The 57,671-nt window shown below is 35.6% G+C and carries 46 protein-coding genes and 1 pseudogene (2 of these 47 only partly in view); 18 read left to right on the top strand and 29 right to left on the bottom strand.

Translation table 11 applies throughout. The features are described from left to right. The 13 genes from ACIGAM_RS05845 to ACIGAM_RS05785 all read right to left on the bottom strand — a co-directional run. Nucleotides 1-59: the beginning of an FAD-dependent monooxygenase gene (locus ACIGAM_RS05845; protein ID WP_396510522.1), read on the bottom strand. It extends 1,081 nt beyond the left edge of the window; only the first 59 of its 1,140 coding nucleotides appear in the window; it begins with the start codon at nucleotides 57-59; its stop codon lies off the left edge, out of view. A 41-nt stretch (nucleotides 60-100) separates the two neighbouring features. Continuing rightward, complete coding sequence (locus ACIGAM_RS05840) at nucleotides 101-1,216, bottom strand: alpha/beta hydrolase family protein (protein WP_396510521.1); 1,116 nt, start codon at nucleotides 1,214-1,216, stop codon at nucleotides 101-103. Between the two features lie 34 nt (nucleotides 1,217-1,250). After that, nucleotides 1,251-2,243 (bottom strand): VOC family protein, encoded by a 993-nt coding sequence (locus tag ACIGAM_RS05835; protein ID WP_396510520.1) that lies wholly within the window; start codon nucleotides 2,241-2,243, stop codon nucleotides 1,251-1,253. A gap of 215 nt (nucleotides 2,244-2,458) precedes the next feature. Next, entirely contained in the window at nucleotides 2,459-2,755 is a 297-nt protein-coding gene (locus ACIGAM_RS05830; RefSeq protein ID WP_396510519.1) for a DUF3861 domain-containing protein, read from the bottom strand. A gap of 22 nt (nucleotides 2,756-2,777) precedes the next feature. Beyond that, nucleotides 2,778-3,848 (bottom strand): Rieske 2Fe-2S domain-containing protein, encoded by a 1,071-nt coding sequence (locus ACIGAM_RS05825; RefSeq protein ID WP_396510518.1) that lies wholly within the window; start codon nucleotides 3,846-3,848, stop codon nucleotides 2,778-2,780. 11 nt (nucleotides 3,849-3,859) lie between these two features. Beyond that, on the bottom strand, nucleotides 3,860-5,059 hold the full coding sequence (locus tag ACIGAM_RS05820) for an MFS transporter (RefSeq protein WP_396510517.1): 1,200 nt from the start codon (nucleotides 5,057-5,059) through the stop codon (nucleotides 3,860-3,862). 34 nt (nucleotides 5,060-5,093) lie between these two features. Continuing rightward, nucleotides 5,094-6,089: an alpha/beta hydrolase family esterase gene (locus tag ACIGAM_RS05815; protein WP_396510516.1), complete on the bottom strand. Its 996-nt coding sequence runs from the start codon at nucleotides 6,087-6,089 to the stop codon at nucleotides 5,094-5,096. A 57-nt stretch (nucleotides 6,090-6,146) separates the two neighbouring features. Then, complete coding sequence (locus ACIGAM_RS05810; protein ID WP_396510515.1) at nucleotides 6,147-7,784, bottom strand: arylsulfatase; 1,638 nt, start codon at nucleotides 7,782-7,784, stop codon at nucleotides 6,147-6,149. 83 nt (nucleotides 7,785-7,867) lie between these two features. Continuing rightward, nucleotides 7,868-10,753: a TonB-dependent receptor domain-containing protein gene (locus ACIGAM_RS05805; protein WP_396510514.1), complete on the bottom strand. Its 2,886-nt coding sequence runs from the start codon at nucleotides 10,751-10,753 to the stop codon at nucleotides 7,868-7,870. Between the two features lie 236 nt (nucleotides 10,754-10,989). After that, the gene (locus tag ACIGAM_RS05800; RefSeq protein ID WP_396510513.1) at nucleotides 10,990-13,815 is read right to left on the bottom strand and encodes a TonB-dependent receptor; all 2,826 of its coding nucleotides are present in this window, start codon (nucleotides 13,813-13,815) and stop codon (nucleotides 10,990-10,992) included. A 186-nt stretch (nucleotides 13,816-14,001) separates the two neighbouring features. Then, on the bottom strand, nucleotides 14,002-14,853 hold the full coding sequence (locus ACIGAM_RS05795) for a helix-turn-helix domain-containing protein (RefSeq protein WP_396510512.1): 852 nt from the start codon (nucleotides 14,851-14,853) through the stop codon (nucleotides 14,002-14,004). Nucleotides 14,854-14,923: 70 nt separating this feature from the next. Then, entirely contained in the window at nucleotides 14,924-15,679 is a 756-nt protein-coding gene (locus ACIGAM_RS05790) for a cyclase family protein (protein ID WP_396510511.1), read from the bottom strand. A 471-nt stretch (nucleotides 15,680-16,150) separates the two neighbouring features. Then, nucleotides 16,151-17,020: a helix-turn-helix domain-containing protein gene (locus ACIGAM_RS05785; protein ID WP_396510510.1), complete on the bottom strand. Its 870-nt coding sequence runs from the start codon at nucleotides 17,018-17,020 to the stop codon at nucleotides 16,151-16,153. 202 nt (nucleotides 17,021-17,222) lie between these two features. On the opposite strand from ACIGAM_RS05785, the gene pcaH reads away from it, so the two are divergent. The 10 genes and pseudogenes from pcaH (at nucleotide 17,223) to pcaF (ending at nucleotide 26,788) form a co-directional block, all read left to right on the top strand. Beyond that, the gene (pcaH, locus tag ACIGAM_RS05780) at nucleotides 17,223-17,930 is read left to right on the top strand and encodes a protocatechuate 3,4-dioxygenase subunit beta (RefSeq protein WP_396510509.1); all 708 of its coding nucleotides are present in this window, start codon (nucleotides 17,223-17,225) and stop codon (nucleotides 17,928-17,930) included. Nucleotides 17,931-17,936: 6 nt separating this feature from the next. Further along, nucleotides 17,937-18,479: a protocatechuate 3,4-dioxygenase subunit alpha gene (gene pcaG, locus ACIGAM_RS05775; RefSeq protein WP_396510508.1), complete on the top strand. Its 543-nt coding sequence runs from the start codon at nucleotides 17,937-17,939 to the stop codon at nucleotides 18,477-18,479. Between the two features lie 11 nt (nucleotides 18,480-18,490). Beyond that, nucleotides 18,491-19,801, top strand: a complete 1,311-nt coding sequence (gene pcaB, locus ACIGAM_RS05770) for a 3-carboxy-cis,cis-muconate cycloisomerase (protein ID WP_396510507.1) — start codon at nucleotides 18,491-18,493, stop codon at nucleotides 19,799-19,801. Nucleotides 19,802-19,821: 20 nt separating this feature from the next. Further along, nucleotides 19,822-20,889, top strand: coding sequence for a Rieske 2Fe-2S domain-containing protein (locus ACIGAM_RS05765; protein ID WP_396510506.1), 1,068 nt, complete (start codon nucleotides 19,822-19,824; stop codon nucleotides 20,887-20,889). Further along, complete coding sequence (locus tag ACIGAM_RS05760) at nucleotides 20,889-21,872, top strand: PDR/VanB family oxidoreductase (protein WP_396510505.1); 984 nt, start codon at nucleotides 20,889-20,891, stop codon at nucleotides 21,870-21,872. The genes ACIGAM_RS05765 and ACIGAM_RS05760 overlap by 1 nt, the downstream gene beginning before the upstream one ends. A gap of 14 nt (nucleotides 21,873-21,886) precedes the next feature. Next, a pseudogene (gene pcaD / locus ACIGAM_RS05755) lies at nucleotides 21,887-22,621 on the top strand (3-oxoadipate enol-lactonase); the annotation flags it as partial. 9 nt (nucleotides 22,622-22,630) lie between these two features. Further along, the gene (pcaC, locus tag ACIGAM_RS05750) at nucleotides 22,631-23,017 is read left to right on the top strand and encodes a 4-carboxymuconolactone decarboxylase (RefSeq protein ID WP_396510554.1); all 387 of its coding nucleotides are present in this window, start codon (nucleotides 22,631-22,633) and stop codon (nucleotides 23,015-23,017) included. A 4-nt stretch (nucleotides 23,018-23,021) separates the two neighbouring features. Next, a complete protein-coding gene (locus ACIGAM_RS05745) occupies nucleotides 23,022-24,215 on the top strand; it encodes a 4-hydroxybenzoate 3-monooxygenase (protein ID WP_396510504.1) in 1,194 nt (397 codons plus the stop codon). 7 nt (nucleotides 24,216-24,222) lie between these two features. After that, nucleotides 24,223-25,575, top strand: coding sequence for a 3-oxoacid CoA-transferase (locus ACIGAM_RS05740; protein ID WP_396510503.1), 1,353 nt, complete (start codon nucleotides 24,223-24,225; stop codon nucleotides 25,573-25,575). A 1-nt stretch (nucleotide 25,576) separates the two neighbouring features. Next, nucleotides 25,577-26,788: a 3-oxoadipyl-CoA thiolase gene (gene pcaF, locus ACIGAM_RS05735; protein ID WP_396510502.1), complete on the top strand. Its 1,212-nt coding sequence runs from the start codon at nucleotides 25,577-25,579 to the stop codon at nucleotides 26,786-26,788. 26 nt (nucleotides 26,789-26,814) lie between these two features. On the opposite strand, the gene ACIGAM_RS05730 is transcribed toward pcaF, so the two are convergent. From ACIGAM_RS05730 to ACIGAM_RS05710, 5 genes are all read right to left on the bottom strand, one after another. Beyond that, the gene (locus ACIGAM_RS05730) at nucleotides 26,815-27,696 is read right to left on the bottom strand and encodes a Brp/Blh family beta-carotene 15,15'-dioxygenase (protein ID WP_396510501.1); all 882 of its coding nucleotides are present in this window, start codon (nucleotides 27,694-27,696) and stop codon (nucleotides 26,815-26,817) included. Between the two features lies 1 nt (nucleotide 27,697). Beyond that, complete coding sequence (locus tag ACIGAM_RS05725; RefSeq protein ID WP_396510500.1) at nucleotides 27,698-28,858, bottom strand: DUF2254 domain-containing protein; 1,161 nt, start codon at nucleotides 28,856-28,858, stop codon at nucleotides 27,698-27,700. Nucleotides 28,859-28,864: 6 nt separating this feature from the next. Continuing rightward, a complete protein-coding gene (locus tag ACIGAM_RS05720; RefSeq protein ID WP_396510499.1) occupies nucleotides 28,865-29,692 on the bottom strand; it encodes a bacteriorhodopsin in 828 nt (275 codons plus the stop codon). Nucleotides 29,693-29,874: 182 nt separating this feature from the next. Then, nucleotides 29,875-31,278 (bottom strand): DASH family cryptochrome, encoded by a 1,404-nt coding sequence (locus tag ACIGAM_RS05715; protein ID WP_396510498.1) that lies wholly within the window; start codon nucleotides 31,276-31,278, stop codon nucleotides 29,875-29,877. A gap of 128 nt (nucleotides 31,279-31,406) precedes the next feature. After that, nucleotides 31,407-32,735 (bottom strand): hypothetical protein, encoded by a 1,329-nt coding sequence (locus ACIGAM_RS05710; RefSeq protein WP_396510497.1) that lies wholly within the window; start codon nucleotides 32,733-32,735, stop codon nucleotides 31,407-31,409. Between the two features lie 56 nt (nucleotides 32,736-32,791). Between ACIGAM_RS05710 and ACIGAM_RS05705 the strand changes: the two genes are divergently transcribed. From ACIGAM_RS05705 to ACIGAM_RS05685, 5 genes are all read left to right on the top strand, one after another. Continuing rightward, on the top strand, nucleotides 32,792-34,855 hold the full coding sequence (locus ACIGAM_RS05705) for an ATP-dependent helicase (RefSeq protein ID WP_396510496.1): 2,064 nt from the start codon (nucleotides 32,792-32,794) through the stop codon (nucleotides 34,853-34,855). Between the two features lie 147 nt (nucleotides 34,856-35,002). After that, the gene (gntA, locus tag ACIGAM_RS05700; RefSeq protein WP_396510495.1) at nucleotides 35,003-35,671 is read left to right on the top strand and encodes a guanitoxin biosynthesis heme-dependent pre-guanitoxin N-hydroxylase GntA; all 669 of its coding nucleotides are present in this window, start codon (nucleotides 35,003-35,005) and stop codon (nucleotides 35,669-35,671) included. A 3-nt stretch (nucleotides 35,672-35,674) separates the two neighbouring features. After that, complete coding sequence (locus tag ACIGAM_RS05695) at nucleotides 35,675-36,262, top strand: DUF1989 domain-containing protein (protein ID WP_396510494.1); 588 nt, start codon at nucleotides 35,675-35,677, stop codon at nucleotides 36,260-36,262. 2 nt (nucleotides 36,263-36,264) lie between these two features. Further along, the gene (locus ACIGAM_RS05690; protein WP_396510493.1) at nucleotides 36,265-36,528 is read left to right on the top strand and encodes a SemiSWEET family sugar transporter; all 264 of its coding nucleotides are present in this window, start codon (nucleotides 36,265-36,267) and stop codon (nucleotides 36,526-36,528) included. Between the two features lie 8 nt (nucleotides 36,529-36,536). Further along, nucleotides 36,537-37,079, top strand: a complete 543-nt coding sequence (locus ACIGAM_RS05685; RefSeq protein WP_396510492.1) for a hypothetical protein — start codon at nucleotides 36,537-36,539, stop codon at nucleotides 37,077-37,079. Between the two features lie 81 nt (nucleotides 37,080-37,160). Here the strand turns inward: ACIGAM_RS05685 and ACIGAM_RS05680 are convergent, their stop codons facing one another. The 11 genes from ACIGAM_RS05680 to ACIGAM_RS05630 all read right to left on the bottom strand — a co-directional run bounded on the left by ACIGAM_RS05680 (nucleotide 37,161) and on the right by ACIGAM_RS05630 (nucleotide 55,353). Continuing rightward, on the bottom strand, nucleotides 37,161-37,286 hold the full coding sequence (locus ACIGAM_RS05680; protein WP_396510491.1) for a hypothetical protein: 126 nt from the start codon (nucleotides 37,284-37,286) through the stop codon (nucleotides 37,161-37,163). A 30-nt stretch (nucleotides 37,287-37,316) separates the two neighbouring features. Beyond that, nucleotides 37,317-37,631: a hypothetical protein gene (locus tag ACIGAM_RS05675; protein WP_396510490.1), complete on the bottom strand. Its 315-nt coding sequence runs from the start codon at nucleotides 37,629-37,631 to the stop codon at nucleotides 37,317-37,319. Nucleotides 37,632-38,030: 399 nt separating this feature from the next. Continuing rightward, a complete protein-coding gene (uxuA, locus tag ACIGAM_RS05670; protein WP_396510489.1) occupies nucleotides 38,031-39,212 on the bottom strand; it encodes a mannonate dehydratase in 1,182 nt (393 codons plus the stop codon). A gap of 16 nt (nucleotides 39,213-39,228) precedes the next feature. Further along, nucleotides 39,229-39,969 (bottom strand): SDR family NAD(P)-dependent oxidoreductase, encoded by a 741-nt coding sequence (locus ACIGAM_RS05665; RefSeq protein WP_396510488.1) that lies wholly within the window; start codon nucleotides 39,967-39,969, stop codon nucleotides 39,229-39,231. A 43-nt stretch (nucleotides 39,970-40,012) separates the two neighbouring features. Beyond that, complete coding sequence (locus ACIGAM_RS05660) at nucleotides 40,013-42,811, bottom strand: LamG-like jellyroll fold domain-containing protein (RefSeq protein WP_396510487.1); 2,799 nt, start codon at nucleotides 42,809-42,811, stop codon at nucleotides 40,013-40,015. A gap of 176 nt (nucleotides 42,812-42,987) precedes the next feature. Beyond that, complete coding sequence (locus ACIGAM_RS05655; RefSeq protein WP_396510486.1) at nucleotides 42,988-45,870, bottom strand: glycosyl hydrolase 115 family protein; 2,883 nt, start codon at nucleotides 45,868-45,870, stop codon at nucleotides 42,988-42,990. A gap of 33 nt (nucleotides 45,871-45,903) precedes the next feature. Beyond that, nucleotides 45,904-47,577, bottom strand: coding sequence for a RagB/SusD family nutrient uptake outer membrane protein (locus ACIGAM_RS05650; RefSeq protein ID WP_396510485.1), 1,674 nt, complete (start codon nucleotides 47,575-47,577; stop codon nucleotides 45,904-45,906). A gap of 10 nt (nucleotides 47,578-47,587) precedes the next feature. Beyond that, nucleotides 47,588-50,641: a SusC/RagA family TonB-linked outer membrane protein gene (locus ACIGAM_RS05645; RefSeq protein ID WP_396510484.1), complete on the bottom strand. Its 3,054-nt coding sequence runs from the start codon at nucleotides 50,639-50,641 to the stop codon at nucleotides 47,588-47,590. 286 nt (nucleotides 50,642-50,927) lie between these two features. After that, nucleotides 50,928-51,965 (bottom strand): LacI family DNA-binding transcriptional regulator, encoded by a 1,038-nt coding sequence (locus tag ACIGAM_RS05640; protein WP_396510483.1) that lies wholly within the window; start codon nucleotides 51,963-51,965, stop codon nucleotides 50,928-50,930. A gap of 165 nt (nucleotides 51,966-52,130) precedes the next feature. Then, entirely contained in the window at nucleotides 52,131-54,671 is a 2,541-nt protein-coding gene (locus tag ACIGAM_RS05635; RefSeq protein ID WP_396510482.1) for an ABC transporter permease, read from the bottom strand. After that, nucleotides 54,664-55,353 (bottom strand): ABC transporter ATP-binding protein, encoded by a 690-nt coding sequence (locus ACIGAM_RS05630; protein WP_396510481.1) that lies wholly within the window; start codon nucleotides 55,351-55,353, stop codon nucleotides 54,664-54,666. The genes ACIGAM_RS05635 and ACIGAM_RS05630 overlap by 8 nt, the downstream gene beginning before the upstream one ends. Nucleotides 55,354-55,499: 146 nt before the next feature. On the opposite strand from ACIGAM_RS05630, the gene ACIGAM_RS05625 reads away from it, so the two are divergent. The 3 genes from ACIGAM_RS05625 to ACIGAM_RS05615 form a co-directional block, all read left to right on the top strand. Beyond that, nucleotides 55,500-56,210 (top strand): arylesterase, encoded by a 711-nt coding sequence (locus ACIGAM_RS05625; protein WP_396510480.1) that lies wholly within the window; start codon nucleotides 55,500-55,502, stop codon nucleotides 56,208-56,210. Between the two features lie 86 nt (nucleotides 56,211-56,296). Further along, on the top strand, nucleotides 56,297-57,610 hold the full coding sequence (locus tag ACIGAM_RS05620; RefSeq protein WP_396510479.1) for an MFS transporter: 1,314 nt from the start codon (nucleotides 56,297-56,299) through the stop codon (nucleotides 57,608-57,610). 54 nt (nucleotides 57,611-57,664) lie between these two features. After that, nucleotides 57,665-57,671: the 5' end (the start) of a hypothetical protein gene (locus ACIGAM_RS05615; protein ID WP_396510478.1), read on the top strand. 167 nt of this gene lie beyond the right edge of the window; only the first 7 of its 174 coding nucleotides appear in the window; its start codon is at nucleotides 57,665-57,667; its stop codon lies beyond the right edge, outside the window.

The raw sequence follows: 57,671 nt of genomic DNA, 5'->3' as shown, positions 1-57,671 counted from the left end.
GCTGCAGATTGACCGCCTATTCCTCCTCCTACTATAAGTATTTTTTTTACTGCCGACATGGGTGACGATTTTTTAATTAATTAAAATGAATGCTTGCCTGTTACTCGTGTATTTTTTTGGCAATCCAATCAAACATATCTAAAGCAGGCATAAAATTATCTACCTGGCAATGTTGCGAACCGCTTTCACCCTCAGGAACAATTTTCATCTCATGCTCACACATTAAATGCTGCTCTAGTGTTAGCGCGTGTTCTACAAAATTCTGTTTATCGCCACCACCGTGCATTATAAAAGTGGGCATGCTAATTTTTTCGGCAACACCATTTTCGAGTGTAAAACCTTTCAACTTTTCAAGAACTTCCTCGTGGCTATTGGCATCCATAATATGCTGTACTATTTCAGAAAGCGGGTGCTTAGCACTACGTCCTTCCCATACTGAATAATAAGACCATACAGCGCCAAAAATCATACACACTTTAAAACGGGGTTCAAAAGCCGCACAACGTGCCGCCATATATCCACCCATAGAAACCCCTGCTATTCCTACACTACTAGTATCGACTTCATCTTTTAGATTCTCTAAAACCCAATCTAAAACTGCCGTACCGGCTACATTATAATCGTAACGAGAGTGAATGTGATTTAAGCGCAAGGCCGCTCCCTGCCCCGGGCCATCAACTGCAAGCAATGCTACGCCACGCTCAATTAAATGATCACCTATACCAAAATACAGTTCTTCTGCGAGGCTATCTAAACCACCAAACATCACCATCACTGGAGGGTTTTTAATTCCTTTAGGTTTAAATAAATACCCTGGTAGAAAAGAGTCTTCAAAAGGAACCTCTATTTGAATTGGTTTTTCTTCAAAGTATTGCGTAGCTCTAATAAAGGCTTCACGTGCTTTTATATAGGTTTCTATTTTGCGATCATCTTGCAGATTCATAAAGAATTCTGCAGTACGCAAATAGTTAAAGGCTCTTAAATAAGTACGCCTTGCTGAAACAAATGATTTTTTATTCTCGTAATCTTCAGCCCAGCTAAAAACCTCATTACCCTTTTTTAACCATTCAAGATTAAAAGTTTCTCTATTGTCTGGATCTATATTCCCTGCTACTTCCAGGATTTCTGCAAATTCCCCACCACCATAATGTGCTTGAGTTAGTGCTCTGTTTACTTGATATGAGGGCATATACTTGCCCGGAAAAAAATGCCACATAATTTTCTATTTAGGTATTATAAATTTGTAATTCTTATATATCTACTGGCCTCACTGTACCGTCATCAGAAAGTCCTAGTTTTTTACCTTTTGCCATTTCTGCAAACGGATTTACCGAACCCCAGGCATCATTAGGATTATCTTTTAAATAATGAACATCTAAGTGGTCTGGTGCAAAAACTAAACGCGCACACGCATAATATTCAAACAGAATACCACTACCCGGATCTACGATATATATAAAAAATCCTTCATCTGCTTTGTGACGTGTAGGCGCTCCCATAACACTTTTGTAGCCCTTTTCTATAAAATAATCTAATGCAAGAAGAACTTCTTCTCTACTGTCCACATTCCAGCATATATGATTTAAAACAGCTTGTTTAGGGGCTATGTTAGGATCTGTAAACACAGCTATATCGTGTGATAAATTTGCAATCGTATGCAACCCGCCTATAGGAGGAATTTCATCAGAAATACGTATCTCATCCGGGTTTTTAAGACCTAAACCTTTCCAGAATGCTTTTTCTGCAGGATACGCACCTTTAGAAACCATATAAGTAACGTGATCAAAACGTCTGGGATTTGCCCCTTTCAATCGATTACTAGAATAGCGGTCTGCATATACACTACCACGTTCACCTTCTTCACGCAACCATTCTACATCCCAAAACACCTCGTGCATATGACCTTCCGGAGATTGAAATTTAAAAGCCTTACCGTGACCCAGATCCCCATCGTGCCAGCCTCTTCCTGCTCCTATGCCTTCTAAATATTCTACAGCTTCCTCTAATGCTTCGGGACTATCTGCACGCCATCCTATATGACCCAATCCTGATTCTTCACTTTGTGTAAGCTTTAGTGTATGGTGAAAATAATCGCCCCAGGCTCTTAAGTAAACTGAATTCTCTTCCCTACCGGTAATATCCATACCTACAATCTCTCCAAAGAAATGTACAGATTTTTCCAAATCCTGGGTTAGCACTTCAATATGTGCCATTTGTGAAAAATAATGCGGATTTTTTGCCATTTTTATTAAAATTTATGGTTTTTTTTGCGTGATTCTTAAAACAAATTTAAATGTATTTTGGGTTGAAAATGAATCATTAAATGGTAATTACTATTCAAAATCAATTCGTATAAGAATAATTCTCAAGTTAACTTCTATAATTATATTCATTTGTATTCTTTATTAACAAAATTTAGTATCTGCTGTAATAAAAAATCTATAAAGCAAATTATTTATTATTCAGAAGATTTAATCTTCTTCATTAATTCCCCAAAATGTGGTCTAAACTCTTTAAATAGTTCATTATCCTTATTCTTTAACATTACCTCACTAAAGAGTTTAAGACCTATCGCAAATTCTACAGAATCCTGCTCAGATTTAAATTGATTCTTTGCTTTTAAGCGTTCAACTATTTTGAAAATATTATCGTGATTGCCAAATTCTAGTTCTATAGGTTTATATGTGTTTTCCTCTGCTTTAAGCAATTCAAGAAGTTCTAATCGTAATTTATATCTATTGGCTTTTTTTGTCATTTTCAGCTTATTATTTTCTAGTCTAAGAACTTTTGTTACTGGTTCTAATTAATTTTTTTATCACCCGGCGTGCTCTATTAGGACCTACATCAACGTGAATATCAAATGAGGGTTGAGCTCCAAATTTTTGCATATTTTTAAATTGTTCTTCAACAACAACCTTATCTTCATCAAATGTGAATCTGGTTTGTTCAACAACTTTTTGTTTTATTTCTTCAATATTATTTTCAGGGTTTGTAGCTATCGTCCAGAAATAATGTGACGTTTCTGTAGTTTCTGGTGTTAGACCGTGTAATCCGCGCATATGAAAACCTGTTCTTTCAGGATTATCAAGTGAGTCTGTATCTACATCTATTGCACCGGTCCAGATACGTATATGAGATGCAAAAAACTCTAACTCCTGCCATCTATCAACTTTCCCTTTAAAATTATAAGCTGCTAAATACGTAGGGGGTGGTGTAGAATTAGGTAAGTAACGTTTTATAAAAACACTATCACCTCGTGTCTCTGAAATAAGTTTTGCACTCATATGTGTATGAGCATCACCACCTATGGTATGTACATGAACATAACCTAAGTGACTTAGATCAAGTAAATTGTCATGTATTAATTGATAAGGTGCCTGATACTTGTAAACATCACCATCAAACACATAATCACTATCTGTATGAAAGCTATATCGTGGAGGATCTTCAGTAGGAATTTCATTTCCTTCACTCCCAAACCACATCCAGACAATTGCATCTTGCTCGACTACATTGTAACTTTTTACACAAGCATTAGGAGGAAGATGATCCTGACCCGGTACATCTATTACTTTTCCTGCATCATCAAACAATAAACCATGATACCCGCATCGCAGTCCTTTTTCTTCAATAATACCCATAGATAAAGGCAAATGACGATGACAACAACGATCTTCTAAAGCGTTTACTTTTCCTTCTTTCGTTCTATATAATACTACAGGATTATTAAGTAGTGTTCTTGGCAAAGGTTTATCTGTAAGCTCTTTACTTAATGCAGCAACGTACCAGACATTTAAGGGAAATTCTACTTTTATATTTTTTTCGTCGCTTTTATTAGCTATGTTCATATGATTAATTTTTATTTTACTGTTACTTCACCTTTTGTTTCTTTCATTTTAGATAAGAAAAAGAGAGATAATACTGCTAAAACAGCTGCAACCCATAAAAATGCAGACTCATTTATCGCATCAGATAAACCACCTGCGATTGCCGGAATTAAAACACCTCCTACAATTTCTGCAACCCCTGTTACAAACCCCACAGCTTTTGCTTTAAGATGGTTAGGCACTGCCTCTGATGGTACAATTGCTGCCACAAGCGGTATGGTACCTACCATAGCATAAGTAATAAACATAGCGGGCAGATGTGCACCAGAACCGTTTAAATAATACACAGCAAACGGATAAAAAATACCCAAGATTAATGCTATCAATAATGCTTTCTTTCTACCTATTTTATCTGATATTCCGGGGAAAAATAAAGAGGAAACAAGCATTGCAACCCCCAATAAACCCATAGTTTTTTGCATATCACCTGCAGACATACCTTGCACGTCTGTAAAATATTTTGTGATAAAAGGTATCGTTGCGAACCACCATCCAAAAACACAGCAGGCTAATGGTGTACCCCATTTAATGTTAGTATACTGCCATAATTCTTTGATATTAAATCCATTTTTTACCTCAATCCCCCTACTTTCAGTAGTGGATTTTTTTAAATAAACTGCGGCCAGTACTCCCATTAAAAGTCCCGGAACACCTGCTATATAAAAGGCGGTACGCCAACCCATATTTTCGGCAATTTGAATAAGAATTATTGGCGCAAGTATAGAACCAAATAGAGCTCCACCTACGGCTTGTACAATTCCTACATTAATACCTAATCTGGTAGGAGATGATTCCCGTTCTACAAATATTTGCGCAAGCGGAATCACAGGACCTTCAGCTAAACCCATCACAAGTCTGGCTGCTAATAATGCACCAAAACCCATTGCTAATCCTGAACCAAATGAGCATACAGAGAAAATAAAAATTGCCACTATAAATGTGATTTTATTTTTATTTCTAGACTCAGACCAGGCTGTCGTAAAGTAGCTTGATACGGCCCAGGCTAAAGATAGACCTGCTGCTAAAAGTCCTATCTGAAAATTATTAAGATTCAGATCTTTTGACACATAAGGCACCAGATAATTAAGTGCCAGCCTATCAAAAAACAGGACTCCAAAAGTCAACGCCATTAGCGCTACTACTCGGTTTTCATAAGAAAATATTTTTTTCATTTAGTTAGGGTTTAGAGAGGTATTTAAATGGTGATTAATTGGCAGGTATGAAAAAATCATAAATAAGTTGAGCCATATTTATATCCTGAATATTGTTTCCTAAAAATGTCGGAAGCTCTGCTTCTGTAGGAACACTCAATAGGTGTCCGCCATTTTTAACTTCCACTAGTTGAATATCATATTTTGACGTAGTTGCTTTAAATAAAACAGCTGTTGCACCATCTTCTTTATCGAGGTCAGGAAATATTGAAGTTGCTGTAGTAGGAAAATCTAACCCGGCAAGATTTGCCCAGTATTCTATTGTTTTGCGAGTTGACATTACTTCTCCCCGCTTGTTGCCATCCTCTACATTTACTTCGCCGCCCTCATACGGGTTTATAGAATCTCCCGTCCCATTTAATATCATTATAGAAACAGGAGCACTGCTGTTTATACAGTCATTATTTGTATCAACCGGTAAGCTTGCACTTACAGCTGCATATTTTGCAAAGAATTCAGGTAGCTCTTTAGCAAGTTTATAAACCATATGACCTCCGTTAGAATGACCGGCAACAAAAACACCAGATTTCTTAACAGCATATTTATAATTAAAAAAGGCAATCATTTCTTTAAAAAATGCTATATCATCTATGTCTAAAACATTAGCGTCAAAATTGGCTTCTTTACGGCATTCATTCCAGTGCTGTTTGTAGCCATCAGGATAAACGATAATTGCATTTTTGCGTTCTTGCGACAGCTTGTTAAACCAGTTTTCAGTATATCGCATAATGGCGTCACCACTTCCATTAGAACCATGTAATACAAAAATAAGCTTGGGATTTTCGGTTATATTATTTGGAATGAAATAGGAAAATGTCCGCTCGTTTTGATCAATTTCTATAGAATCTTTTAATACAGTACTAAAGTCTAATGAGTCTGTTGCTGTACTTTTAATTTTTGGTTCGCTTAAATCACTAGTCACGTTGCTCTTACAAGAAAGTAATGAGGTTAAAACTGCTATAACAAGAAGTTTTCTAAAAATGACGTTCATAAACTTTATACAATTACTATGGGTTTATACAATTGAGTACTGCAATATTGCTTTTGATTAGTGCGGGGATTTTCTAAACTGTGTCTTATTACTCATTGCATCAGACCACTCAATAACCCCATTAGCGTTAGCCCATTCTGTATGTAAAGCCGCCATTTTTGCAACCATTTCTGGTTGAGAATCTGCAATGTTCTTAGATTCTGTTCTATCTACAGCTAAATCATATAATTCCCATTTATTACCGGGATAAACTGATACAGCTTTTAAATCTCCCATCCATATTGCACGATCACCAAACCATTCAAAACATATAGGTTGTTCTCTATTCCAGTCATCACCCTGCAATAAGGGTAAAAAACTCTCGCCAGCAAGTACATTTGTTTGTATGCCATTGTAACTTTTAGGATATTCTACATTTGCAATACTTAATAAAGTTGGCATAATATCAACCATATGCGTTCCCCCTTTTAAAATTTTACCTGCACCTTGTTGACCGGGATAGCGTATAATAAATGGAGTTGCAGTTCCTCCTTCGTAAGGAGATGATTTATAACTTCTTAGTGGGCTATTTGATACTTGTGCCCAATTTTTAGAATAGGCTTCCATAGAACCTGCGGTACCTACAGGACCTTCATTTCTATGTACGGTAAAAGGCATTTTACCAACATCCATATTTTCGGCACCATTATCAGATAAGAAAACAACAATTGTGTTGTCCAATTGGCCTGTAGTTCCTAAATAGTTAAGTAGCTTTCCTATATTTTGATCTAGATTATCTACCATCGCTGCATAAACCTCCATTTTTAAAGACCAGTCACTTTTTTCTTGTGCACTTAAACTTTCCCATGACGGCAAGAGCGTATCTTTAAAAAGATCCCAGTTTTGATCTACAAGACCTAACTTTTTAATATTCTCAAATCTAAGTTTACGTAACTCATCCCAACCGGCATCATATTTACCTTTATACTTTGCGATGTCTTCTGGCTTTGCGTGTAATGGCCAGTGTGGCGCATTGTAAGCCATATACAAAAAGAAAGGTTTTTCTTGAGGAGTATTTTTTACAAAATTTATAGCCCTGTTAGTGAGCTCATCGGTAAGGTAAAAGTCTTCTTTATCTATAGTGTAAACCTCGTTACCTTCGTATAAAAATGCAGTTGAAGGTGGGCCTTTGAGCAAAGGTTTTGTGTCAAAATAACTAGCACCACCATCTAGAAAACCAAAGAAATTATCAAAACCTCGCTGTAATGGCCAGTGTGCTTTATCATTACCCACGTGCCACTTACCAGACATATAAGTTGAGTAGCCACCGCTCTTAAATACTTCTCCTAAAGTCAACGATTCTTTATTAAGATAACCCTCATAACCAGGCATACCAAAATCTTCATTAAAAAAACCTATTCCGGCTTTATGAGGATATTGCCCGGTAAGCAAACTTGCCCGGGAAGGTGCACAAATAGTATTTGTATAAAAACGCATTAACCTTGTTCCCTCTGATGCTAAACGGTCAAGACTAGGGGTATTTATTTCTGATCCATAATTACCCAGGTCTGAAAAACCCATATCGTCTGCCATTATAAGAACAATGTTGGGTTTTTTCTCTGGCTGAGAAATCTCTATTTGATCTTTAACAATGTTTTTACAACCGAAGCAAAGTAGCATCAGTACTCCTAAAACAGGTATTCTTATTACGTTCATTTTCAATCAATTATTTAATAAATAGGGTCTTTATCATTACTTAGTTCATTACTATAGAAATATATTTTATAGTAAATCAGGAATTAAAATCTATAGGTTGCTGTTAAGAAATAAGCTCTAGGCATAGTTCCTTGTGTAGAAAAAACTGCATTAGGATTATTTGCAATGTAATCAGGTCCAAAACCATCTCTATTTAATGCTTGTGGAAACCCTCCCGGACCTTGCCATCCTAGAATTCCGTATTTGTCAAGCACATTATTAATATTTAATTGTAAACCGAATTTTTTAGAAAAATCATAACCAAAGGCTAAATCTACATTACCGTAAGCAGGCAATATAAATGCGTTAGGAACATTGGCCTGTCTGTCTCCCATATAGCTGTAATTAAGAGAAGCATAAAACTTTTCTCCATTGTATATAGGGTTTACATTAAAGATTAGGTTAGCGCTATTATCTGCTTCATTACCAGAAAAATCGATAATTGTATCATCTTCAGCCCCATCTTCTCCCTCTGCCCAGGCAGTATATTTATCGGCCTTTGCTTTTTGTACAACAGCATTAGCTCTAACAGACCATTTTTCAGCTATTTTATATGTTGCCTCTAATTCAAAACCTAGTGTTGTATACTCGTTAAATTGATATGTGGGGGAATAATTTGTGCGCGATTCTGATGAGAATGTTTGTATATTAGGTACATTCTTCAAGTTGCTATAAAAGGGAGTTGCAACTAGTTTTAAATTTTCTGTGTTTACCTTATATCCTATTTCAAATTGAGTTATTTCTTCTAAAAGTGATTGATTGTTTTGTTCTAAAGAATTTATTAAATCATCATTATTAAGATCTAAATAGAAAGAAGTAGATTGTGCTTTATTACCACGAGCAAATCGTGCGTAAATAGCTTGCTGATCGCTGAATTTATAATTTAAACCTGCGGTGTATGAAAAACTATTTAGATCATAATTATAATTTACCGGAGTACCAGCTGTACCTCCTCCATTATCCCACAGAGTAAGTGGGTTGCCATCACGACCACCAAATGTGGGATCATTTTGTCTTGGGTTTGCGATTGCAATAGAATTAAACCCTTCTGAAGTTATGCTTTCATATCTAAGTCCGTAGTCTAAAGTAAGCTTTGGTGTAATTTTCCAATTATGACCAAAGAAAATTGCAAATATTCCTTGCGTAGTTTCACCATTATCAGACCCTGTCCACCCTACATTCATAAAACCTTCAGGACTAGTTACCTCATATGTATTGCCGTCATTAGCATCTAAAGTGATTTGAGCAGGTACCGGTCTATCTTGAATAAGACCCCCGCTTAGTGCCATACCCTTATTATAATTTGTAATCTTTAATTTTGAACGACTATAAAAACTACCCAGGTTAAAACTGCTTTTCTCTGTTTTTTTAGTAATGATAAATTGATTAGCAATCTCGTTTCTGTCTATATCAGTATAAAATAATGGCATAAACAATAGTGAATTAGGCTGTACATTAGATCCTGGGAAATTATTATTTGCTCCCGGAGTAAATAGTACTGGCGGTCCTGGCACTGAACCCGGGCCTACATTAGGCGTTAAGGTGACAGTACCAAATTCTACACCGGTTCTTGGGTCTGCAAATCTATAAGTACCGGTACGATGCGGGGCCGGTCCTGCAAATAAACCTGGGATTGCATAAAATGGAATATCTGTAGTGCTTATAGGTGTAACCACAGCTGTTGCATTACGCTCATCATCTTTTCTAGAATATTTAAAATCATTCTTTAATGAAAAACCGTTTCCTAAGTCCTGCATCCAGTTAAAACCAACAGACCTATCAATATTGTGTAAAAGATCTGTCGAGTTAATGGTACGTGTACCCTCCTCATTAAAAGGTACTTCTATAGAAAAATCATAGAGTGCATAAGAATCATATTTAGAAAAACCTTCAGCTATTTGTGGGTCGCTCCAATTTGTAGAAGGTATAAATGCCATTCTATCATTTTTATCATTTAGGTATTTTAAGTTCAATCTAAAAGAACCCGATTTGTATTTTTTTACCAGATTACCTCGTATTTGCCCACCTTTATTAACCGGGTAACCACGATCTCTAGCTCCATCTGATCTGCGGTAGAAGCCACCAATATTATATGTCCAGCTATCGCTTAAAGGACCACCTACATTAAAATCTGCTCTATAATAAGGGTTTTGACCATTACCTTCTAGACCATATTTAGCTCGTATTTCACCAGCAAATTCATCACCACCAGTTTTAGATACATAATTAAAAATACCACCGGGAGCATTAGCTCCTAAAATAGATGCTGTACCACCTCTTACAGCCTCAACTCTATAAGTCATGGCATCTGCTCTAAGAAATAAATCTGGATAAAGCTCTACGTTAGTTACCGGTAAACCATCTTCTTGTAATGACACATATCTGTAACCGTTAATATTATCAATAGAGTTTGCAGAGAGACCTCTTGAGTATACAGAATTCCATATTTCACCTCTGGCCTGATTAACAAAAACACCTGGAATGTTTTTTAATAAATCTGCAGAACTCGTGGGTGCAGTTCGCTGCAGTTGTTCTGCTCCTATAGTTGAAATTGCAACTGAGGCATCCATGCGGCTGCGGGCATCAAATACACCTGTAACAACTACAGCATCTAATTGACTCGCATCTTCTTGTAATTTAATCGAAATCGTTTGCGCTTGAGGCACTTTAACTGTTATCGTTTTATTAGAAAAACCTACATAAGAAATGATTACTTTATAGGTACCATTATCTAGACTGTTTAAAACAAAATTACCATCAAAGTCTGTTACTGAACCCTTTTTGGTTTGTATAATAAGTACAGATGCTCCAGGCAAAGGCATTCCAGATTCATCTAAAACTTTACCTTTAATTTGACCAGTTTGAGCTTGAACGAAACCAATCATTAAGAGTCCTAAGATGAATAGTAAAGATTTTGACTTGATTTTCATAATTTGTTATTTTTAGTTAATCAAATAATGTATCCGCGATTAATAGATGATTTATTTACATATTTCTAATTCTATCATATTCAAATTTCAGATATATCAATAATATTTATGAATCATAAAAAGACTAATTATATTCATTATCAACACTTTTGAGTGTTGCTTATCTCTAATAATCCCAATTCAAACAAAAAGCCGAAGAATTAATTCTTCGGCTTTTAAAAAACAGCTAATTCAGACTATAATTTATAGTTGAGGGTTAAAAAATATGCTCTTGGTTGTATTGCAATAACTGGGTGTATAGCATTAGGATTTGCAGCCACAGATTCTTTAGTTACCCGGTTAGGGTTAAAGGCTTGTAAAATATCTCCAGGAGCTAATGAGGTCATAATTCCAAAATTATTAGTTAGGTTATTAATGTTAACAGAAGCTTTAAAACGCTTCGTAAAATTATAACCAATACCAAAATCTAATTGTCCAAAACCAGCTATCTCATAAGCATTAGGTTGATTTGCCTGTCGCTTTCCTAAATATTTATATTGTAGTAATGTGTAAAATTTATCTGTATAATAGGTAGGTGTTAGTGTTGCTATAAAATTTGGGTTATTTTCTGCATCATTACCGCTATAGTCAACTAATAAATCATCTTCTCTAGGAGCTTCACGAGGATCCCATAATAACCAGTCTTTTAGTTTTGCTCGTTGTACCGTTGCACCTCCTGTAAGACTAAAGTTCTCATGAATATTCCAATCAAGTTCAAGTTCTACCCCTACTGTTTCTATTGAATTTTGAACTGCCGGAGTATAGTAAAATTGATTATTTTCATCTGCAGTTAAACTAGTAACTGTAATATTACTTAGTGTACTATAAAATGGAGTAATTACTGCATTTATCTTATCAGTTTTTAATTTATAAGCTGCTTCAACCTGAGTAATTACCTGATTTTCGGGATCTGTACTATCTACCGCAAACTGGCTGGTATAGCTTCTGTAAAACTGAAGATCTGGAGCTTTTTCTCCTCTTGTAAAACGCACATAGACTGCATTATTATCGTCTAATCTATAGTTTGCACCTGCCGAAATAGAAAAACCTGAAACTTTTTTATCAAACGATGTTGTGTTAGCTCCTAAATCCTGACTAAAGTTATCGAATACAGTATTAGGATTCCCATCAAGACCACCACCTGCAGATCTTCCGAAGTTAGGAACTGAACGATCTACTGTACCATCTATATTTGATGTTTCAATACGGAAACCCCAATCTATATTTAATTTATCTTCAATAAATGATAAATTGTTTCCGAAGAAAAATGCTAACTGACTTACATCTGCATCAAAATCACCGTAGCCAAAACTACCTCCTATTTTCATATAGCCTTCTGGGCTACTTAGCTGATAGGTTTGGCCATTTACCGCTGCAAACGATACATCAAGAGGTACAGGCCTGTCTTTAATTAATGACAGTGATAAGGTAGGTGCAGACATACTGCGGTCTTCAATTTTAGATTTTGAATAAAATACACCCACATTAACAGATGCATTATCCCACTTTTTACCTACAACAAATTGATTCATTACTTCATTAAGTTTTGAATCGTTTAATAAGGTACCATTATAAAAAACAGAATTATTTACAGCTTCCGGAAGGTCTGATGACAAAACCGTCCAGGAAGGGGGCGCAGTTTGTGATAAGTTCTGAGAAACTGTAGCCACCACTTGATTGGTTTCACGATCTGTGAATGTATAAACACCCGGTAAATTTACAGACCCCGGAGGTCCTACACCACCGGCAAAAAAATAGGTAGATTGATCTTCAAGACCTGTAAAACTTGTTGCAGTATTTGAAGCAACAGAATAGGTTTTAGCACTGTATTTAAAATTATTAGCTATAGACCAGTTATTGTTAAGCTTTTGATCTAAATTAAAACCTACGCTAAAATCTTTAGACTGGTTTGCATCTGCAGGATCAAATGTACGTGTACCACCACGGCCATCAGGCACCTCTACAGCACCTTTAGGTAGCAAATAAGAATCTCTCTGATTTACTCCTGGAGCCAGTTTAATATCATCAAAACCCTGTGCAGGGGTAACCATTGCTAAAGCATTACGATCATTTAAATATTTTGCAAAAAAACGAATCGATGAGCCTTCACCATATTGTTTTGTAAGGCTTGCTTTTAATTGTCCTCCTTCATTTAATGGATAGCCAGCATAGCGCGCACCATCTGCCTTGCGAAAAAAGCCACTCACATTATAAAACATGGTCTCGTTAATTTTATCACCATAGGTTACATCTGCTCTGTAAAAAGGATTTTTACCATCACCTTCTAATCCCAGACGCACACGTACCTCATTCATATCTTCTGCGCCCGTTTTAGATAAAAAATTAAAAATACCACCGGGTGCATTTACACTGGTTATAGATGAAGTACCACCACGCACTGCCTCAAGTCTTTTAATAGATGCATCGCTTCTAAAAAATAAATCTGAAACAAGTAATCCGTCTGAAATAGCAGTTACCGGTAATCCATCTTCTTGCAAAGAGACATAATAATATCCGTTATTTGATTCGGTAATTGAAGTGTTTGAATTTGCTGAAATACCCCGTGCATAGACTGTATTACGTACTTCACCCGCAGAAGAGTTAACGTAAACTCCTGGAGTATTTTTTAATAAATCTGCGGCACTTACAGCTACCAGTCTATCTAGTTCTTTAGCTCCTAAGGTAGATATTGCAACAGAAGATTCCATCTTACTACGGGCATCAAAAACACCTGTAACAACAACATCATCAAGCTGGGTTGCATCTGCCGCAAGTGATATACTAATCGGGCTGTTTTGAGGCACAGTTACCGCTACAGTTTTTCTTGTATAACCCACATAAGTTATCACAAGATTATAGGTTCCGTTTTCAATTCCGTCGATGCTAAAATTACCATCGAAATCGGTCATTGTACCTTTATTTGTCCCCTCAATTAAAACTGACGCACCCGGTAATAAAACACCTGTTTCATCTTTGATTTGGCCTTTTAATTGTCCTGATTGCGCATACGCAAAATCAATCATTAGGAATCCGATACAACATAAAAAGAGTCGAATACATTTACTCATAAAAAATGGATATTTAATTTGGTTAAATTGATATCGCTATTTTTTACATAAATAATTGCAATTATGATAAAAATAACTATCCCAAATTTCGGATATTACAAAGTTTATTGTAAATCAAAAACGGACTAAAACTATTCAATATCAACCATTAATGGCGTATTCTCGTGGAGTTATACCAGTCTGTTGCTTGAAGAATCGCGCAAAATTACTGGGTGTTTGGTTACAGAGTTTTACTGCAATTTCAGACACATTTAAGCGCGAGTGTCTAATGAGTGTCTTAGCCTCAAGAATAAGCATTTCTTTAAGTAAATCTTGTGCAGTTTTCCCAATGGCTGTCTTCACACATTTATTTAAATAATTAGGCGTAACATTTAATAAAGCTGCGTAATCATTTATAGTCTGGTATTCATAAATATGCTTGGCTAGTGCGTGTTTATACCGCTTGGTAATTTCAAAATTAGATTTCTTATTCTTCTTAGCAACAACAGTAGAAGGTTCTGTTCGCAGTTCTTCAAATAGCGTCATTAAATTTAAGGCTATTAGATTTTTCTTGTGTTCTTCTGCTCTATATAAAACTATTAAACGCTCTAGTATATGCTCAAGGGTAATTTGTGATGCATCTTGAAGAGAAATCAATGGATTTGACTGATACTGAAAAAATACAAATTGTTCGGTTAAATACCCTTTTGGAAAAAGATCAAAGAGTTTTTCATTAAAATGACAATAATACCCTTCTGCATCTTCGCTAAGCATGGTATGCTCTGTTATTTGATATGCTGGTAGAAAAAAAATAGCAGGCGCTAAAATCTCATAACTATTTAATCCTTTACTACGTACTGCAGTTCCTTTTTTTAAAAAGAAAAAATCGTGATAGGTTTTGCGATGGGGTAATACTTTAAAATTCTTTTTATCAGAAATATCATCTACGCGATTAATATGAAAATCTTCATGAATCGCATTAGACATCAACGGAAGCCAGTCAATAGAATGCATATGAAATTTTGAAATTTCATATGTACTTAGCGTTGGTATATTATGATCTGTACCCATTTATTTTACATCATTATTCTATAATTGCTACAGCTCTAGTCCACCCGCCGCTTCCTTTCTCTATTTTTGCTGGAAAGCAAGCAACTTTAAAACCAGTTGCAGGCAACTGATCTAAGTTTGCCATTTTCTCAATTTGACAATATTCTTTTTCAATCCCTACATAATGTGCTTGCCAAATAACGCCTTCTCTGGGATTTGCTTTATAATCTGCTACCTGCAGATGCATAGGAATATCCCATCCCCAACCGTCTGTTCCCATTACTTTAATACCTTGGTCTATTAACCAATGTGTTGCTTTAGCAGAAGCACCTACGTGAATGCGAGCAAAATCATCATCGTGTAAGCGTTTATCAGCATCACAACGTATGAGAACAATATCAAAGGGCTTTAACGTATAATTTATTTCAGCTAACTTTTCAATTAAATCTTCAGGTTCAAACATGTAGCCATCTGGCTTATCTGTAAAATCTAGAATCACACCATCTCTAAAAAACCAATCTAAAGGCATCTCATCTATAGTACGCGATGGTTTACCGCCACAGGTAGGATAATAATGATAAGGTGCATCTACATGTGTACCACAGTGACTGGTAACTGTAAGAAATTCACCTGCAGGTCCATTTCCGTTAGGAAAAACATCTGTTAATCCTCCAAAAAGTACACTACCCATTTTCTGAGCACCATCCTTATGGTTTTCATAAATTATAGTTGTAGGTAACGGCTCCTTTATTTTTTCTGAAATGGTTACAGATAGATCAATTATTTTCATAAATTAAAACTTTACGATATCGATTGAGAATTACAATTTTTTATTATTTTATGTTCATAATAAGGAAACTATTATTACGAACTTAACATCACTTACACCTTAATTTTATTAAAAAATAAATTAATTAGTGCTCGTTCTGTAAACTTCACATTTTATTACTGATAAAACTAATCATAAGTATGCAAGAACTATTCAAAATCAATACTTAAATAATTATATCAATATAAATAATTGGTTTTATATTCTTAATTATAATTAAAAAATCAATTTTAGTATGATTAAATAACCTGTTTCAACTAACTTTTAATAAAGAAAACTAGATTTTTTCAAATCAAAAAAGACCGTTTAATTGCCTGGCATTTCTATAAAACAGATTTATAAAAAACTATTCCTTTTTAAATATATTATTCTAATTTCTAGATTATTACAAATGTAAATACGTGCCTAATTCTAAATCTTAAAAATACTGCTTTAAGATTTTCTAAATTCACCGGGTGAGACCCCTACTCTCTTTTTAAACAACCGGCTAAAATAAGCAGGATCATTAAAGTTTAAAAAGTAAGCAACTTCTGCAATTGAATAAGATGTATTAAGCAGGTATTTTTTAGCTTCATTTATAATAAAATCTTGCACAACCTGTAAAGCAGGTTTACCTGCTACATTATGGCAAACACGATTAAGGTGAGTCTGTGTAATACCTAAAGCATTAGCAAATTCTTTTATAGAAAGCAGTTGCTGAGCATGTAAACGTATTAATTCCTGAAACTGTTGATAATAGGCTAGATTGCGATTATTAGATAATAATTCTTCTGAAGTAGTTCTAAATTTCTCGCGATACAATTCCAAATACAGCAATTCAAAATAGGTTTTTAAAGCTAAAAGTTTTTCTGGCGCTTCATCAAATAACTCTTGTTGAATTTTAGACTTTATATAATTCAATGATTCGAAAAATTCAGAATTTTCAGAAAAAGAATAACAATATAATAAATCACTCTGCTTCCTTATTTCAGATTTATCTTTTAATAAAGTGTCATAAAATGATACCGAAATGGTAAGTACCGCACCTGTAATATGCGGTTCGTAATGAAAACCATGTAGAACATTAGAGGGCACTGTAATTACGCAAGGTGCAATAAGTTCTAATTGCTTTCCTTCAGAATACAATATGCCACTACCCGATTCTATAATAAATAGCTGTACTAAATCTGTATGAATGTGCTCAAGAATTTCCCAGGAGTAAATTTTACTGCGATCTTCTAAAGGTTCTATATGTATAAAGTCTGAAACTAATGCAGATTGTTGATCTCCATATAAACCTTGATATCTAAGCAAATTATTCATAAATGTGTATTACTACTTATTTTATATATAATCTAATATTTGTAAAAATCTAATATACAATTGGTTGTATACTTAGAATTATGATTTCAAACTATAAATTTACTAAATATGTTTATTTTGTCCTGTTATATTTTAAAATAGTGCAAACGTTATCGTTGATATCTAGCTACTTTCGGTTAACTCAAATCTTAAACTGTAGCGCATGAGCTCTTCTTTAGAAACCACATTTGATAGAAACTTGCAACCACCGTATAGGCACGAGGAATATAAATCTACTTTATTACGTGCACCAGCACAGGCTTTAGTAGTGCCAAAAAGAAAGGAAATTCACTTAAATGGTCCATTATTTAAAGATTTTAAATTAGATGCTTTAGATCACGATTTGACAAAAAATTCTATTAAAGATGGTGAACCTATAGGTGAACGTATCGTTGTACATGGTAAGGTCACTAATGAAAAGGGGCAACCATTACCTTTTACCCTCATAGAATTATGGCAGGCTAATGCTGCCGGGCGCTACGTACATAAAGTAGATCAACATAATGCTCCTCTAGACCCAAACTTTTTAGGAACAGGTCGCTGTATGACTGATGCACAGGGTTATTATAAATTTTATACCATAAAACCTGGAGCTTACCCGTGGGGAAATCATCCTAATGCATGGCGTCCCAATCATATTCATTTTTCACTATTTGGGGGGGACATAACTAGTAGATTAATTACTCAAATGTATTTTCCAGGAGATCCGCTTTTTAAACATGACCCTATTTTTAATGCAGTTCCACAGCAGGGTAGAGACTTGTTAGTATCTTCATTTGATCTCTCAATCACCGAACCTAATTTTGCTTTGGGTTATCGGTTTGATATTGTACTACGTGGAAAAAGTGCAACTCCTTTTGAAAATATATAAACCGCTATGAATAGTCTAGAATTATATAATCAAACTCCCTCACAGACCATTGGTCCTTACTTTGCTTATGGTCTAACACCTCAACAATACGGTTACGATTTTAAGAGTTGGGTAGATAATGATATGACAAAAGGTTTAAAATCTACACGTTTTATAACAATTACAGGTACGATTTACGATGGCAATGCAAAGCCTATAGATGATGCAATGCTTGAGCTTTGGCAAGATGATGGCGAGCATCAACTTTTTGGACGTTACGGTACAGGTACTGAGACCGAAAACTCCTTTACATTCAAAACTATAAAACCAAAATCTGTAAACGGGCAGGCTCCTTTTATTAATGTTATTTTATTTATGCGGGGTCAGTTACTACATTCATATACCCGTATTTATTTTGAAGATGAATCCCAACTCAACTCAACAGATGTTGTGTTTAGTGGAGTGCCTCTAGAGCGACAAACTTCTCTTATCGCAAAGAAAAAAGGCGATCAATATCTGTTTAACATATATATGCAAGGTGCTCAGGAGACTGTCTTCTTTGACATTTAAAAACTAAACTTATGTCTTTATATTCTAAGACGTTTTATTCTAGCGAACTAACCCAGCTTTTTTCAGATCGAGAAGCAGTTGCAAAATTACTTCAGGTTGAAGCCGCTTTAGCACTAGCTCAGGGAGAAGCTGATATTATACCAATAGAAGTAGCAAAAACCATAGCAGATTGCTGCCGGGTCGAAGCTATAGATATCAATGCGCTTAAAACTGATGTAGTTCTGGGAGGAAATGTTGCCATTCCGCTAGTTAAGCAATTGACAAAGATTATTAAAAATCGTGATTTTGAAGCTTCAAAATATGTTCATTTAGGGGCTACTAGTCAAGATATCATAGATACAGCTACAGTACTTACTATTAAAGAATATATCCTGTGGCTTGAGAAAAAATTAAATGACTTAGAAAAGGTTTTAATAGACCTAACTCATAATCATATCAATACCTTGATGATGGGTAGGACGCTATTACAGCAGGCAAAACCAATGACTTTTGGTTTGAAAACTGCAGGTTGGTTAACAAGTTGTACACGACATAAAGAGCGTTTAAATCAACTTAAAAGCAGAATACTCAGATTACAGTTAGGGGGAGCGATAGGTAGTGGCAACGCTAACATCACAGAAGACGTTCAGCAAAAAACCGCAGATTTACTAGCATTAGATACTAGTTTCCCGTGGCAAACGCAAAGAGACACTTTTGCCGAATTTGCTTCTTTTTTAGGGATACTTTCAGGGAGTTTAGGGAAAATAGCAAAAGATGTTTCGCTACTTATGCAAACAGAAATAGGTGAAGTATTTGAGGGAGCTTCAGAAGGTAAAGGAGGCTCAAGCACTATGCCGCACAAACGCAACCCCGTAAATTGTGCACTAATTATAAGCAACGCTACACGCACACCGGGACTTGTTTCTACAATGCTTAACGCTATGCCACAAGAGCACGAGCGCTCGGCTGGTAATTGGCACGCAGAATGGGAAACGCTATCCCAACTTATGAACTTATCGGCTGGGTCTATAGAAAAAACAGTAGATCTAATCACCTTTCTAGAAATAGACAAGGAGCGTATGCTTCAAAATATAGAGATCACAAATGGGCTTATTTATGCCGAAAAAGTTTCACTTCAACTGGCTAAGTCTTCAGGGAAAATGCAAGCTCACGAAGCTGTCAAAAAAGCCTGTACGCTAGCAATTCAACAGAAAAGACATTTAAAAGATGTTGTTATAGAAATGCACCCAAATTTAGAGAATATAGACGATTTATTTAAACCTGAAAACGCTATAGGGCATAGTGTCTTCTGGGTTGAAAAAATCATAAGCCGTTATTTATAATAATGTAAGACTAAACTACTATGGCTACAAAAAATACAACGTTTACAATGAATGAATCTTTCCCTATGAATGCATGGTATGCAGTCGCTTGGGATGTAGAATTAAAACATGCACTACTTCCTAGAACTATTTGTAACAAAGCTTTAGTACTGTACCGCAAATTAGATGGTACGGCTGTAGCGCTTGAAGATGCGTGCTGGCACCGTTTACTTCCGTTATCTAAAGGAAATTTGCGAGGAGACACAGTAGTTTGTGGCTATCACGGTCTAGAATATAATAATGAAGGGCAATGTACTTATATGCCCTCTCAAGAAACCATAAACCCTTCTGCATGCGTACGCTCCTATCCTATTGTAGAAAAGTATCGTTTTGTCTGGGTTTGGATGGGTGATCCCGCATTAGCAGACACCAGGAAAATACCAGATATGCACTGGAATAGTGATCCTGAATGGGCAGGTGATGGTAAAATGATAGAGGTAAAATGTAATTACAGATTAGTTGTAGATAATCTAATGGATTTAACGCACGAAACTTTTGTACATTCAGAAAGTATAGGCGATCGCAATGTAGCAGAAGCACCGTTTGACGTACATTATGATGATAAAACTGCAACAGTTACCAGATGGATGCGGGGAATAAAACCACCTCCTTTTTGGCACCGCCAGTTAAACAAAAAGTTAAAATTTGACGGTCTGGTTGATCGCTGGCAAATTATAAAGTTTGAAGCTCCTTGTACCGTAAATATAGATGTGGGCGTTGCCATTACAAATACAGGTGCTCCTCAGGGTGATCGCTCTCAAGGCGTTAATGGATATGTACTTAATACCATTACCCCTTCAACCAACCAAACCTGTTATTATTTCTGGGCTTTTAGTAGAAATTATAATCTTAAAGATCAAAGTAATACTACCGAATTGAAAGATGGCGTGACATCTATTTTTGCGCAAGATGAGATCATTCTCGAAGCTCAACAAAAAGCTATAAATGCAAATCCTACGCGGGAGTTTTATAATCTCAATATTGATGCAGGTGCAATGTGGGCAAGAAGAATAACAGACAAATTAGTTGAACTAGAAAATCAATACTAATGCGCTATAGAAATTCTTGGGAAAACGCTACAATTACCAGTACAGAACTGGTAGCAAACAATGTTATTAAAATTGAGATTCAACCAGAAGGCGGTGTAAAAAAATTTACGGTTGGCTCACACATAGATGTTTCTGTATTAATTAATGGAACTACAGAAATACGCAGTTACTCATTAGTAGGTCAATACCATCCTAAAGCTCCTTACACAATTTCAGTAAAACGTCTAATTTCTAGTCGTGGTGGATCTAATTATATGTGGTCATTAAAAAAAGGTAGTCAATTAAAAATTTCACAGCCTACAAATCATTTTGAGTTGAGTTATACTACACGTAATTATATACTAATTGCAGGAGGTATTGGGATTACTCCAATTTTAGGTATGGCAGAACAATTAAGTTTAAGAGAGGGAATTAGTTTGCGTATGCTGTATTTAGATAGAAACAAGGCTGAAATGCCATATATACAGCATTTAAAAAATATTTTAGGTAATAATCTTGAGATACATTACAGTGATACAACAGGCTATTATGATGTAAATCAACTTATTAAAATTGCTCAAAAAGATACACAGGTCTACTTGTGTGGTCCTTTGAACCTTATGAATTCCATTCGCAAAATATGGGAAGCAGGGCCTTATGAAAATTCACATTTGCATTTTGAAACGTTTGGCGCTTCGGGGTTGTTTGCACCACAAAATTTTAAAATAAAAATTCCGCGATTCAATAAGGAGCTTAAAGTAGGTGAAAATCAAACTATTTTACAAGTACTTGAACATGAGAATATAGAAATTATGTATGACTGCAAAAAAGGAGAATGTGGTTTATGTCAAATTGAAGTTTTAGAATATACTGGTGATCTTGATCACCGTGATCTGTTCTTTAGTGAAGAAGAAAAAGGAGAAAATAAAAAAATGTGTGCCTGTGTAAGCCGGGTTGCTAATGGATATGTGGTAATTGATACCGCCTACAGAGGGGGTATTTAAAGCAAAAAATAAATATGAAAACCAACTATAAAATACAAGGAACACCTAACAGCCCTGTGCTTTTATTTTCAAATTCGCTGGGGTCTTCTTTACATATGTGGGATGCGCTGGTTCCTTACCTACTACCCTACTTTAGAGTGCTTCAATACGATACCCGTGGTCATGGAGAAAGTGATTGTACACCAGGCCCATACACCGTAGAAGTTTTGGGTAATGATGTGATTGACCTCTTAAATTTATTAAAAATTGAAAAAGTTTATTTCTGCGGCTTATCAATGGGTGGATTAATTGGTCAATGGTTAGCTGTTAATCATCCTGAAAGACTTCATAAACTCATAATAAGCAATACAAACTCAAAAATAGGAACTGAAGATGGCTGGAATACCCGCATAAAAACAATTAAAGAAAATGGATTTGATGCGATTTCAAACAGCACTATGGAGCGCTGGTTTACAGATGATTATAGAAAAGAAAAACCTTCTCGCATTGCAGAATTAAAAGCTATGTTTCTAGCAAATTCTGTTGAAGGGTATACTGCCTGCTGCGCAGTAGTACGTGATGCAGATTTTAGAGCTAGTCTTAAAACGATTAGCACCAAAACTTTAATTATTACCGGTGATGAAGATGATGTAACTACTGTGGCTCAAGCTGAAATATTACAACAGGAAATTAAAAATTCAGAATTAAAAACTTTACCTGCTCGCCATCTTGCCAGTACAGAATTTCCACGGGAATATGCAGAAATACTAATAGACTTTATAGTAGGAAATACAGCATTTGATCGGGGAATGCATGTACGACGTACTGTTTTAGGTGATGCACACGTAAATAAAGCTTCAGAATCTAGTAATGAGTTAAATGGTGATTTTCAAGAATTTATTTCGAATTACGCCTGGGGCGAAATCTGGACACGGCCGGGATTGCCTAAACACAGTAGAAGTCTTATAACACTCTCCATGCTTATCGCATTAAACCGTAGTGCCGAATTTAAAATGCACGTACGCGCTGCATTTAATAATGGAGTTAGCGTTTCAGAAATTAAAGAAGTGATTATGCAATCTGGCATTTATTGTGGATTACCGGCAGCAAATGAAGCCCTGCATAGTGCGCAAGAGGTAATGACTCAATTAGGAATAAAATTTTAAAATAATGATTCAATTTCACACACAAGTAGCGATCATAGGTGCTGGTCCGGCTGGTTTAGTTTTAGCAAATTGGCTAAAAAAATACGAGATCTCTTCAGTAATTATCGAATTGCGTTCTCGTGAATATGTTGAAGGTCGTGTACGCGCAGGACTTGTAGAGCAAAATACTAAAGATATACTTAGAGAATTGGGTTTAGACGATCGTTTAAACAAGGAGGGAATCGTTCACGATGGAGTTTATTTAAGCTTTGATGAAGAGCGTATACACATCCCTTTTGGTGAATTAACAGGTGGTAGAACCATAAGTATTTACGGGCAGCAAGAAATTACAAAAGATCTTACCGATGCGTGGCTAGCAGATGGTGAGACGCTGCACTTTGAGACTAAAGCTACTAAGATTGTAGATTTTGACACCAATAGTCCTAAAATTCATTTTGAAAAAGACGGTGAAGAAGGAATAATAAATTGTGACTTTGTCGCTGCTTGCGATGGTTTTCACGGTATTGGTAGAAAAACGCTACCCAAAAAAAGTTTTGAGTCGTATAATATTACCTATCCATTTAGCTGGTTAGGAATTTTGGCAAATGTAGCCCCTTCAACAGATGAGCTCATTTACGCATATCATCAAAATGGATTTGCGTTGCATAGTTTACGCTCTGAGACGGTAAGCAGATTGTATGTGCAAGTAGATAATGAGGAGTCTGTAACTAATTGGTCTGATGATCGTATCTGGAATGAACTGACTACACGTCTTGCCGCTCCGGGATTTGATCTTAAAGAAGGTCCTATTTTTGAAAAGAGTATCACTCCGATGCGTAGTCATATGATAGATACCCTGCGGTCTGGGCGATTAGTATTAGCCGGTGATGCAGCTCATATCGTACCACCTACTGGAGGTAAAGGAATGAATTTGGCAATTGCAGATGTAAAACACCTCGTAGATGCATTTGTAGATTTTTATAAAAATAATTCAGAAGTAAAGCTTGATAATTATACGCAAACTGCACTACAACGAATTTGGCGTGCACAGGACTTTTCAAATTTTATGACCAAATTATTTCATAAACAAGATACTCATGGGTCCTTTACCTACCGCTTACAAAAAGCAAAATTTGATTATATAAAAGCATCAACCGCTTATAAAACTACGATTGCAGAGAATTATGTAGGGCTACCTTTTGAATCGTTTATAAATTAAAAAAATTATGAAAACAGTACCTGTTATAAGTGCAGAGCAAGCAGCAGCATTGATAAAGAATGGTGATGTAATTCTAGGCGGAGGTTTTGGTATGACCGGAAATCCTGTAAATATTATTCATGAACTTGCAAAAACGACTACAAGAAACCTAACCTTTATTGCAAACAATGTAGGTGAACCCAATATGGGTGGTGGTAGATTGCTCAATAATGGGCAATTGAAGAAAATGGTTGGTTCTTTTTTTACCTCTAATAAAGAGGCTGTATTAGCTGCTCAAGAAGGTATAGTTGATTATGAACTGCTACCTCAAGGAACATTAGCCGAAGCAATACGCGCTGGTGGTGCAGGTATTGGCGGCTTTTACACACCTACTTCGGCAGGAACTTTAATTGCTGAAGGTCGAGAAACTAAAATTATTAATGGCAAAGAGCAGGTTTACATAGAAGGAATCCGCGGAAATGTTGCCGTAATACGCGCCTGGAAAGCAGATACTGCAGGAAATTTGCAATATCGTATGACAGAGCAGAATTTTAATAGAGCCATGGCCACGGCTGCAGATCTTGTAATTGCCGAAGTACAAGAAATTGTACCTGTAGGCATATTAGACCCTAACGAAATTCATACACCCGGTTGTTTTATAGATTATCTAGTAGAGCGCAAACTAACTGAAGACGATTTAGGATCTTCGGCCTCAGTAGGATCGTCAAAAGTAATTGACGAGAAACGTATAAATATGGCAAAAAGGGCATTCGCCGAATTAAAAAAAGGTGATGTAGTAAACCTTGGTATTGGGATTCCTACTCTGGTGGCAGACCTTATAAAACCCGAAGATGGTATTATTCTACATACCGAAAATGGGATGCTGGGTGTAGGCCCAGAACCATCAGACGGCGGTGGTGCAATGCATTATCCCGTGAATGCAGGTAAAGTACCGGTTACTGCCTTATCGGGAAGTAGCTACTTTGATAGCGCAGAAAGTTTTGCGATGATACGCGGAGGGCATATAGATGTTGCCATTATGGGCGGTCTCGAAGTTGATGCACAGGGAAATCTGGCCAACTGGTCAGTTCCCGGAAAACCACTTTTAGGAGTGGGTGGCGCTATGGATCTCGCTTCTGGTGCTAAAAAATTAATTATCACATTGGGACATACAGACCGTAGCGGAGCTTCTAAAGTTGTCGAAACATGTACCCTACCCATTACAGATTATAATTGTGTTGATGTTCTTATTACAGAACTCGCCGTATTCAAATTTATTAATGGTAAACTAACACTGGTTGAAATCCTTCCGGGAAGTACCCTAGAAGAAATACGCCAAAAGACTGAAGCACATTTTGTAGAACAATTAGAGACCACATAAGATGAAAGAAGCCTATATAGTTGACGCACTACGCACGCCCATAGGAAGTTTTAGAGGATGCTTATCTCAGGTACGAGCAGACGACCTTGCTGCTATTCCTATAAAAGCATTGCTTGAGCTATATCCTAATTTGCCTAAAGAAGCAATTGACGATGTAATATTGGGGTGTCACAATCAAGCGGGAGAAGACAATCGTAATGTTGCACGAATGGCATTATTACTAGCCGGTTTGCCTTACTCGGTTTCTGGAGAAACTGTTAATAGACTATGTGCTTCCGGGATGTCTGCTGTTATTCACGCTAATCGTGCTATAAAGACCGGTGATGGTGATGTATTTATATCTGGAGGGATTGAACACATGACACGTGGCCCTCTTGTAGTTTCTAAAGCTTCTTCGGCATTTGGAAATGATTCGCAATTGGTAGACTCTAGTTTTGGTTGGCGCTTTGTCAACAAAAAACTAAATGCGATATACGGTACAGATGCAATGGGTATTACTGCAGAAAATCTTGCAGAACTTTATGCTATAAATAGAGAGGATCAGGATTTGTTTGCTTACCATTCTCAAATGAAAGCTGCAAAAGCACAAGAATTAGGAATACTTGCAGAAGAAATATGTCCTGTTGAGATTGAACAGCGAAAAGGACCTGCGATAATCGTTGATCAAGACGAATTTTTAAGACCCAATACAACTCTAGAAACACTTGCTTCTTTGCGTACTGTATTTAAAAAAGAAGGCACTGTTACTGCCGGTAATGCTTCCGGTTTAAACGATGGTGCTGCAGCGATGTTAGTAGTTTCAGAAGAGGCATTAAAAAAATACAGTTTAACACCTAAAACACGCATAGTTGCTTCAGCAGTTGTAGGTGTCGAGCCCCGGATAATGGGTATAGGTCCGGTTTACGCAACACGTAAGGTTTTGCAAAAAGCAGGGCTTACGCTAAACGATATGAGTGTCATGGAGTTTAACGAAGCTTTTTCTGCACAAGCTTTAGCATGTACACGCGAATTAGGATTAGCAGATAATGACCGTAGAATTAATCCTAATGGAGGGGCTATCGCTTTAGGTCATCCTTTGGGAATGTCTGGTACACGTATTCTACAAGCAGCAACTAATCAACTCATTCGCACAGGCGGTCGGTATGCTCTTGTAACGATGTGCGTAGGTGTAGGAATGGGTTATGCAACTATTCTTGAAAATGTAAATACGTAAAATTGTAAACTATTTATTGAAGGTAGTTATCTTCTATACATTCCCGCGATTGAGAGAATATGTGGTATTGTAATAGCGATTGCCACACATAGCAGTATATTAAGCATAAGAGAAGTATTTTCAATTAAAAAAACTATTGAAAATAAGCTGGTAAGCGCTATCAAATAAATGCTTCCGCTTTGAATAGCTAACGATTTAATATTGTGACTATTAAATTTATTTTTGATTAAAATATATTGCGCTTTTAAAGAAGGAATACTGTGCCAAAATATAAAATAAGTGGTGAAGCCTATAAGCAAATTAGTAGAAGTAAATAACGCAGCTATTAGAAGTAACTCAAGCTGAATGAGTATAAGACTTTTAAATGAAATGATCTGTAAAGTGGCCAAAGACAAGAGCATCATAAACTGCATAATAAGACTACCTACGCATAGTATTATAAAAGTTTGTTGTTGTATTACCGGTAACTGAAGTTCTCTTAAAAAACTCAGTGTTTCTGCATAATTAAAAGTAAAAAGCAATAATAATATACAGTTACCAAAAACGAAATAAAGTAATCCGTTCCATTTAAAATTTGTAAAAATCCGTTCTTCAAGTTGTTCTTCGCCAAAATGGTAAGCACTGAATAATACAAATGATATCAAGCAAATTTGCGCAGATAAAAGATATAGAAGAACAAATATACCTACCACGCCTAAATATAAAATTAATCGGCTCAGTAAACTAAAACGCCTTAAGGTTGGGTTGAGCCGGTGTAGGTGAAGATCGTTACAACCGTGAATTATACCAAATGTAACAATTAAAAAAAGTGCTGTTTTAAAAACAAGATTACCCGCTAATAATTCATTGGCAAAACTACCAAGGATTATTAGTATCACAGATAAGCTTATAGCTAGTATTTTTATCATATTATAGTTTTGCTTGCAGCATAGGGATTTGAAGCTTAGTTATACCATTAATTGTATTGACTATTTCTAATGATTGTATTAAATGCGCACATACAATAGGATCTTCTTTAATATAACGATACAGCTCGAGGTAACAATAATCACGTAGTGTTTCTAAATCAACTATTTTAAAGCGAAAGTTGTTATTGTTTTCCGTTTTAAAAAGATTAAAAGTTTTTAATTCTGAACGGTCTATAAATAGCTGGGTGATGTAATCTATAATCGTAATCGCAGTCCCGGGGTCGTTGATCGCGGGAGACATTGCCTTCACTCCTATTTCAACAAGATGTTTAAATCCTGTCTCAATAGCTTCCATAGGTACTGTGTGGTCTATTGGAAAGAGGTTGTAAATAGATTTTTGTACTTCGGGTGATACGGGCTTGGATATCGAAATTAATTGCTCATTTTTCCGAACAAATGCGCCGGGATATTTGAGTAAAGAAATTGAAACCTGATGCTTATCTAAAATCCGTTCTACTTGTTCTAAATCTGGCATCTTTAAGTAACCCACTTCTACTGAAACGAGATCTAAGGTAGAATTAAATATCTCATCTGTGTGATGTAGGTTTGATTTGTGCTGTATAAATTTTTGAATATTATTTCTAGATTCTATATAAGCCTCTTTAACAATATAATTAATGTGAATGCTTCTTGATACACTATGAATAAAATAAATAAAAAGTAAAACACAAATAATTCCAAAAAACACTCCTAATGGTGCTGCAATACCTGGAAAGTAGGTGCTGTTTTTTGCATTAAGTGCTATTGACAGAGTCATCGCGTAAATAAGCGTACCGCTAGTAAAACCTAAAATAATCTGATGATGTTTTTCGCTTAAAATCATAGGTATTAAGCGCGGCGAATAGTTATTTATATTTCTATTTAAAACATTCATAACCATAGTATAGCTAAAAATAGTAAGTGTAAAAATACCTCCAATTATAAAGGCTAAAACAAACTGCACATCCTCTTTATCATCAAAGGAAATATTTTTTAAAAAGTATATCTCATCATAGTTAATGTCTACTGAGATAATAAGTACGGCCAATACAAAAAAGCAAAGCGCCAGCACCGAAGGTACTAGCGCTATACTTTGAAGTATTTTCTTTAAAACTTTAAGCATATAAAACTAATTTCTTAAATCTGTATCTGTGCCTATAGCTACTCGTCCTAAAACCTTTTGAGCCGGTAAATAACCTGCTTTAGCACTTTGATCCAAAGCAATATAGGTAATCATCAACCCATAAATTACTTTAGATGAGATATCTGCAACAGTAAATAACGCCTGTCTTAAAACAACACCGTCTGCACTGTTCATAAATACGGGTACTAAATAAGCGATAGGATATAACGTCCACGCAAACATCATTAACCAAAATACATTCATAACACGTCCCGAAGTTCGGGCATCCATTGTTTTTTTACCTTCAGCGATAGCTTTACCTACAATAAAATTCATAATGATAAAGAATACAGTACTAATTGCACCCCAAATCATAAGTTTACTGGTATCTTCTACTTCGTATAATTGTCCTATATATCCTGTAATAATCATTCCCCAAGCTGACAGTATTAACCAGGTTGCTTTTGATTTTAAAGCAGATCCTCTAAAATTAAGAATTATTAGAAGCTGAGTTAATAAACAAGGTATAGTGACCATCCAGTTTACGTATCTAAACCCATTACTAAACGTAAGATTTGTTAATGAATAATTTGTACCATTAAATTTGAAAGCATCTGTCCATAAACCGGCTTGGCTCACTAGAATAAGACCGGCAGAAACCATGACTATACACGATAATGCTGTTGCAACACGATATTTAGGAGCAACAAATTGTGACATTATTAAAAAGAAAACTAAGGCTGCAAGATGTGCTCCCACTCCCATAGTTAATAAGTGGTCAATTGCTTCAAACTGACCTACTGAGTACTCAAATAAATTTTCAATGTTTTTCATAGCTGATTAATTAGTTAATAGTAATTTTTTTACGAATCTATTTCAATCAGCAATTTGATATTGTTAACGTTAATACAAATAGGAATTTGTTACCAAAGAATTGTGAGAAATTGGGAAATATCAAGGCAATAAACCAAAGTAACGGCTTCTATTTCGTTAGCATTTTCTCAATATTGAAAATCTTAATCCAGTAATTTTAGAATTTTAGTCTCTGCTCTTGCCCACTTAGAATAGACTTCTATAGGTTTGGGATATTTCAGTTTATACTCTTCAATTTTCCACGGAATATGAATTAATTCATCATTAACAGCTGCAAGTTCAGGAATCCATTTTTTGATATAATTTGCAGCTTTATATTTTATAGATTGATTTACAGGATTAGTATACCAGATCTCATAAGCCTGCATATGCCAATTCATCCAATTAGATGAAACATCATAATCAATTAGCTTACTTTCAAAATACGCCGCTCCCCAGGTCCAGTCTATTTTTAAATCGTGTATAAAGTAACTTGCGCAGTTCACCCTACCCCGATTGCTCATATATCCTGTTTCATTTAATTGGCGCATATGCGCATCTATAAAAGGAATTCCTGTGGTTCCCGCGCACCAGCGTTCAAAATATTCAGTATTATTCTCAAAGGGTACTTCTTTATTTTTGTATCCTTCGGTTTTAAAAATTGAATTCCCCATACGCATTCCTTTAAATGTAAAAAAGTCACGCCATACCACTTCAAATACGAGCCACCAGGTACTTATATTCTTTTTGATATTTTTTTCATATGCTTTAACCGCATAGTAAATTGTTCTGGTAGAGATGGCTCCCACAGCTAAATAAGGCGAAAGTTTACTGCTATAATCTAGACCTAATGATTTATTACGGGTCCATTTATATGAGGTAAGTAATTCAGTTTCTACCGTGTAATAATTAAGTCGTTCTAAGGCTAAATCTTCTCCTCCATTTACATAAAGATTTTCACTTTGATCATCTAAAACTTCGAAATTAAACTGAGTAGCTTCTGGTAAAGTTCCCCAATCGTTAAGAGGAAGGATTTCAATTTTCTTCGGAATATCAAATGCAGCTCGCACCTCTGCTTCTTTAGTGGTGTTTATTCTAAATGCTTTACTGGTTAATGGTATTTTATCAATTGAATATGGAATATCATCAATATGATACAGTGTTTTCCCCCATATAAAATCATAAGTTACTTCTTCAGGAAGCTGTGGCTTAATAGCATCGACTATTTTTAATTCTTCTGAAGCATATTCCTGTTCTGAAAACAGCTTTGTGATTTTATATTTTTTAATAAGTTCTGGGATGAGCTCTTCGGGATGGCCAATTTCTATTAGTAGATTTGCTCCTAAATTTTGAAGGTTTGTTCTCAAAACGTCAACGGTTTGTTTTAAAAATTCAAACCTATTTAATCCATCTTTGGGAAAATTATATGCTGTATTCGCAAATAACCTGGGATCAAAAATATAAACCGGTAAAATACTTTCACAAGAATTTACAGCTCGGCATAATGTCTCATTATCTAATAACCGGAGATCATTTTTAAACCAAAGTAAGCCTTTCTCTTGTGTCATAACAGGTATCTTAAAATCACATAAAATAGTTGCGCGAATTGTGACCTGAAATTAATAGCTTAATTCATTTTAATCTAAAAGCTTATGAGAATTTAACGTGTATGCGTTATAAAAATGTAAAAACTCAATTAGGCTAAATCAAATTTAGAAACCCCTTTAGTATTGAGGTATTGTAGTATACTTCGGTTTGTAAAATATGTGTTTTCCTGCCGTTCTATAAAGGCTTCAAAATCTTCGATTGATTTTACAGAATACTCTAGTGGAATAAAGCCAAATCCCATATAAAGACCATCACGCACAAGCACAAAAGCTTCTTCGTTAATAGTACGGCCGGTAAGCTTTAAAAAATAGGATTCTTTTTTTGCGCTAAGTGTCTCAAATGCTTTTTTTGCTCTTTGGTTATAAACTTCTTTGTCTTCAAGACCTTTACAAACACCTTTGCACAAAGGGCTGCTGCAACTTCCTGAACTCCGTTCTAAACCTGCAAAACGGTAACATAAACTAAATTGCAAAGCAAGATTTTTAAGCTTCACCAAAACCGAATCTCGGTTAAATGAAATACTGTGTTGATTGTCTGAGTAGTTTTTCTCTTTAGGTGCTAATCTAAAAACACCCTTTTTATCAATTCGTGATTCTATCGTCCACGGTAAAATAGAATCTATCTGCTGCGTATTGTAAAGCGGTTTAAGTCTGGATATATCTGCAGATTCAAGAAGTAACGATATGAGTTCGTTACCGGTTTCTTTATATTCTAATGAGAACGTGGCAGCGGTAAGTTCTACTTCAAAAGGGAGTTTGCTAAAAAAATGGGCCTTTACCCGCTCTTTTAGATTTACTGCTTTGCCTACATAAATCACAGTTTTTTGATGGTCTAAAAAATAATAAACTCCGGGCTTGGCTGGTAAATCATCTAAGTTTAAAACTGTTGAAAACTCCGCTACATTTTTATGTTGGGTGCTTGCTGTATCTGCCGGAGATAATTCTAATAGCTCATAAATAGCGAGTAGGGCTTCCGCATTTTTACCTTGTTTTTCAGGTTTGTATTCTAGAGAGAGTTCCTCTAAAGTTTCCACCAGGTCGTGCTTTTTAGCGACTATACCCCTTCTTAAAAGTAGTTCCAGAAGTATATTCTGAGACTTATTAAGAGGAAGTCCTACTTCTCGTAATGATTTGCGCCAAATCATTTCAGAAAATTTATCGAAAAAGTATACTTCTGCTCCATCAAGCAATGCTAAGGCCTGCGGTAGGCAATCTATAAAACACAGCTTATTGCGTAATTCAGCATTGGTATAGCCGGCCCACTCTTCCTCTTTTTCGCTTAAAGCAAATACGGGTTTTACCCGAATTTTTAACTGCTCAAGAATACGGCCATCATCTACTAAGACGATTGAAAATGCAAGGATTTCTGCATATTTATAATTATTAGTAGTTGCTTGTATATCTAAGAATGCTATCATTAATGGGGCCTATCGGAAAAATTCCAAAATTATGAAATAATTCCTACATTTGTAAGGTGATTGAGAAAAGTAACTATTCAGAAAATTATAACCAGAAACAGCGCGAAGCGATTGAGTTTTCAGGTAAACATCTATTACTACTCGCCGGTGCCGGTACAGGGAAAACAAAGACGATTGTAGGTAGGGCAGAATATTTAATAAATAATGGTTTTAGACCCGAAAAAATACAAATTCTAACTTTTACTAAAAGAGCTGCAAGTGAGATTGTAGAACGCGTGAAAGCAGGAATTGCAGATCAGGATGTGCGTGCACTTAACGGCTCTACATTTCACAGCTGGTGTAATCAGCTCATTATAAAATTCCCCAATCTTTTTGGAGCAGCCAACTATACGGTAATTGATCCTGATGATCAATTGAGTTTGATGAAAATGGCATGTGGCACCGCAAAAGAGGATTATGGTAAAACCAGACTTAAACCACAACAGCTATTAGATCTATTTTCTTTTGCCAGAAATACCCGTATAAATCTTACAGAAACTCTTCGGAAAATTATCTTTAAAGGGAAAGATGATTTGCAAACCACAGAAGACATTAATACGCTAAAGCCACAGGTAGAACTGCTCATCAAAGAATATCAAAGTCAAAAAATGCGCCAGCAGTATTTAGATTACGATGATCTTCTTTTAGTAGTTGCAAACAGGCTTAATAAAGATGAAGAAGCACAACAGATTCTTGCTAAAGCATACGATCATATTTTAATAGATGAGATGCAGGATACAAACCCGTTGCAATGGTATTTGCTTAAACCTTTTGAGCACATTTGCAATTTGTTTTGTGTGGGTGATGATGCGCAATCTATTTATAGTTTTAGAGGGGCAGATTTTAAAAATGTGCATTTGTTTACAGAGCGTATTAAAGATTCTGAAATCAAAGTTTTAGACAAGAATTACAGGTCTACACAAGAGATTTTAGATATCTCAAACTGGCTACTGATAACCTCTCCTATTAATTACAATAAAAAACTAAACGCGAGTCGTGGTCCCGGAAAAATACCAACTATACTTAATGTTGCTAATCAATTTGAAGAAGCAAATTATATCGCAAATCATATATTAGAGAGTTTCTCTGAAGGCGGAAATTCGTTTTCTGAATTTTTGATTCTCAGCAGATCACAATATTATACACGCCCATTGCAGGCTGTATTTCTTCAGAAGAAAATACCCTATCAGACCTTTGGCGGAAGAAAATTTCTAGAAGCCGCTCACATTAAAGATCTGGTAGCGGTATTGCGCGTTATAAACAATCCGTTAGATGAGATTGCCTGGATTCGGTTTTTTACATTTATACATGGTATAGGTGCTGTTAAGGCAACAAATTACATGTCTGAAGTTATGCGTATAGATCGGGAGAATGTAGATGTGGTAGATCTTACCACCATTATTCCTGGTAAAGAAGGTCTTAAAGCTAAAAGTTATTACGACGCAGCTTATGAGAACAAAGGCAACGTAAAACAAGCTATCAAAGACCTGTACAAGATAATGGAATTTGACCTGGCTATGAAGTACAGTAAAGACTGGTATGAGAAACGTAAAGGAGATTTCCCGGTTCTTGAAATTTTATCTGAAAATTACTCAACGTTGGGTGAATTTATTTCTGAAGGTATTCTTGACAATTCGGCAAATGTCGCAGGAAGTAATACGCTGGGTGGCTCAAAAATTAACACTGCAGAACTTAAAGATCACGTGACGATCTCAACCGTACATTCCGCTAAAGGTCTCGAGGCAGATGTATGCTTTGTACTTAATGTTTCTCCTAAAACCTACCCATCTGCCTATAGTTTAGGAAATAATGATGAAGTTGAAGAAGACCGTCGCGTTTTATATGTGGCATTAACGCGGGCTAAAAATGATCTTATTATTACGCGTTCTAAGGAATCTATTAACGCATATCATCATCAGACCGATGCAGAAGAAGATGACACATCAAAAAGCGCCTATTTTTTAGAAGGACTTCCAGAGCATTTAGCTCATCAAACTTCACCAAAAAGTTTTACGGCCACCGTTGAAGACGCGAAGAAGGTCAAGCCTATTGATTTAGATTTAGGAATGGATTTTAGCTAATCATCTTAAGTTTTTATTAGTATCGATTTATGTATTATTTATAACTATTTAATATTTCGTTACAAGATACACCGACATCATAAAACTACTTTTACAAAAATCTTTCAAAGAATTTAAATTCAAACGGAAAGACTAACAAAAGAGCTTATGAAATCACTTAAAAATCACAATAGCGACCACTTCTCCGGTTTAAATAATCTGGAAGATTTTATAGTTGAAAGCGACCATCCTTGTGTAATGGCCCAAACTGTCTTTAAAACAAAAGCGGTACGTCATTTTAAGTTTGACAATATAGAAAATCCTTCAAACGATCATATCATTCTCCATAGATTGAAGAGGTATATTGATGCATATGATTTTGATTCTAAGAAGTTTCAAACTTTTATAATTGAATTCACAAGCGATTATTTTAAGTCTGAAATAGAATTTGAAACTGATTTGTGGAACTTTCTAGGTCGTCTTAAAAAACACGATAAAACAGAATGGGATCCTTCTGTAAGTGCTGATGTTACTGATGCTAATTTTAGTTATAGCCTTCTAGGTAAAGCTTTTTATATTATAGGAATGCATCCTAATAGTTCTAGAAATGCACGAAAAACAAAAAACGTAACTTTAGTCTTCAATTTGCATCATCAATTTGAAATTCTAAGAAATATGGGCGTTTACGGTAATGTACGTGACCGCATACGTAAAAGAGATCTAGAAAAAAACGGATCAATAAATCCTATGTTGGCAGATTTTGGTAACAGTTCAGAAGCTTTACAATATAGTGGAAGACAAGTAACTGAAAAATGGGAATGTCCTTTTAAACATTAAATTATGCTGAAAACAATACCAATACAATCTGGAGATTCATTCACTTTAAAAAAAGGTCAATTTTTAAAAGTAATTGATATTAAAGGAGAGCAAGTAAGTGATCTTGTAGTCTTTAATGCTAACGATTATAACGAGAAAATTTCCGCTGGTAAAAGTATGGATTTTGAAGAATCGATTCTGTTAACTACAGGCAATTTTATTTGGAGTAATCTAGGGAATAAATTATTAAAAATAATAGAAGATACAAATGGTCGTAATGATTTCTTATTAGCGCCTTGTTCGCAAGAAACATTCGAGATTATGTATGGCATTAAAGAAGAACACCCCAGCTGTTTTAATAACCTCACGAATGCTCTCAAAAAATTTGACATTCCATATTACGACATTCCTACAGCATTTAATGTTTTTATGAATGTTCAATTTGATCAGGCCGGAAAAATTTCAGTCTTACCTCCTACTTCTAAAGCGGGAGACTATGTGATTTTTGAAGCACAAATAGATTTAGTAGGTGCCTTGACAGCCTGCTCTGCCAGCGATAGCAATGGTGGTTCTTTTAAACCTATACAATTTGAAATAGTAGATACAATTTAAAAATGGAGTCTATATTAATAACTGTACTAGGAATCATTGCAGGCGTATTTACAACTATAGCAGTTCTTCCTCAGGTTTTTAAAGTTATTAAAACAAAATCTGCAGAAGATATTTCTATCTGGATGTTTGTATGCTTATTAATAGGTGTAGGATCCTGGACGCTTTACGGTATTGTAAAAGAAGACTGGCCTATTATAATTACTAATGGACTATCCGTTTTATTTAATGGTATTATGGTTTACATAAAACTGAAATATTCTAAATAAATCAGATTATGAATGATTTTTTCAAAAAAAATAAACTATCAATTTACGGCGGTTTTCTAACTTTTATATTTTTAGGAATAGGTGTGTTTTTTCTGGGAGATATGAGTGGTTACAAAGCCAAAGAACTTATTGAAGCTTCTCTGTCTGGTATAAATATGTTATGCAATACTATAGTTTTAGGATCTGCCACCATTCTAGCATTACTGCTAACTTTACTAGGAATTAGCACAAGCTCCAATTCAAAATTGAAAAAAGCCCATTATAAACAAGTATTAAACATTGCAAAAATTGATACTATTTTATTTATTTCTGCCTTGATCATGTTTCAAATGTTCAATATTCCTATTACGGAATCTGATAATATGCCTACCGAATGGTTTAAGTATTTATACTGGGTCACTTTATTCTTTTCTTCACTCTTAAGCGGAATGATGGTAACTGTAATTCTTTTGTTATATACAACTGTCACTAATATAATTACAATTGTAGGACTTGGTAAGGATCATTATTTAATCTCTGAAGATGAAATTGAAGAGGAAGAGCAGGATTAAATTTTAAAATAGTAAATCGTATTAATTTAATTAACAAAAAAAAAGGTAACCGCCCGGTTATCTTTTTTTTTGAAGTATTTTTTATGTTTTTCGCTTTTTCTTTTTATCATCCTGATCGCCGTATTGGTTTACGTGCTTGTCTTTTAACGGACCTTTATCAATACTTTTTTTATCTTCTTTTTGATCATTTTTTGTTTTATCACTCATATTCTTATAATTTAAATAAATTACTAATTATTAATATTTACTTCTTAAAGTTGCAAGATTTAGATTTAGATTATAACTCGAAGTATTAGGCAAGAGCAGCATCATTCTGGATTTTGAAGCCTTTATATCAAAATAATAAACGCGCAATTTATAGGTTTCTGAAGATTCTAAATCTGTGAACGATCCGTCGCGTTTTCTAAAACCTCCATTATCTGTATAAGCTAAACTTAAAATGGTTGTGGTATTTAAAAGCGCTATTTTTTCAAGTTCGGCCTCTGAAAATTTATAGCGTTCTAGGAGATCTTTTAAAGTCTTATGATAGTGATTTTGGTTAGATAGTTGCATAGCTATAATATTTTCGTTAGTTATATTTTAAATTTAGCAACTTAAATTCAAACGTTATTTCTGAAATATTATAATTGTGCAAAATTTAATATTATTATATAATAAATTGTTAATCTAAAAACGGTTATTTATAGGTAAATCACTTTATTCTAATTTGTCTCTAAAATATAGAATATTGATAATCATTTACTTAGACGCTAAACGCGTTTTAACTCATAAAATTATATTCAATTTGATATGTATCGTTTGTAATGTTTGATGGTGAACTAAAACTAAAATTCGTTGCAAAAAAGAAGATTTCATTATCCTTAACTATAATTAAAAAGCGCTTCTGAAACTAAGGTAGTTTGAGAAGCGCTTTTATAAATTTCTGAAGTAATTAGAAATATTCCTAAATCTTTACGATTGTAAATTATGTAATATTCCTTCCTCTAGTCCACGAAGTTCTGCAAGGCCTTTAAGACGGCCTATTAATGAGTATCCGGGATATTGCTCTTTACCCAATTCTAGCGAATGCAAAAAACCATGATCAGGTCGTAAAGGCAGATTTATTTTATGCGTTTGCATCAGGTTTACTAATTTTTGCATAATTGCAGCAATAGGATTATCACCGTCAAGGTGTGCAGATTCCTGAAAAATATTTTCATCTGTACGTATAATATTCCGAAGATGTAAAAAGTGAATGCGATCTGCACAATCATCAATTATTTGTAATAAATCATTAGTAGGTTCTGCGCCCAGTGATCCTGTACAATAACATAATCCATTTGCGGTAAGTGGTACTGCGTCAAAAATCTGCTTCAAATCGGCCTGTGTACATACCACGCGCGGAAGACCCATTACCGAAAATGGAGGATCATCAGGATGAATAGCGAGCTTTACATTATATTTTTCTGCTACCGGAGCAACTTCCTGTAAAAAATCAATTAGATGTTTACGCAACTTTTCATCATCAATATCTTTATAGTTTTCGAGCAAGGTCAAAATTTGTTCGGCGGTAAAATGTCCTTTACTTCCGGGTAGTCCTAAAAGAACGTTTTTAAACAATGTTTTCTTCTCAACTTCACTCAAATTTGTACCGTACTTTAAAGCATCTTTTAATTGTTGCTCAGAATAATCGAGTTCACTACCTGGCCGATTTAAAAGATATACATCAAAAAATATGAATGCCGTGTGATCGTATAATAATGCCTGAGTAAGATCCTGGTTTACGTGATTGTGATGTGTGCGTACCCAATCGAGAATAGGCATAAAATTATAAGTGATTACGTATATCCCACATGCTGCTAAATTTGCAATGCTCGTCTTGTAATTTGCTATATGTGTTTTATAATTTCCATTTTGTTTTTTTATGTCTTCACTTACCGGCAAACTTTCGACCACTGTCCATTCTAATCCTTCTTTCTCGAGCAGAGCCTGTCGCTCCTGAATAGCCTCAATACTCCAAACTTCACCTACCAAAATTTCGTGCAACGCAGTTACAATACCGGTTACTCCGCACTGTCTAATGTCGCGAAGTGCAATTGCATCACCGGGTCCAAACCAGCGCATAGTCTGTTGTGTTCTAAATTGTGTTTTCATAATGTAGAATATATCTTTAAAAACCAATTGAATTACCACCATCTACACACATCACAACTCCGGTAACAAACTTAGCTTCATTTCCTGCAAAGTAAAATACGGCATCTGCAATATCTGAAGGTTGCCCCATTTTGCCCATAGGCGTTCTGGAAAACACTTTATCTTTACGCTGTTGATCACTGTTTAAAGCTTTTGCTGTCATAGGTGTTTCAATAAAACCGGGAGCGATACAGTTTACCCGTATGTTAAATTGAGCCAGATCTACAGCCATTGCACGCGTCATCCCTTCTATTGCAGTTTTACTGGCTGAGTACGCGATTACCTTAGGAATACCGTACTGAGCTGCCATAGAGCTTATATTTACAATATTTCCGCCTCCGTTTTCCTGCATTACCTTTACCACTTCCCTGCTTATAGCAAATACACTTTTTACATTAGTATGTATGATTTTATCGAAGTCTGCATCGGTAACCTCAGTAAATTCTTTTTTCATATTTATACCAGCGTTATTTACTAAAACATCTATGGTAGGTGATTCTTTAGCAATGTCTGCGATCAATTGCGGTATAGCATCCAGATTATCTAAATCAAATACTACCGGAATTGCATTTGTACCCATCTCACTACAGACATTTCGTGTTTTTTCGTCATTACGACCTATTACGTAGGTACGATAGCCTGCATTGCAGAATTTTAATGCGGTCGCGTATCCCAATCCTGAATTACCACCTGTAACTATTGCCGTTTTTAAACTCATTAACTCTTTATATTTTAATTATTATTTTTTGATTTTATAGATTTTAGCGTTCTATCACTATTTTTTTAACCGAAGTTTTATTCTCAGACTTTACTTTTAATATATACATTCCCACAGCCAAGTCAGACACACTAAAATTACCTGAATCTGAACTTTTGATAATTTTTGTTTTAAGTATTTTGCCCTGAAGATCATAGATTTCAAGTGTTACTGGCCCATTAGCTAAGGAATTAAAATCAACATTTAAAATATCATTAACTGGGTTTGGCCAAACTGAAAATGCTGCTACACAGTCATCACAAATATCTAAGGCTAAAGATTTGTTTTCATAAAGATCTTTTACGCTTTCTTCTGTAAGCGTATAATTAAATATTTTAAAGTCATCTATACGACCATTAAAGAGCGCATCTGGCGACTGACTTTTGCCTATGTAATTGAGTATTGGTTTAAAATCTCGTGGTGTTTTTGTTACTGATGTAGATGCATCTACAAGTTCGCCATTTACAAAAAGTTTTCCGCCAGAAGGACTCAAAGTAACTGCAACATGCGCCCATTCATTTTCTGGCAAAGGAGACGTTGCATTAAGATTTTGTTGACCGTTACCATCATTAATGCCAAATCGTAAGGCTCCCGTACTTGCGGCAAATGGCGTCAAATAAACAAACTGCTGATTATTATTTCCGAAGTCAAAGATACGCTGCCATGCAGCTCCACCTCCCCAATATACCCATGAAGCAATAGTTATTTCCTGAAAGTTTACAACATCTGGAGGGAGCTGCAAATAGGTATCAGAACCATTTAACACTAATGCTTGCTCATCTATTTGACCACTATCAAAACTAATATTTCCTGCAACTGCGGGATGATTTAAATTTTCCGAAGAATCTAAAATGTTGTCTTCAAATTTTAAATGTGCTACAAGATTACTAGAACCCGTGTACGTAGCCCTAACTTCTGAGGTAAAGGGAGAGCTATTTAAAGAATAATCTAAAGCTTTAACTTTATAAAAATAATTAATACCAGAAACACCAGTATTATCTACAAAGGCGGTTTCTGTTATACCTCTGGCGATCGTAGAATAAGGCCCTTCTTGTTGATCTGCCCGAATTATAGAATACCCTACTACATCATTCTCTGGACTTGCCGTCCATTCTAAAAGTACAGACTGTGAATTTTCGGTAGCTGTTAAATTTGAAGGAGCACTAGGCTTATTAAATTCTACCGGAGCGTCAACAGGTATAAAACGCCATTGCTGTAAAAAAGCATCTTCTCCTGTTCTTTTATCAAACTGTCGTATATCTGCATTGTCTGTAAGTGCAACCGCTCCCAAGTATTTAGCACTCTGTCTGCAACCTATAAAAAACCAACCATCTTCTTCATATTCTAAATACCAGTCTCTATTTGCTAAATTACTGTCTGCAAATAGAATAATGTTAGCATTATTATTTAACGAGCTAGCATCAAGTGCTACTTTTTGATACTCAAATCCTTTAAGTCCTATTTTGTAATAGGTAAAATCTCCACCTTTATTTACTGGCACTCTATCAAAAACCCACTGTTGCGACGAGGTAGTTCCATCAGAGCCTATATTAATATTGGTTCCATTACTCATACCCCCTCCCGCAGTTTGCAAAACTTTCCCACTTGCCCGGTTTACGAGTTTATAAGTTCCTGCAATGGGAGGTTGAATATCTTCACCCCATTGAATGTTAACCATACGCTCTGCATTAGGTTGATTTTGCCAATAACCTGTTCCTCCGGGAATTGTTATAACAAAATCACGCTGCGGACCATAACCATCAAAAAACACATCTCTGCCTTCTGAAACTAATCTGTATGTAGTTTCTACTGCTTGACGTTCTGAAGCACCTAAAAAGGCCTGTATCTTATCATCTGGCGATTTATATACTGCTGCAGCAGTCCAGTTAGGACGATGTTCTGCATAACCCAGTCGCACCCCATCTGTCGCTTTAACTAATTGCCCACCCGCAAACTCAGGAGTTCCCCACCAGATCCCCGTTTGTAAACCATATTCTGCACCGGCAATTGCTTCTACGAGATTGTGCAATTCATCATTAGATGCGTGAAGATCATCCCCTTTTACCGTAGTATAAAATGCCGTATAATCATCCATCGTACCGGCAAGCTGGTGGGTATTACCTTCCTGAATGCTACTCTTTATTGCATCATACCAGTTTAAAGCTTCCGAATTATTAAGTGTATTAGGACCGCCTATGCGTATATTTTCAAATTCTGGAAGCGTTTTTAATTTTAAAGAAATATCTGCAAATTCCTGCGGACTACCTTTTACGTTTCCATTATCAAAATCAGGCTCGTTAAATGGTGTCACAGTAACAACAGTACGCCCTTTAGCCTGAATTCGTTTAACATAGGCATTTAATAAGTCTGCCCATTTATCTGTGATAAAAATAGAATTAGAATCTCTATATGAAGGGTCTAAAGAACCTATTGATGCAGTTAATGTCACTTTAGTATCGGCGCCGGTAAGATCTAAATATTCAAACCGAACATTGAGGTCATCTATACGACTACCGCTTATATCACCATCATCTGTAAGTGCAGCTGCAGGATTAAATACAAAACGCACCAGATCTACTTGATCTGCACCTATAAAACCTAAACCTCGTAACAGATTTTCTCTACTTCTCCACGCCGTGTCTAGTCCCCAATCAATAGGTGTTGCTATTCCTGATGCCGTAACATCAAACACTAAACTTCTATCTGCTGCACTTTTAACGGTAAGGTTATCACTTGAGCTGGCTTGTGCCCAAGATAATAAAGAATAGAAAAGAAAAGACATGCTAATTAATACTGTTTTCATTTTTGTAGTTTTTTAAATCATAGATACTATTTAGCGGGGCTTTATATATTTAAATCATAGCTAGTGCTTTAAATAGATGATATATCGTATTTGTATATCATCTATTTAAAACAAGTAGCTCTAGTGCAATTCATTTTAATAGAATAAGCCTGAAGTAGGACGGCATATCTATCTCATTATTTTTTAAAAGTAGGATCAGGTCCCATATAAGAATCTTTAAGACCTCCAAAATCAATAACTACTTTTTGAATTACCATACCGGGATTACCTCCTATCAACTTGAGTGTATGCTTGCCCGGTTTATCTATTAAAATTTTGCTTGAATTTATTGTCGCATTGCGTATTACATTCTGCTTCCAATTAAATGAATATTCAGCTGAAGCAGTCTGCTCCCAACTAACACGGCTGTTATCAATTTGTACACCATAAGCGGTACCCGTATTATCGTCTTTACCAAAAACCGGAAGTGCGTAGGTTTGTATAGTTACATAACCAGCTTTATCTGCATAGAAATCATATTCGGTGCTTGTGTTAGCCCAACCATTGTCAATTATAGAACCTAATTGCACACTTGCTCCTGCATAGCCCAACTCATCGATTATCTGAATTTTTGAGCCATTTTTTTCAGTTTTTCTTGAGAATTTAGATGGATCTAAAACCACAACTCCATTTTCTTCAACATATAGTACATCGTTCGCAGCCTCATCTTTTTTAGAATTAATTGATAGATAAATACGCTGCTCTTTCCCTTCGGAAATAATTGTAATCACTTCTTCACTGTTAGCTTTCTCAGGAACTTTAGACCACTCAATACTAACTTCAACAAGATCTTGAGTATTTGTTTTACCGTTAGATTTACTCAATTTGATGTAGGGTTTTGATGCTTCAGCTTTCCAGCTTAATGCCGTGTTACCTTTGTTGTAAATTTCAAATGAATGCGATTTTTGAGTATATATTGAAAACTGCGGAAGCACAAAAACACCTGATGAAATAGTTGAGTTCGGAATAAATATTCCCATTTCAGCTTTCTTTATATTGTCAATTGTTACAGTAGGCGGTAATTGCAATTCTGGCAGTCTGCCGGGAGCAGTCATAATACCTTTCCACTTGCCATTTTCAAGATTGTTATACGTTGCGGTTATTTCCGAGAGACGTTCGTCAAGCATTTGCACTTCTGCAACTAAATCATTTGTTGCGGCTCTGCCTTGTTGTGCATACCATCGGTTTTTTTGTGCGGTAAGCATTTTTACATTTTCTAAATATGCACCCACCACCGGATAATAGACTAGCTGATAATATGCTGATTTCTGAGCTTCCGGAAGTTTTTTATAGATCGTTCCAGCTTTATTAGCAATTGCGGTATAGTCTTGAATACGGTTTTCAGCTTCGTTATAATTTGCAAATGAAAACTCTGTATCTATGATATTTTCTTTAGCATCTAAGCTATTCCATCTCCAGTCCCACCCCATATATTCAGGTTTACGCTCAAAGCCTAAATGAAAATAAGTATTGTAAATTTCCTGAAACTCTTCGATGTACTGTTCACCAAAAATTGTTGCTAAAAATTCAGCATTGTAGCGCGGTAAAGATTTGTAGGTAACAGAATTTATATCCCAGGCAAGATCAAGAAAAAACTGCATACCTAACTCTCCGGGTTTAATATCGCCTACGTTAAGCAACCAATATCTATCTGCACCATTTTGATATGCTTTGTACATCTCTTCATACATTAAAGCCGGTGGTGTGGTATTTAACCATAGATAGTCATTAGGCTCTCCTAAATAAGAAATATGATAATACACTCCTGCTCCACCACGTCGCCGTGCCTCTTTAGGATCACTTAATTTTTTTATATACCCAAAATTATCATCAGGCCATACCAGCGTTACATCTTCGGGCAGCTGCATACCACTACGATAAATGTCTAGCACTTCTTTATAAGGAACAAATATCTGCGGAATTAAATCTGCAGGCTTTTCTATATACTTTGATAAAATCACACGCTCTTCTTCAATTACCTGTTCAAGTACATTAGCTTTAGTATATCCTTCCGGAACATCTTTCATACCGGTATCGTGTATGCCTCGCATACCCACTGTATAAATATTTTCATAAGGAGCCGCCTCTTGAACCCGCTTGTCGAGTACATTTAAAACACCCTTTTTATTAGTTACATAATCCCAATCCCCATCAACATCGTGATCCCATTCTGTAGTATTGTTATATAAAAGAGGCTCTGCGTGACTACTGGTCATCATTATGGCATATTTATCTGCCACTACTTTATTTTCGGGATATTTAAAAAATGCACCGGTAACTTCGTGCATCGCTGGGGCAAGCATATTTGCCTTTAGGCGCAATAGCAATTCGCACACTTTTGCATAGGTGTTTTGGCCTATATCGTTGATTTCAGGATCCATTAACTTAGAAGCCCAGGGCTTTAATCCCCAGTCTTCATCGTTTAGAAATACACCTCTGTATTTTACAGAAGGTGCTTTTGATGTAAAATTAGTTTGAGTGAGCATTAACTCTTTTCGCTTTACAACCGGAACATCTGCCCACCAATACCAGGGAGAAACTCCTATTGTTTTAGAAAGTTCAAACACGCCGTAAGCAGTACCTCTACGGTCACTACCAGCGATCACAAGCAGTTCATCTACCCCTGTAAATGGTTTCTTAATGGTTTGTATCGTATAGCGTTCCCAACCGTTTTTAAGATCTTTTGCATCTAATTTGCCTTCTCGTACCAGTTGTTGCAATAAAATATTAGTATTTAAAGATCCTATAAGGATACCATTAGTTACGGGCAAGTCTGAAATTACCTTTGGTTTACTATCTGTAACACGTTCTATATCTTCAGCGAGTAGATTTGCAGCGATCTCCACTACATCTGCATCTGCACGATCATAATATATAGTTACAGCCTGGCCTGCATTTACTATAGAAAAAGCCTCTTTAGAAGAGGCTTTTTCAGCAAGACTTAGCTGTCCATACATGCTTTTAATACAAAAAACAAAAATTAAACAGGCGAATGCATTTTTCAATTTAATAGTATTCATTTTAATTTAGGATTTATAAGTCTGCATTTAATATTAATTGTATCCAGGATTTTGTTGTAGTTCAGCTCCACGGTTTCCTTCTATCTCGTCTGCCGGTATCGGCCAAAGATTAAAGTGTTCCTGCATTCCCTGCTGTACATAAAATGGATTATTTTCTATAACGCGATCGTACAACTGACCTGTACGCATTAATGTAAGTCTTCTTTTTTCTTCTAATCCTAATTCACGGGCACGCTCATCTAAAATATAATCTATATTCATTTGACTAGCTGTTGCTAAAGAGGCATTGGCTCTACTACGCACAACATTAACATCTGCAGCAGCTAATGCTGGCTGGCTATTTGCTAAGTAAGCTTCTGCTCGCAGCAAATAGGTTTCTGCTAAACGTAACATATATTGATCTGTATACGTACCTCCTGCAGACGAAGTTAATGCAAATGGCACACTCCCAGGTCTTAGCAAACCGTCAGGGTGATTATAGGGAGTAGTGATTTTTGAAGGATATGCATAAAACTCTCTTCTACGTGGTTGAGTTTCTGTTGACCAGATTGTATCACGACCTATATCATTAGCTAGAATACCTAATGCACTTGAATTATCACGATTATAAACTCTCACAAAATTGTGATTTGCATTTCTAATATCATTAGTAAAATCTGGGTTAGAAGCATCTCCACCCCAAATTTGGTTAGAATAGAACTCAGTTGTAATACCCCATCCAATACCACGACCACCGGTATAGTCTCCTACTGGCCAAGAATTAAACGGTCTAAATCTTAATAATGGTGCAAAATGTCTTTCAAAAGCATAAGAACCACCTCTGTTTCCAGATTGTAGACCACCACCTTGAACATCTAATTCAAATTGAATTACCCATAAACTCTCTTTATTTCCACTGGTTCTGTTTTGATTATTCTTTCTGTATAAATCCCAAAAAACATCTCCTGGAGTTTCAGTGGATCGAGAACCAAAACGCGTACGCATTAGATCTGTATTTGGGTTATCTATTACCATAGATGCCGCAGTTATCGCCTCTGTATTTTTACCTAGTGCTAAATAAGCTTCAGTTAAATAATGATAAGCAACTAAATTATTTACACGACCGTCGGTTGCTTCAGTAATAGTAGGTAAATTTTGAGATGCAAATATTAAATCCTCAACTACCTGATTAAGTACTTCTTCTTTAGACGCTCTAACAAAATCTATTTTGGGAGCCGTAACCTCATCTGTAACTAGCGGTACGCCACCGTATAAAGTAACTAAAACACGGTAGGCAAAACCTCTAAAAAAACGAGCTTGAGATATTATATCTTTTGCTTCTGCCTCAGACATATCAGATGCAGGAGCTCTGCCTATAACGGTATTTGCTTCGGCAATAGTCTTGTATAACAAATTCCAGTGTGTAGTAGCTATATCACCGTCAGGTCTATAGGCCTGCTCCATGTTTCCGTGTCTTTGAGAACCTCCCGGTTCACCATCATAAACGAGGTCTGTCCCATAAATGAAATCAAAAGGACGGTTCTCATCACGATCATAAAATTGTCTTCTTACTAAGAAATACAAATTATTAACTGAGGCTGTAAAATCTGCATAATTTGTGTACGCATTTGCAGAACTCAAAAAGTCCTCTGGTTTCTCATCTAAAAATTCTTCCTCGCACGACCAGAATAGAGAAACTAATACTAAAAATATTATTGTTTTTTTCATGTCTTTTTTTTTAAAATGATATATTCACTCCTAAGGAATAGCCTCTCATTAATGGCCTACCACCGTTTCCTAATCCTACACCATAAATGTTTCTATCGGTATCTTGAAATTCTGGATCCCAACCGTTCCAATCTGTCCACGTAATTAAGTTCTTTCCGCTAACAAATATGCTTAAGCCGGCTATAGAAAGCTTATCTAAGAATTCGCTATCAAAATTATATTTTAGGTTAACATCCTGCAGGCGTACAAAACTTCTACTTTCAAGTCTTGCACCGGTAATCCCAGAACTGTTTGATGATAAAGCATTCAATCCATTAGGGTTAGAAGGTGACCAATAGCTTATACCACTTAACCTGTTTTGATAGAGTGTATTTGCATTTCTAAATACCGAATTATCATTATAGTTTAGATAATTATCATTACCTCCTTGAACAGAATTGATAAAAACACTTAAACTCAAACCTTTATAACTAAACGTGTTTAATACTGAAAATCTATATGCTGGATCTCTAGTACCTAAAATCTTACGGTCTTCAGCTTGAGTAATTTCACCATCTCCGTTTTGATCTACTATTCTATATCTACCCGGTCCAAAACCTTCAGGAATATTCTCTTCACCTAATTGATAGATTCCATCTACTTCATAACCATAAATAGCATTTATAGATTCTCCTATAAATAAACCACTTTGTATAAGATCATCTTCAACACCATCGCCATCTGCATCTTCTCCGGTTAGTGCTAAGATTTCGTTTTTATTTGTAGAAAAGTTACCCGTCATTGACCAAGTGAAATTTTCAGTACGTACAATATCGCCCGTTAATGTAATCTCAAGACCTTTGTTTTGAAGTTTACCTACATTAGTTTGAATGCGATTAAAACCTGTTAAATAAGGTATGCGTATTGCAAATAACAGATCATCTGTAATATTATCATACACATCAACACTACCTGTTAATCTGTTAGAAAACATACCAAAATCAACACCTAGATTTACACCAGCCGTTTTTTCCCACCTAAGATTAGGGTTAGCCAGAGAGCCTAACTCTTGTCCAAAAGCAGGACCAGAACCATCTCCAAAAACATATGCTGCACGAGTACCTATACGAGCTAAAGATGTATATCGTGGAGTTTGATTACCACTTACCCCATAACCTACTCTAAATTTTAAGTTGTTTACCCAATCTACGTTTTGCATGAAAGATTCATTCGATACATTCCAACCAAAAGCACCTGATGGAAAATATGCCGTCTTTTCATTATCTGCAAAACCGGAAAAACCATCTCTACGTATAGTTCCTGTTAAAATGTAACGATTATCAAACTTATAATTTGCTCTAAGCATTTGATAATTTAACCGCTCTGTATATGCAGAAGACCCAACAAATTGAAGTGCACCTACTCCAAGATCATTATATCCTAAAGAAAGCCTATCAAAACCTGAAGCATATGCATTTGTAGTTTCGTCCCTACGCTCTACTGCACCGTATAATAAGGTTGCTCCTATATCGTGTTTTCCAAAAACCTTGTTGTAAGACAATATGTTGTCTAAAGTGTAATCTTTGTAAAAACGTATAAATTTACCAGCATCACCAGTTTGACCTGCGGCGTAGATACTTGAACCGTAAGCCTTATCAATTCTATAATTATTACCAAAATTGATTCTATATTTCAAACCATCTATAAATGGTAAACTAATTTCAGAATATAAATTAGCAAAAAAGTAGTCGTGACGCTCATAATCCTGAGTATTTGATCCTAAAAAAGGGTTAGGCTCAATAGTACCTGCAGGGTTAGGTATTAAGTCACCATTCTCATCACGTGGTACTAATAACGGTGACATATTTACCAACTGAGATAGGCTTGGTTCATCACCGTCTTGCTTAACAAATGATCCAAAGGTTTGAACACCTACTTTCCACCAGTCAGTTGCATCTGCATCAAGATTAACACGCACGCTTTTTCTAGAGAAATTATCATTTTTAATGTATCCTTCCTGTTCTGTTAATCCTACAGACATTAAATAGCTAATATGTTCAGAACCACCCGTTACATTAATTTTATTTTCTTGAACAAAACCTGTTTGAGTACCTTCTTCCCACCAGTCATAATCTGTAGTTTTGAATTGACCTGGATTGTCTGGGTCTTCTAGTTCAAAATTAGGATTGATTCCATTTCCATTTCCAAAATATCCTGTAAAATCTGGATTAGGCGTTGTAAAGTCTGGACCTAAAAATGCGATATCATACAATTGGGTATTTATAAAATCAAGATATTCAGTTCTTCTCATAGGTCTAAGATCTTCAGAGGGTCCCTGAGTTGCATATGATGAAGAAATAGTTATTCTTGCCTTTTGATTACGTTTACCTGTTTTACTGGTAATTAGAATAACTCCATTAGCTGCCTGAGCACCATAAACCGCAGTAGAACTTGCATCTTTTAAAACATCTATAGATGCAATGTCGTTAGGATTTAAAGCAGAAAGAGAACCATTATACTGAATACCATCTAAAATAATTAGCACATCTCGATTACCACCTAGCGTACTTGTACCCCTAATTGAAATTTCTGGTGTTGAACCCGCACTGTTTACCTGACCAATATTTAAACCAGGAACCGTACCTTGTAAACTTTGGGCTATGTTTGTATTAGGAGCGTCTTCAAAAGCTTCTAAATTTGCACTTGCAACCGCACCAGTTACATCACTACGTTTCTGAGTACCATACCCAACAACCACAACTTCATCTAAAGATGCTACATCATCTTGTAATGCAACCTCAATAGTAGTTTTTCCGTTTAATGAAATCGTTTGCGTTTTGAAACCAATAGAAGAAAATACCAGTTCTGCAGTAGCTTTATTTTGTACTTCTAAAGCAAAATTACCGTCAATATCAGAAATTGCACCGTTAGATGCACCTTTCTCTATAACGTTCACATAAGGAATAGGTAACTTATTAGCATCAGTCACTTTACCTTTAATTACATCCTGAGCTTGCAGTCCTAATGCAAAGCCCAAATAAATAAAAATCGAAAGAATTCGATTTATGGGTATTTGTTGTTTCATAAAAATTAAATTTTAATTGGTTTTGAACTCGTACTCATTTATCTGAATTCCAAAATTAACAAAATATTTGGAGTACACAATCGATTGCGTAAATAAAATGTTATTTATACACTTTATAAACACCTTTAATTTAAATTTGAAATGAGTTTCTGACTTATTCCCCACAAAAAAAAACTATACCTCTAGCTATCAATATCTTTAAAAAAGTATTTGACAGCGAGCGCTATTTATAATTTCAATGCTTAATAAAATATTTACACAACCGATTGTTACGCCAACTTTGTAATTAATTAATTGACTTTAGTGAAGATTTTCTAATTATAAGATCGGTATCTAAAATGGTTACTTGTGTAAGTGTGCTATCTATTTCTGTATCTTCAAGATGCTTTAAAATACATTTAGCAGATAGTTTACCCATTTTTGACGCTGGGTGTGTAACCGAAGAAAGTCCCGGTTCTATAATAGAGCACACGGGGTCATTGTTAAATCCTATAATGGCAAGATCTTGAGGTATTCTTACGTTATTCTCTTTAGCATATTGAATAGCACTTACAGCTGCTGTATCGTTTGAAGAAAAAATACCATCTGGAGGACTAGCAAGATTCATTAAATGTTTTGTCGCTTTCTTTCCTTCTTTAGCGCTTAACGTTTCAAATTGAATAATTAATTCTTCATATAAAGTTAAATCATAAGCCTTTAAAGCATCCTCATATCCCCTTCTACGCTCTTTATAAACATTGCGATTCTGAGAACCTGCAAAATGTGCAATGCGCTTACAACCACTTAAAATTAAATGTTCTGTTGCCTTATAGCCCGATGCATAATTATCTATTACAATATTATAAGATGGAAAAGATTCTGGTACTCGATCGACAAATACTATAGGTATTTTTTGATTTAGAAAAGGCTCAAAATGACTATAATCAACTGTCTCCATAGATAGTGAAGTAATTATACCTGATATACGCATATCATACAAAGTTCTTGCATTTTGCACTTCGCTTTCATAACTGTCATTACATTGTATTATAATAACTGTATATCCTGCTTTTTTAGCTTCATCTTCTATACCACTTATAAGAGAAGACATAAAGGGTCTGTTAATACGAGATATAAGCACCCCTATAGTTTTGCTACGATTATTGCGTAATCCCGCAGCAAGAGAATTAGGCCGGTACCCCATCTTATCTGCTTCTTTTTTAATAAGTTCTTTTGTAGATTTCCCTATAGAATGATGATCTCGTAAAGCTCTGGAAATTGTAGAAGTAGAATATTTTAACTTCTTGGCTATATCGTAAATGGTAATTTCCTTTTTTTGCTTCATTTTTTCAACAGGTTCTATCTACAATATGGTATTACTGAAGTTGGGTTGTTTTCGTAAAAATAGAAAAGTTTTATAAACATAAGTGTTTATTCAACATTTTACCCTTGTCTTTATCTTTCTTGTTTAAGGATTAATGAATTATTAAAAGCTGCACGTAAATTGTGATTATGATTTCCGAAGCACTTCAAGCGGCGAGCTTTTAATAACACTTCTACTATTACTAAGTCCTATTGCTAAAACTAAAAGTGTTATTCCCGGTAATAGAACAAAAAATGGAATCCACGAGGGAACAAAGCTGGTATCAAAAACAAAATAGGCTAATAATAGAGTGCCAATTAGTGATAAAAGTATACCAGATAAAGAGCCGATTATACCTAGATATAAATATTCTAAGCCTTGTATTTTTAATATTTGTCGCCCCTTTGCTCCCATCGTGCGTAAAAGAACACTTTCTCGTATACGCTGATATTTACTGGTGCGTACCGCTCCTAAGAGAACAATTATACCTATTAGAATACTAAAAAATGCCATAAAGTTTATGATGTAACTTATTTTAGTAAGTAGCTCTTCAATGACGTTGAGAACTTGCCGTAAATCTAAAATTGAAAGTGTAGGATAATCTGTGACTAACTCACGCTGTATAGCTGCGGAAACATTATCGTTAGCAACATTAGTAGTAATTACACCAAATTGTGGCGCATTTTCTAAAACTCCTGCCGGGAATACAATTGAAAAATTTAATTGCATTCGACTCCAATCGACGGTACGTATACTGCCTATTATTGTTGTTATTAATTTGCCCTGCACATTAAAAACAACTTCATCTCCAAGTTCAACCTGAGCATCTTGTGCAAAATTATCACTCACCGAAATAGGAATTTCTTCAAATTGGGGAGTCATACGCGCTGTAAATATTCCTTCTTGCAGTACTTCAGAAGCAATAAGTGAGTCCCTATACGTTGTTCTAAACTCGTGGTTCAGAATCCATCTGTTAATTTGGGTGGTACTGTCTAGTTTCAGATCTGTATTGCTTCTACCATTAATACTTTGAACCCGCATCGTTACAATGGGTATTTTTTCTATGGCTTCCAGATTGTTGTTTTCTAAAGTTTTTACAAGTGGTGCCATTTGTTCTTTTTGCACATCAAGTAAAATCATATTGGCACTTTCAGTATTACCATCTAAAGCTGCCTGAGCGAGCAATATATCTTTTGTAAAATAAAGCGTACTTATTAAAAAGGAACCTACTCCAATCGCAAGAATTAGAATGACAGTTTGATTTTTTGGCCTGAATAAATTACGTAAACTTTGTCGCGATGTAAAACTCCATGAGCTCGGGAAATACCGTCTTATCATACGCATAAATACTCGAGCAATACCTGCCAGAATACTAAAGGTGACTAAAATACCTGCCAGAAATCCTAATGCATACTTCCAGTCGTTTAATAACCAAAGTGCAAATAAAAATACAAATACAAGGATTGCAAGGGTTACGCCCAGTGCTGTTTTACGCGATTGTGTACCCGTTTCTGTTACCCGTAATGCCTGAAGCGGAGAAACCTGTAAGGTGTTTAGCAATGGGTATAACGCAAAAAGTACAGACATAAATACACCGGTTACGATTCCCATTACGATTACCAGCCACGAGAACGTTAATATTACATCTACAGGGAGTAAATCTTTTAATAGCAGCGGAAATAGCTGCTGTAAAAACAAACCGGCAAGTGTTCCTAAAATACCACCCACAAGACCTAAAACGGCTATTTGTATCAGGTAGATAAGAAAAGCCTGTTTATTTGAAGCTCCCAGACATTTAAGAACAGCTACAGATTTTAATTTCTCACGTATATAGATCGTAGTGGCGCTGGCAATCCCTACACAGCCTAAGAGCAAAGCAATAAAACCTACCAGATTTAAAAACTTACCAAAATTAGCATAGCGGTTTCCCAATCGTTCACTTGTTGCTAAATGGGTGTCGAGATCTGCCTCTACTGCGTCTAAACGATCTGATACAGCCAATTCTAATTTTGTCAAATCAGTTTGAGGTGATTTGAAATAATATTCATAATCAATACGGCTTCCCACCTGCACAAGTCCGGTTTCTGCAATTACCTCATAAGGAATCACGACCGGTGGTGCTATTGCACTGAAAACCGCATTACTTCCGGGAATGGCTTTTAGTGCTCCTAAAACCGGCAAGGTTACAGCTCCAAGTTTTATACTATCACCGGTTTTAATATTTAATTGTAACATCACGGTAGCATCAATTAATGCACCTCGTTGCTCCTCATAATTTATTGCTGCTTCTTCTGGTGTGGTTTCTAATTTTCCGTAGAAAGGAAACCCTTTAGAAATACCACGTACCTGAACGAGTTTTGTAGCACCATTATTAGGAAACAATGCCATAGAAGCAAACGTAATTTCTTTTGCATCTGCACCTCCAAGAGAATCTACTATAAACAGGGCTTCTTCAGTAAGCTCGCTATCACTATCTATTTTAAAATCTGCACCCATTAACCCTTTAGACTGCAGCGCAATATTTGTCTTTAACGTTTCTCCAAAAGACTGAATAGAAACTATGGCGGCGATACCCAAAACAATTGAAAGCATAAACAGACTTAACTTTCCTGCACTTGCCCTAAAATCTCTCCAGGCCATTTTAAATAACCAGTAGGTTCCTGCCTGATTCTTAATAGATTTAGACATGGGCTGCATTTGTTAAGCTTACTATTTTACCTCCTTTAATAGTAAGAATATTCTGTGTTTTTTTTGCCAAATCCATATCGTGAGTAACCAACACAAGGGTGGTACCTAATTCTTTATTGAGTTCAAAAAGTAATTCTACTACCTTTTCACCGGTTTCTGCATCGAGATTTCCGGTAGGCTCATCTGCAAATAATATTTTAGGATCGTTTGCAAATGCTCGAGCCAGTGCAACACGTTGCTGCTCACCTCCAGATAATTGAGAGGGATAATGATTTCCCCTATCTCCTAAACCTACTTTCTCTAAAAGCGTTTTTGCTTTAGTTAATGCATTTTTAGAACCTTGTAATTCTAACGGAATTGCAATATTTTCTAAAGCTGTTAACGTTGCCAAAAGCTGAAAATCCTGAAAAACAAAACCAACATGTTTATTACGCAGCGCTGCACGTTCATCTTCAGAAAGGCTACTAAGTACAGTACCATTTAACGTTACCGTGCCCGAATCGGGCTTATCGAGACCTGCACAAATACCTAAAAGCGTTGTTTTACCACTTCCTGATGGGCCAACGATGGAAAAAGTCTCTTTTTCTGTTATACTAAAGTTAATATCTTCAAGTACAGTAAGCTTTTTAGAGCCACTAGTATAGCTTTTTTCTAAATTTGAAATCTTTAATATGGAAGTCATTGCGTGATTGTTTGTAACAAAGAATTATTTTGACCAACTATTAGTCTGAAACCTTACAGAAACTAACATAATACGTTGATTTCTATTTCTTAAATTCCGCTTTGCGGAAAAATAACCTTTTACAGTTAATTAAAAATTAGATCATTTTGAGAACCTTGTTAATGTTTTGTTGTTTTTTGCTTAGTGTAGCATCAACTTCTTGTAAAAATACAAATGAATCCCAGCCTGAAACACAATCAGATAATATATACACTACTGAATCTAATGGTGTAGAAAATGATACAACACTAAAAACAATTTTATTTTTTGGAGACAGTCTTACCGCAGGTTATGGGCTTGACGATCCTGACGATGCCTTCCCGGGGTTAATACAAGATAAAATAGACAGTTTAGGTATCTCATATCAGGTGGTAAATGCAGGTATTAGTGGTGAAACTACTTCTGGAGGTAAAAATAGATTAGACTGGATTTTAGAAACAAACATTGATATTTTTGTCTTAGAATTAGGCGCTAATGATGTTTTGCGAGGCATTCCTGTTTCAGAAACTAAAGCTAATTTACAATATATTATAGATGAGGTTAGCGCTCAAAAACCCAACGCAAAAATCGTACTTACCGGTATGCAATTACCTCCTAATTTAGGCACAGAATACACTGCAGATTTTAAAGCTCTTTTTTATGATTTATCAGAAAAAAACAATATAGCGCTAGTGCCATTTTTACTAGAAAATGTAGGCGGTATAGCACGTTTAAATCAGGCTGACGGAATACACCCTACCGCAGAAGGACATAAAATACTTGCAGCTAATGTATTCCCGATTTTAAGACCGCTATTAAAATCAAATTCAACTGATTAAATTTACCAGATCTTTAAATTTTTCGTGAATACCAGTTCTAGCTTTAAGCTGTTATAAATCCCTAATAGACTTATTTTAAAACCTCAATGACTTCTAAAGAATCTAATCTTGAGCAGCTCTACGATTATCTAAACGACGAAGAAGATGCAAGAACGTGTAAGGCCATAGACGATAAGGCTTGTAAAGAAACTCCCGGAAATTATTTTTTACTACTAATAAGCAATATGCTTACCTCACTAGGTGACACACTAAGTAATCCTAAAACAGTCCTAACCTGGGTAATGAATTATGTAAATGCACCCGTTATGCTTATAAGTTTTATCGTACCCATACGAGAATCAGGCTCTATGCTTCCGCAGTTATTTATAGCGCACTATATTAGACAAAAACCGGTGCGGAAATATGTCTGGGTTTTGGGATCTGTATTGCAATTTCTTGCAATTGCCGGTATTGGCTTTGTTGCTTTGACCTTTGAAGGTAATAGCGCCGGTTGGCTTATAATACTTTGTTTAATAGCCTTCAGTCTAGCTCGCGGACTCTGCTCTATTGCATTTAAAGATGTTTTAGGAAAGACGATACCCAAGCAAAAGCGCGGCAAACTAAAAGGATACACCGCATCAGTAAGCGGAATTTTAGTTCTCGCAGCGGGACTTTTTATTCTTTACAAATCAAGAGAAGATGTAGGAATTGAATTTTACAGTTATCTCATTTTTTTCGCCTCAGCTTTATGGTTAATTGCGGCACTTATTTATGCAAATATCAAAGAATTTCCAGGTGAGACAGCGGGAGGTGAAAATGGTTTTAAAGAAGCATTAAATAGATTAGGGCTTTTAAGAGAAGACAAACAATTCCGGAATTTTGTTATTACCAGATCTTTATTGTTGTGTTCTGCTCTAACAGCTCCTTATTATGTGCTATTAGCGCAACGCTATGTAGGTAAAGAAGCGTATTTACTAGGTCTTTTTATAATTGCTAATGGTGTAGCGTCTATCATTAGTGCTCCCGTATGGGGCAAAATGGCAGATAAATCAAGTAAAAAAGTAATGACCTATTCTGCGATTCTTACCGCAGGTTTAGGCTTACTAATTGTGGCTATTATTCAGTTTATACCTCTCTGGCGTGATCAGGTGTGGCTCTACACCATAGCCTTTTTCATTTTAGGCATTGCACATCAAGGAGTACGTCTGGGTAGAAAAACCTATATCGTAGATATGGCTGAAGGCAATCGCCGCACAGATTACGTTGCAGTAAGTAATACACTTATTGGTTTTATTCTTTTAATAACCGGCGGTATTAGCGCTTTAGCTTCGTTGATTTCGGTAGAAGGTATAATCGCAGTTCTTTCTGGTTTAGGTATTTTAGGAGCGATTAAAAGTGCTACGTTACCTAATGTAGAATAAAAAACGCCGGCTTTTAGGCGGCGTTTAAGTTTAATTATATCGGCTGCATCCTGGATGCCCT

Source organism: Leeuwenhoekiella sp. NPDC079379, assembly GCF_044542075.1.
GTDB lineage: Bacteria > Bacteroidota > Bacteroidia > Flavobacteriales > Flavobacteriaceae > Leeuwenhoekiella.
This window is presented reverse-complemented; position numbering and strand designations above follow the sequence as displayed.

Bases quoted from the DNA above. Each gene is read 5' to 3' on its own strand.
- ACIGAM_RS05660 (WP_396510487.1), bottom strand. From the start codon at position 42,811: ATGAAAACAGTATTAATTAGCATGTCTTTTCTTTTCTATTCTTTATTA.
- ACIGAM_RS05835 (WP_396510520.1), bottom strand. From the start codon at position 2,243: ATGGCAAAAAATCCGCATTATTTTTCACAAATGGCACATATTGAAGTG.
- ACIGAM_RS05645 (WP_396510484.1), bottom strand. From the start codon at position 50,641: ATGAAACAACAAATACCCATAAATCGAATTCTTTCGATTTTTATTTAT.
- ACIGAM_RS05760 (WP_396510505.1), top strand. From the start codon at position 20,889: ATGCGCTATAGAAATTCTTGGGAAAACGCTACAATTACCAGTACAGAA.
- ACIGAM_RS05785 (WP_396510510.1), bottom strand. From the start codon at position 17,020: ATGAATAATTTGCTTAGATATCAAGGTTTATATGGAGATCAACAATCT.
- ACIGAM_RS05695 (WP_396510494.1), top strand. From the start codon at position 35,675: ATGCTGAAAACAATACCAATACAATCTGGAGATTCATTCACTTTAAAA.
- uxuA (WP_396510489.1), bottom strand. From the start codon at position 39,212: ATGAAAACACAATTTAGAACACAACAGACTATGCGCTGGTTTGGACCC.
- ACIGAM_RS05820 (WP_396510517.1), bottom strand. From the start codon at position 5,059: ATGAAAAAAATATTTTCTTATGAAAACCGAGTAGTAGCGCTAATGGCG.
- ACIGAM_RS05655 (WP_396510486.1), bottom strand. From the start codon at position 45,870: ATGAATACTATTAAATTGAAAAATGCATTCGCCTGTTTAATTTTTGTT.
- ACIGAM_RS05730 (WP_396510501.1), bottom strand. From the start codon at position 27,696: ATGATAAAAATACTAGCTATAAGCTTATCTGTGATACTAATAATCCTT.
- ACIGAM_RS05745 (WP_396510504.1), top strand. From the start codon at position 23,022: ATGATTCAATTTCACACACAAGTAGCGATCATAGGTGCTGGTCCGGCT.
- ACIGAM_RS05710 (WP_396510497.1), bottom strand. From the start codon at position 32,735: ATGATAGCATTCTTAGATATACAAGCAACTACTAATAATTATAAATAT.
- ACIGAM_RS05840 (WP_396510521.1), bottom strand. From the start codon at position 1,216: ATGTGGCATTTTTTTCCGGGCAAGTATATGCCCTCATATCAAGTAAAC.
- ACIGAM_RS05790 (WP_396510511.1), bottom strand. From the start codon at position 15,679: ATGAAAATAATTGATCTATCTGTAACCATTTCAGAAAAAATAAAGGAG.
- ACIGAM_RS05740 (WP_396510503.1), top strand. From the start codon at position 24,223: ATGAAAACAGTACCTGTTATAAGTGCAGAGCAAGCAGCAGCATTGATA.
- pcaB (WP_396510507.1), top strand. From the start codon at position 18,491: ATGTCTTTATATTCTAAGACGTTTTATTCTAGCGAACTAACCCAGCTT.
- ACIGAM_RS05675 (WP_396510490.1), bottom strand. From the start codon at position 37,631: ATGCAACTATCTAACCAAAATCACTATCATAAGACTTTAAAAGATCTC.
- ACIGAM_RS05720 (WP_396510499.1), bottom strand. From the start codon at position 29,692: ATGAAAAACATTGAAAATTTATTTGAGTACTCAGTAGGTCAGTTTGAA.
- ACIGAM_RS05765 (WP_396510506.1), top strand. From the start codon at position 19,822: ATGGCTACAAAAAATACAACGTTTACAATGAATGAATCTTTCCCTATG.
- ACIGAM_RS05830 (WP_396510519.1), bottom strand. From the start codon at position 2,755: ATGACAAAAAAAGCCAATAGATATAAATTACGATTAGAACTTCTTGAA.
- ACIGAM_RS05715 (WP_396510498.1), bottom strand. From the start codon at position 31,278: ATGACACAAGAGAAAGGCTTACTTTGGTTTAAAAATGATCTCCGGTTA.
- ACIGAM_RS05725 (WP_396510500.1), bottom strand. From the start codon at position 28,858: ATGCTTAAAGTTTTAAAGAAAATACTTCAAAGTATAGCGCTAGTACCT.
- ACIGAM_RS05685 (WP_396510492.1), top strand. From the start codon at position 36,537: ATGAATGATTTTTTCAAAAAAAATAAACTATCAATTTACGGCGGTTTT.
- ACIGAM_RS05815 (WP_396510516.1), bottom strand. From the start codon at position 6,089: ATGAACGTCATTTTTAGAAAACTTCTTGTTATAGCAGTTTTAACCTCA.
- pcaG (WP_396510508.1), top strand. From the start codon at position 17,937: ATGAATAGTCTAGAATTATATAATCAAACTCCCTCACAGACCATTGGT.
- gntA (WP_396510495.1), top strand. From the start codon at position 35,003: ATGAAATCACTTAAAAATCACAATAGCGACCACTTCTCCGGTTTAAAT.
- ACIGAM_RS05640 (WP_396510483.1), bottom strand. From the start codon at position 51,965: ATGAAGCAAAAAAAGGAAATTACCATTTACGATATAGCCAAGAAGTTA.
- ACIGAM_RS05650 (WP_396510485.1), bottom strand. From the start codon at position 47,577: ATGAAAAAAACAATAATATTTTTAGTATTAGTTTCTCTATTCTGGTCG.
- ACIGAM_RS05620 (WP_396510479.1), top strand. From the start codon at position 56,297: ATGACTTCTAAAGAATCTAATCTTGAGCAGCTCTACGATTATCTAAAC.
- ACIGAM_RS05630 (WP_396510481.1), bottom strand. From the start codon at position 55,353: ATGACTTCCATATTAAAGATTTCAAATTTAGAAAAAAGCTATACTAGT.
- pcaF (WP_396510502.1), top strand. From the start codon at position 25,577: ATGAAAGAAGCCTATATAGTTGACGCACTACGCACGCCCATAGGAAGT.
- ACIGAM_RS05795 (WP_396510512.1), bottom strand. From the start codon at position 14,853: ATGCATTCTATTGACTGGCTTCCGTTGATGTCTAATGCGATTCATGAA.
- ACIGAM_RS05635 (WP_396510482.1), bottom strand. From the start codon at position 54,671: ATGTCTAAATCTATTAAGAATCAGGCAGGAACCTACTGGTTATTTAAA.
- ACIGAM_RS05825 (WP_396510518.1), bottom strand. From the start codon at position 3,848: ATGAACATAGCTAATAAAAGCGACGAAAAAAATATAAAAGTAGAATTT.
- pcaH (WP_396510509.1), top strand. From the start codon at position 17,223: ATGAGCTCTTCTTTAGAAACCACATTTGATAGAAACTTGCAACCACCG.
- ACIGAM_RS05810 (WP_396510515.1), bottom strand. From the start codon at position 7,784: ATGAACGTAATAAGAATACCTGTTTTAGGAGTACTGATGCTACTTTGC.
- ACIGAM_RS05690 (WP_396510493.1), top strand. From the start codon at position 36,265: ATGGAGTCTATATTAATAACTGTACTAGGAATCATTGCAGGCGTATTT.
- ACIGAM_RS05665 (WP_396510488.1), bottom strand. From the start codon at position 39,969: ATGAGTTTAAAAACGGCAATAGTTACAGGTGGTAATTCAGGATTGGGA.
- ACIGAM_RS05800 (WP_396510513.1), bottom strand. From the start codon at position 13,815: ATGATTGATTTTGCGTATGCGCAATCAGGACAATTAAAAGGCCAAATC.
- ACIGAM_RS05680 (WP_396510491.1), bottom strand. From the start codon at position 37,286: ATGAGTGATAAAACAAAAAATGATCAAAAAGAAGATAAAAAAAGTATT.
- ACIGAM_RS05805 (WP_396510514.1), bottom strand. From the start codon at position 10,753: ATGAAAATCAAGTCAAAATCTTTACTATTCATCTTAGGACTCTTAATG.